Genomic DNA, 56,851 nt, shown 5'->3' with positions numbered 1-56,851 from the left:
TGTCGCCGACGCGATGGCTGCGCAGCATGACAGCCGCGGGCTGGGTTCGGCGTTGCTCCAGCACGGCCTCGATGGTTGCCATCGCCTGTGTCAGCCGCGATGCATCGCTGGCCGAAAGTCGGGCCAGCATTGCGGCAACCTCGTTTTGCGAGCTCAGGTTCAGCTTGGCGAAAGCCTGGCGGCCCTTGGCGGTGAGGCTGAGCTGGTATTGCCTGCGATCTGCGGGCAGGGGCCTTCGCGTGATCAACCCCTTTTCGTCGAAGCTCTGGATGATGCGGCTGAGATAGCCGGGGTCGAGACCAAGCTCGTTTCCGATCTCCTTCGCCGCCAGCTCGTCGCGATGCGCGAGTTCATACAGCACACGGGCCTCGCTGAGCGAAAACGGGCTCTTGCCAAGGTGCTGGTCGAGTACGCCAAGCCTGCGGGTATAGAAGCGGTTGAAGGCGCGGACTGCTGCGATCTGGTCGTCGGCGACGCATTCGGCAGCTGGGCTTGATGGCGATAATTGGGACGGCATGGGATCACCTCGATATTTGCCATTGTCAATCGATTATTTGACGTTGGCAAGTATCTCAGCCGACCATGACGATCCGGCTGCGCAGCATGGTCCGGGACGACCGGCCGAGCCGCCGGAGCAGCCGCGCCTCGGAATGGCGGGCCTGGGGCGGGTAGCCGCCGATCCGGTCGTAATGATCACGCGCGATCAACAGGCCCTGATCGCCGAGCGGACCGCCGAGCTTGCGCGCCACGGTCCAGACGATGTCGCGGAAGGTGGTATCGGCGTAAGGCGAACGTGCATAGCGGAACACGGCCGCACGATCCCGGCCGCTACTGGCGACCGCCTGGATGAACTGGGTGGTTTCCTCGATCCAGCCGGTTTCCAGCACGGCGCCCGCGGGCAGGAACATCAGCCAGGGCGATCGGGCCTGGAGCGCGCCGGCGGCGAGCGCGGCGCCTTGCGAGTGTCCCTCGAACGTGATGAAGCGGCAGCCTGCGACGTCGGCAACGCGCTCGATGACGCCATTGCGCGTGCGGTCGACCAGAAGGACCTCCCGGATGACGCCCGCGGCGGCGCCGGGGACCAGCGCGGCCAGGGTTGCGACCGCCGTCTGCTCGACACCTTCGGTCGGAATGATGACGCTCAGCATGATTGAGGCTTCAGTGTCTGCACTTCGGGAGAAGCGTAGTTTTATATGATGTTGTCATAAACCCGTAGCGTTGCCGAGTGCAACTTTCCGGCGGCGCTTCGGCATGCGATGGTAAACCGCAGCCAGTCGTCGCAACCAAAAGTGTCACGTGCGGGCTGGAAATATTGCCGAATGTTTCGGCACAAGCTCATCCCGGCCGTATTAACTCGAAGCTTCTTGGACATTTCGCTGCGCACGGGCAGTCGGTCCCTCAGACGAGGATGCAGCTTGCAACATAGGTCAACGAAGATGTGTGATCTTGGTCCCGGGAGAGGCCTCACATGAGCGCCGATCAACTCGCCGTCGGCGCGGCGCCAGCGTCGCCGAAGCAGGGGACTGCGCCGACCTTGCGGATCCGGGCGCTGATGCTGGGCGACCGCATCAATGCGTCAGGGCTGGAGATCGGAACCCTGGTGTCCTCGACGCCGGCCGCCTTCCGCGTCCATGCCGGCCTTGCCGTGATCTTTCGCTACGGCGTCGTCGTGCTGATCGGGCTGCTTCCGTCCGAGGAGAAGGTCCTCATCGACAACCTGAAGTCGCGTGTGACCGGAGAGCTCAGCCCGTACGAGGAGGAGATCGCGCAGGCGCAGCTCTGCCACGACGAGGCTGCCGAGGCGATCCAGCCGGGCGGGCCGATCTGCCTTGCCAAATTCTCCGACGACCGGCTGTTGCTGGTTGCCGATGCGCTCGCCAAGAGCACGTCGCTGGCGCGCGACGAGCGGCGCGTCGCCGCGGTCTTCGACGTGATCGAGCCGTTTGCACGCGAGCTCGCCGAACACGGCCGCACGCCGCAACGGCGCAAGGGCATCCTGCAATTGATCGGCAATGCGCTGCTGGTGCAGCAGCGCGTCGCCGGCCGCGTCGCCATCGCCGAGAAGCCCGACGTGCTCTGGGAGAAGCCCGAGCTCGATCGTCTCTATTCGCGCCTGGAGGACGAGTACGAGCTGAAGGAGCGCCTCGACACGCTCGAGCGCAAGCTTGCCGCGGTGTCGGAGACCGCCAACGCGCTCACCGACATCATCGACACCCAGCGCTCGCTCCGCCTCGAGATCGCCGTCGTGGTGCTGATCCTGATCGAGGTCGCAATGGGGACTTTTCAGCTCCTGACCGGCGGCGGTCACTAAAGCATGATCTGGAAAAGTGCGAAGCGATTTTCCGGAAAACCTAAAGCGCGACGGCGATTCATCCGAATCTCATCGCGCTTCAAGGCGCGGCGGCGCGCCGACCATGTTGACCGGATTGCGCCTGCCACGTGGCGATCTCGGCAAGCTCGGCTTCGGGCCGTGTCCGGATCGTCTCGCAGCGTCCGAGATAGAGCTCTCCGGCATCGCCCTCGATCGTCATCCACTCGCCTTCGGCAAAGCTGACTTGGCCGAGCTTGGCTCGCTTCGCGACGGCATCGATCTTCAGCTCACGGCAGCCGACCACGCAAGGCTTGCCCATTTGCCGCGCCACCAGGGCCGCATGCGAGGTGCGGGCGCCGACCGATGTGACGATGCCGGCGGCGAGCGCGAAGCCTGCGATGTCGGCGGTGCTGGTATCGGGACGCAGCAGGATGACCGGCTCGCCCGCCGCCGAGAGGCGCTGGGCGCTTTCGGACGAGAATGCCGCCCGTCCGATCCCGATGCCGCCGGAGGCGCCGATGCCGGTCGTCGCGGGCTTGCCGGTGGACACCAGCCTGGTCTCGGTGAGCGAGGCGAGATCAATCTCCGCAATCCGCTCCAAGGCCTCGTCCTGCGAGATCAGGCCTTCATGCACGAGATCGATCGCAATCCTGGCGGCGGCCCGCGGCGTGCGCTTGGCGGTGCGGGTCTGGAGGATCCAGAGCCTGCCGTTCTCGACCGCGAACTCGACGTCCTGGACGTCGGCGAACGCGTGCTCGAGTCGCCTCAGGATATCGCCGAGTTCCGATTCGAGTTTCGGCAGCTCGCGGGCGATCGCCTCGGCCGTATCAGGTGTGCGTCTTCCGGAAACCACGTCTTCGCCCTGCGCATCGAGCACGAGGTCGATCATCGGACGCCGCGCGCCCGTGGACGGATCGCGCGAGAATGCCACGCCCGCGCCGGAGGCAAGACCGCCATTGCCGAAGACCATCGCCTGCACCGTCACGGCGGTACCCTCGAGCGCTTCGAGGTGCTGGAGGCTTCGATAGGTCAGCGCACGTTCGCTCATCCAGGAGCGATAAACCGCCTGAGCCGCCGCCTCCAGTTGCGCGAAGGCGTCCTCCAGCGGGGCATCGGCGCGATCCTCGACCAGCGCCTGCTCGCGGCTGGCGAGCCGCTCGAGCGCTTCGCTGTCGAGCTCACGGTCGCTGCCGGCGTCTTCGGCTGCGACGAGTTCCGAGATGCAGGCGGCAAAGGCGGCCGGGTCGAGCTCGAGCACGGTCTCGCCAAAGCTCTCCAGGAAACGGCGGCGGCAATCCCAGGCGAGCCGCAGCCGGCCGGTCGCGCGGATCAGGCCGTGCACGGCATCGACCGTGCAGCCGACATTGAGAACGGTGTCGAGCATGCCCGGCATCGATCGCGCCGCCCCCGAGCGCACCGACACCAGGAGCGGCTGCCGGCGGTCCCCGAAGCGCTTTCCGGTGGCGCCCTCCAGGAACGAGATTCCCTCCTTCAAGCCATCGCGCAGGTATCGCGTGGCCTGCGCATGGCCGGCAATGATGTCGGCGCAGAGCTTGACCGGGAGCACGAAGGCAGGCGGCACCGGCAGGCCCAGCGCCGCCATGCGCGCGAGATTGGCGGCTTTGGCGCCGATTTCCTCGGCAGGGCGCAATTCGGCGGCTTCAGCGCCGATACGGACGATATGCATGGGGCTTCCTCAAGCTGCGAGGTCGATCATGATGTGACGGCGGAGCAGATGGCCGAAGGCGGCGAAGCGGTCGGTGGCACGCTCGACGGCGCGGGCGAGCTCGATCACCGACAGCGAGGTCGCGACGTCGAAGCCGCCGCGGAAGACCAGTGCAGTGATCGCGCGTTCGCGGCTGTCGGCGGCGTGCTCGGCGTCGATCAGGCGGGTCACGGCGGAGAGCGCGTCCTCGGAATCGGCGCGCCGTCCCTCCGGCACGTCGATCGCAGCCCCGACGCCGCTCGCGGCCACTTCGGTTGCGGTCTCTGCCACCGTGCAAAGCTCGGCCAGCGATGCCAGCAGGGATGGATCGGTCCTTTCCGGCATCAGCGAGGCGATGAATGCGGCCTGCTCCAGCTCGTCGACGGCTTCCTCGGCGCGATCGATCAATTGTCCGATCAGCGGGCGGGCATTGAGGCGGTCGACCTCGTTGCGGCTCTCGATCGCGATTCTGTCGGCCTTCTGCTCGATCGCGCCGCAGTGTTGCGTCAGCAGCTTGCCGTCGACGGGCTGGTTCGCGCGGAGCGCGGCAATATGGCGCGAGATCGCCGCGACGAGATCGTGGGCGAGGCCGATCTGGCGCAGCACGGCTGCCAGCAGCGTCCCATCGACGCGATCGAGGTGCCGCATCAGGTCGGCCTCGATCTGGTCGCGCACCGTCCTGACCGAGCGGCCCGCAAGCAGTGCCTCGGTGGAGGCGCGCAGAGATGTCTTCAGAAAATCGATCGCGGCGTTGCGGCCGAGCGCCTGGTCGAGCCGCTCGCCGAAGCCGATCCGCGTCGGAGCGACGTTCCGGACAGCAGAGCCCAGCAGATCGTTGCCCCCAAGCTCGAGGAAGCCGCGATGGCCGATCCGCTGACGCGCCGCCCATTCCAGGATGCGTGCCGCGTCGTCCTTGGCAACCCAGGTCCTGAGCAGCTTGCGCGCCTTGTTCCAGTCGATCAGGAAAACCAGTGCGGCCCCGAGTGCCGCGAGAAATTCGTTGCGATCGGCGCCGTGACCGGCCTGATACTGCCCGGTGACGAGATAGAATGAATTGTCTTCGCCGAGGCCGGCCGCGGAGTGACGATCAAGGCCGCTCCAAGTTACCTCGAACGCGTCGAACAGCGAGATGAAGAACTTCGCTCGCGCCAGATGCACGTCGGTGTAGGTCACCGTGACCGCGTTCTTCTTCACCGCGATCACGACGACATGGGCGTCCGTGGTGCCGATGTCGTTCTGGATCAGCAGCCGGCCGCCGGCGCGCGTAGCCATGGTGTCGAGGCCTGGATGGTTGAACTTGAGACCCCGCGTCGCGTTCAGGCCCTTCATGAAGGCCGCGACGGCCGGCCGGTCCTCGCTGTGCAGGCCGAAGACATGGGCGCCGTCGAGCGCTTCCTCCGAGCAGCTCGTCGCAAGCCTGATGAGCTGCTTGTGCAGATCCATGACGAGGCGATGCAGGCTGTCGCTGCCTGCATCGGCCACGCCGGTCAGGCGCGAGATGCGGGACATCTCGATCTCGCCGGTGGCATCGAGCAGGCCGGCTGTGCGGATAGCCTCGAGCCGCGCCTGCGCCCTTTCGCCGTCGCTCACCGCGCCGGCGCGGACGGCGCGGATCATGGTCGCTGCATCGTCCGCAATCTCCCGCATCAGCTCCGGAAGATCGGCGGCCGCGAGCCGGCCCTGTCCGATCAGACGGGCGCCGCCGATCAGCGCCGCGATCGCCGCGGGGGCGATGCCTGCAGTCTGACTTTCGACGGCGAGGTCATTCGCGGGCCGGTCAGGCTCCTGCGCATGCTGGGCCGCCGCCTGCAATGCGCTCATCCGCACCTTGATGCGGTCGTTGGCGGCGAGCCCTTCCGCCACCAGCGCGGGCAGCAGGATGCTGCCTTGTCCGAGCTCTTCGATGATGTGGGTCTTCATGATCTGTCCGCAACCAGGATTGATGCGCTCTCTTTGCCGCGAAACCGCGGCGGCAGCATTGCGGCAGATCATTCATAAAATTGTCACGTGACGTGGCGTCCACGGATCAAAGCCGCGCAATGGCGCGCGATCGTCATCTCTTCATCGGTCGGGATGACGAAGACATCGACGGTGCCGTCGGGGCCGTTGATGCGCCCGCGCGCCGCGTCGTTGCTGGCGGCATCGATGCGTACGCCCATCCAGGCGAGCCGCTCGCCGATCGCGGCGCGGATCTCCTTGGCGTGCTCGCCGATGCCGCCGGTGAAGACCAGGCAGTCCAGGCCGCCGAGCGTGGTCGCCATCATTGCGACAGCCTGCGCCGCACGGAAGCTGAAGAGATCAACCGCCTCTCGCGCCGCAACCTCGCCGCTCGCCAGCAGCGTGCGCATGTCCGCGGAGGTGCCGGAGACGCCGAAGAGGCCGGACTCGTGATAGAGCAGGTGCTGGACCTCGTCGACCGACATGTTCTCGTGCTGCTGCAGATAGAGCAGCACGCCGGGATCGATCGTGCCGCAGCGCGTGCCCATCACGAGGCCGTCGAGCGGCGTCAGCCCCATCGTGGTGTCGATGCTGCAGCCATCGCGCAATGCGCAGAGGCTGGCGCCGTTGCCGAGATGCGCGATGACGGTCCGTCTGGTCGCGAGCTCCGGCGCGATCTCGGCCAGGCGTCCCGCGACATATTCGAAAGACAGGCCATGAAAGCCGTAGCGCCGGACGCCACGCGCCTCGAATCGCCTGGGAATGGCGAAGCGGCTCGCAGGCGGCATGAGGCCGTGGTGGAAGGCGGTGTCGAAGCACGCGATCTGCGCCAGCCCGGGCCGGATCGCCGCGAACGTGCGAACCGGCGCAAGGCAGCGCGGCTGGTGCAACGGCGCCAATGGCGTCAATGCCTCCAGCTTCGCGGTGATGTCGTCCGTCAGCGCGACCGGGCCGGAATAATCCGGCCCGCCGTGAACGATGCGGTGTCCGACGGCGCGCAGGCTGCGTTCGCCGAACCGGTCCTCGATGAAGCCGAGCACGTCGGCGAACAGATGGCCGCCATCGGCGTCCGGCGCGTCCCGTCGTGTCTCGAACAGGTCTTCGCCCGCGGTGCCCTTCACCACGAGCCGGGGTTTTGCCTCGTGCTCGTCGAGCAGGCCCTTGCAGAGCAGGGAGGGCTCAGCCGCCGAGACATCGAACAGGCCGAACTTGATGCTCGACGATCCCGAGTTGAGGACGAGGATCGTGTCCGGCATGGCTAGTCACCGGCTTCGGCCGGCGTGTCGCCGCCGGCGCTGTTCGGCCAGACCCAGTCGCGGATCTCCGGCATGTCCTCGCCATGCTCGCGGACATAGCGGGAGTGCTCGATCAATTTGTCGCGGAACTGCTGCTTCACATGCGCGGCCTTGGTCGCCAGACCCGGCACGCGTTCGATCGCCTCGATCGCGAGATGATAGCGGTCGAGCCCGTTGAGCACGACCATATCGAACGGCGTCGTCGTGGTGCCTTCCTCGGCAAAGCCGCGCACATGCATGCCGGCATGGTTGGTGCGGTTATAGGTCAGCCGGTGAATGAGATAGGGGTAGCCGTGATAGGCGAAGATCACCGGCTTGTCCGAGGTGAACAGGCCGTCGAAGTCGCGGCCGGAGAGGCCGTGCGGGTGCTGATCCCTGGGTTGCAGCGTCATGAGGTCGACGACGTTGACGACGCGGATCTTCAGGTCGGGCAACGCCTTGCGCAAGAGGTCGACGGCGGCGAGCGTCTCCAGCGTCGGCACGTCGCCGGCGCAGGCCATCACCACGTCGGGCTCGCCCTTTCCGTCCTCCGTTCCGGCCCAGGTCCAGATGCCGATGCCGGCAGCGCAATGCGTCGTCGCGTCCTGCATCGAGAGCCATTGCGGCGCCGGCTGCTTGCCGGCGACGATGACGTTGATGCGGTTGTAGGTGCGCAGGCAGTGATCGGCGATCCAGAGCAGCGTGTTGGCATCCGGCGGGAAATAGATGCGGACGATGTCGGCCTTCTTGTTGGCAACGAGGTCGACGAATCCGGGGTCCTGATGGCTGAAGCCGTTATGGTCCTGGCGCCAGACATGCGAGGTCAGGAGATAGTTGAGCGAGGCGATCGGGCGCCGCCACGGCAGGTCGCGCGTGACCTTCAGCCATTTGGCATGCTGGTTGAACATGGAATCCACGATGTGGATGAAGGCCTCGTAGCAGGAGAAGAAGCCGTGCCGTCCCGTGAGCAGATAACCTTCGAGCCAGCCCTGGCAGAGATGTTCGCTCAACACCTCCATCACGCGGCCGTCCTGCGCGAGATGCACGTCGTAAGGCTCGATCGGCTCCATCCAGACGCGCTCGGTGGCCTCGAACACGGCATCTAGCCGGTTCGACGCGGTCTCGTCGGGCCCCATGATGCGGAAATTGCGCTGTTGTGCGTTGAGACGGATGACGTCGCGCAGGAATTTGCCGAGTTCGCGCGTCGCTTCGGCGACGGTGCCGCCCGGCTGCGGCACCTCGACTGCGAAGCTGCGGAAGTCGGGCAGCTTCAGCTCCTTCTTCAACAGGCCACCATTGGCGTGAGGATTGGCGCCCATGCGCCTGACACCTTCAGGTGCGAGCGCCTGAAGCTCGGGAGCGAGCGCGCCGTTCGCGTCGAACAGTTTTTCCGGCTCGTAGCTGCGCATCCAGTCTTCGAGCACCTTCAGATGTGCCGGATTTTCGCGGCAGCCGGCGACGGGGACCTGATGCGCGCGCCAAAAGCCCTCGACCTTCTTGCCGTCGACTTCCTTCGGGCCGGTCCAGCCCTTCGGGCTGCGCAGCACGATCATCGGCCAGCGCGGCCGCTCGACGCTTGTCCGCCCGTCGCGGGCGTGCAGCTGGATCGAGCGGATGCTGGCGAGTGCGACATCGAGCGCATCCGCCATGGCACGGTGCATCAATTTGGGATCATCGCCGGTGACGAACAGCGGCTCGTGGCCGAACCCACGGAACAGATCGCGGATCTCCGCATTTCCCATCCGTCCGAGCACGGTGGGATTTGCGATCTTGTAGCCGTTGAGATGCAGGATCGGCAGCACGGCGCCGTCATGAGCCGGGTTCAGGAACTTGTTCGAGTGCCAGGACGCGGCGAGAGGGCCGGTCTCGGCCTCGCCGTCGCCGACCACGCAGGCGACGATCAGATCAGGATTGTCGAATGCCGCGCCATAGGCGTGCACCAGCGCGTAGCCTAGCTCACCGCCTTCATGGATCGAGCCCGGCGTTTCCGGCGCCGCGTGGCTCGGAATGCCCCCGGGGAAGGAGAACTGCCTGAACAGCTTGCGCAATCCGTCCGCATCGCGCGCGATGTCGGGATAGATCTCGCTGTAGCTGCCTTCGAGATAGGTGTTGGCGACCATGCCGGGGCCGCCGTGGCCGGGCCCGCAAACATAGATGATGCTGAGGTCCAGGGCGCGGATCACGCGATTGAGATGGGCATAGATGAAGTTCAGGCCGGGCGTGGTGCCCCAATGGCCGAGCAAACGCGGCTTGATGTGCTCGGGCCGCAACGGCTCGCGCAGCAACGGATTGTCGAGCAGGTAGATTTGCCCGACCGAGAGGTAGTTGGCGGCGCGCCAATAGCGATCGAGCAGATCGAGGTCGCTGCTCGCTTCGGCCGTTTTTTGTTGGATTGTCATGTTCCTGCCGACCTTCACTTCCCGATCGTCACCAACCCGGTTCCGGGGCGATCGATCCGTCGGGCATGAAAGGGGATCGTCGTGACGGCCGTGTTGCGTGAGGTCAAAGGCGGGCGCGCGAAGTTTGGGCAGCTCTACTGTGCATGGGGTTGTTTTCACGTTTTTTGTTTGTGTTCTTGATTTGTTCCCGTGCCGTGCTATCTTGGTTGCATGAGTCCAGCATCCTCTCATGCTCTCAAGCACCCGCCGGTCACGGCGCCCTCCGAGCCGGCGGGTGCGCCTTCAGATTTCCCCGAGCTTGGCGTCGCCATCGATCGCGCGCGAAGGCGAGGCCGGGGCGCGCAATCCAATGCCAGCGGCCGCTACGAGGCCGAGGCCCGGGTCGCTTTCGATGACGGCTGGCAGAGCCTGGAAGAGCTACCGCCGTTCAAGACCAGTATCGGTGTCGACACCTCGCGCAAGGTGATCACCCGCAACGATTCCCCAGACATCGGCTTCGACCGCTCGATCAATCCCTATCGCGGCTGCGAGCACGGCTGCGTCTACTGCTTCGCGCGGCCGACGCATGCCTATCTCGGCCTCTCGCCGGGGCTGGATTTCGAGTCGAAGCTGTTCGTGAAGCCCGAGGCGCCGGCGTTGCTCGAGAAGGAGCTTGCCGCCCCCGGCTACGAACCCAGGATGATCGCGATCGGCACCAACACCGATCCCTACCAGCCGATCGAGCGCGAGCGAAAGATCATGCGCGGAATCCTCGAGGTGCTGGAACGCGCCAGCCATCCTGTCGGCATCGTCACCAAATCGGCGCTGGTCGTGCGCGACATCGACATTCTCCAGCGGATGGCCAAACGCAATCTCGCCAAGGTCGCCATTTCTGTCACCTCGCTCGATCCGAAGCTGGCGCGAACCATGGAGCCGAGGGCCTCGACGCCGCCGAAGCGGCTGGAGGCGCTGAAGCGGCTCTCTGATGCCGGCATTCCGACCACGGTGATGGTCGCGCCCGTGATCCCCGCGCTGAATGATGCCGAGATCGAGCGCATCCTCGATGCCGCCGCCCATGCCGGCGTCAAGGAAGCCTCCTATGTGTTGCTGCGGCTGCCGCTGGAGGTTCGCGATCTCTTCCGCGAATGGCTGATGGCGAACTATCCGGACCGCTATCGCCACGTCTTCACCCTGATTCGCGACATGCGCGGCGGGCGCGACTACGATGCCAAATGGGGCGAGCGGATGAAGGGCACCGGCCCGATGGCCTGGACCATCGGCCGCCGCTTCGAGATCGCCTGCGACAGGCTCGGTCTCAACAAGCGGCGTTCCAAGCTGACCACGGATCACTTTGCGCGGCCGAAGCGGAACGGCGATCAGCTCAGCCTGTTCTGACGGGAAGGTGGAAGAGGCATGGCATGAGTCAGGAATTGGCGGCTCCGGTGCCGAGGCTCACCGTCGTCACGCTTGGCGTGAGCGACATCCGCGCCAGCATCGCCTTTTACGATGCACTCGGCTTCTCGCGCCGGCTGAAGGCAACCGGCGAGGCCGTCGCCTTCTACGATACCGGCGGTCCGGTGCTCGCCCTGTATCCGTGGGATCAGCTCGCGGCAGATGCGGTCTTGCAGGACGCGCCGAGGCCGTCGACTTTTCGCGGCATGACGCTCGCCTGGAACTGCCGGACGCGTGAGGAGGTCGATGCGGTGCTGGCCTTCGCTATCGGGAAGGGGGCCAGCTTGCTGAAGGCGGCGCACGAGACCGACTACGGCGGCTATTCCGGCTATTTCACCGACCCCGACGGCCATGCTTGGGAGGTCGTGGTCGCGCCTGGTATCGAGGTAGGCGAGGACCGCCGGGTGCATCTGGCGGACTAGGACGGCCTGAATAGTGGGAATATCCTGGGTTCCCGGTTGCGCCGGCGAAGCCCCTTGCGCACGATCCCGGCCATGATTCGGGACACGTCCGCCAAGAACCCAGCCAAAGACGCGCCAACAAAGGCGGCTGCGAAGAAGGCTGCGTCTGCCAAGCCGGCTGAGACGCCTGCGGCCAAAACATCTGCAGTCAAGGCTTCGAAGGTTCCTGCCGGCAATAAAGGCATCATTGCCATTGCTCCCCCCAGCTTCCGCCGCGAGCGCGCGCTGATCAAGCGCGGGGTCTGGCCGGTCGCCGGCTGCGACGAGGCAGGCCGCGGCCCGCTCGCCGGCCCCGTGGTGGCGGCCGCTGTGATTCTCGATCCCGACCACATCCCGCGCGGCATCGATGATTCGAAACGGTTGACTGCCGAGGAGCGCGAGAAGCTGTTCGACAAGATCTGCGCCACCGCGCAGGTCTCGGTCGCCGTCGCCTCGCCCTCGCGGATCGACCGCGACAACATCCTGCGTGCCTCGCTGTGGGCGCTGAAGCGCGCCGTGGTGGCACTGCCCGAGACGCCCAGGCATGTCTTCGTCGACGGCCGCGATCGGCTCGACACCGAATGCGATTGCGAGGCCGTGATCGGCGGCGACGGTATCGTGCTGTCGATCGCTGCGGCATCCATCGTCGCCAAGGTGACGCGCGACCGGCTGATGTGTGCGCTGGCGCAGGATTGCCCCGGCTACGGCTTCGAGCAGCACAAGGGCTATGCCGTCCCCGAGCACCTCGAGGCGCTCGACCGGCTGGGTCCCACCATCCACCACCGCAGCTTCTTCGCCCCCGTCGTCGCCGCCCGCGCCAAGCATATGCCATGGACGGTCGAGCCGGTGCAGGATCTGTTCGCGGCGACAGCAGTCGAGGTGCAAGTGGACGCGGCCGTCGAGATCGACGTCTCGGCAAATCTCTGAATCGACCCCACAGCTCTACCATCCGTCATGGCCGGGCTTGACCCGCCATCCACGCCTTACACACCGTCCCAAGCCCGGGCATGACGACCGATAGCTCAGGTGTGCTTGTGCCTCAGCCTGTAAGAACGGGGAGAGGGGGCAGACCGAAGTTGCCACGACGCGCGGTGCCCCTTATCAAAGTGTTCGTGAGCGAATAGGGCCGGCTGGACTGGCTGCATCATTCGGACGTTGCATGCGGTTTACCTCCCTGGTCATCGAGCTCATTCGCGCCCGGCCGCGGCTGATCGTGTGGATTGCCGTGCTGCTCCAGGCTTTGATGTGGCTGTTCGTGGCGCTGGTGTTCTACCGCAGCCCGCCCGGCAACCTCGCGACGCTGCTGGCCTTCGGGAGGGAATACCAGGTCGGCACCGATCTCGGCCCGCCGCTGCCGGTCTGGCTCGCCGACATCGCCTATCGTGCCGCCGGCGGGCACATGCTGGGCGTCTATGTCCTCGCCCAGCTCTGCGAGATCGCGACCTTCATCGCGCTCTACCATCTCTCCCGTGCCGTGGTCGGCTCGCAGCAGGCGGTGCTCGCCGTGCTGCTGACGATGACAGTGCTGGCCTTCTCCTCGCCTACGCTCGACTTCGGCCCCCTGGTGCTGGCGCGGCCGCTCTGGGCGCTCTTGCTGCTGCATTCCTGGCAGATCATCGGCCAGCGTCGCGGCAATGCCTGGTTCGCCTGGTCGATCGAAGCGGGCCTCCTGCTGCTGACGACACCGGCGGCGATCTTTCTCCTCCTGCTGATCGTCGTCTTCGCGGTCTCGACCGCCGGCGGCCGGCGGACGCTGCGCGGGCTCGATCCGCTCTTTGCACTGATCGTCGTCGCCGTGCTGGCGCTGCCCTATGCGGTGTGGCTGGTGCGGGCCGAGACGTTGACAATGCCGGCCTTGCCGCAAGTCGCCGAGCTCAACGCCCGCGCGCTGCACGCGGCCTGGCTGTTCGGCGGACTCGTGCTCGGGGCTGCCGCGATCCCGGCGCTGACCTTCCTCAACACCGGGCTGTTCGACGGCAAGGGCGAGGAACCGCCGATCATCTACCGCCCGACGGTCGAGCCACTCGCGCGCAACTTCGTGTATTTCTTCGCGCTGGCTCCGCCGCTCGGCGCGGTGCTGATTTCCGGCCTGCTCGGGCTCGACTCCGTCGTCGGCGGCGCCGGTGTCGTGCTGGTCATGCCCGGGCTCGCCGTGGTCGTTGCGGCCGGCGATCTCATCGCGATGCGCCGCACGCGGATGCTGCGCATGGTATGGGCTGCTGCCATCATTGCGCCCGCGGCCGGCGTGGTGCTCGCCGTCCTGTTCCTGCCCTGGACCGGCGCCAACGAAATTGCGACCTCGATGCCGGCGCGCGCGATCTCGGACTTCTTCGACGAGAGCTTTGCCCGTCGCACCAACCATCGCCTGCGTGCCGTCGCCGGCGAGACGCAACTCGCCAGCCTGATCGCGCTGCATTCCGGCCGGCCGCATCTGTTCATCGATGCCGTTCCTGCGCGCACGCCGTGGATGGATCAGGCAAAATTCAGCGAGACAGGCGGCGTCGTGGTCTGGCGCGCGTCCGATACCGCCGGCACCCCGCCGCCGGACATCCTCAAGCGCTTCCCCGGCATCGTGCCGGAAGTCCCGCGCGCCTTCGAATGGCTGGTGACCGGCCGCCAGCAGCTGCTGCGCATCGGCTGGGCCATCGTGCGGCCGAAGGGGACTTAGGCCACGCACGTTGTCATTCCGGGGCTCGCGAAGCGAGAGCCCGGAATCCATCGAGCGGCAGAGTTGGTGGATGAATGGATTCCGGGCTCGCGGCTTTGCCGCGCCCCGGAATGACGCCGCGCATGTGGTTACGTCGCGCCTTGCGCCAGCACCTTCGCGATCGACCGCAGGTCCTGCCAGGCCAATCGCTTGTAGGATGGCGAGCGCAGGAGATAGGCCGGGTGGAATGTCGGCAGCGCGCGGATGGTGCGCCCGCCGGTGTCGTAATCGAACCAGCGGCCGCGGGTGCGCATGATGCCTTCACGCGTTCCGAGCAGAGTCTGCGTCGAGGGATTGCCGAGCGTCACCAGCACGTCCGGGTTCACGAGTTCGATATGGCGCTGGATGAAGGGCAGGCAGATCTGCGTCTCCTGCGGCGTCGGCGTGCGGTTGCCGGGCGGTCGCCAGGGAATGACGTTCGCGATGTAGGCGGTGCTGCGGTTGAGCCCGATCGCGCCGATCATGAGGTCGAGCAGCTTGCCGCTGCGTCCGACGAAAGGCAGCCCCTCAATGTCCTCGTCGCGGCCCGGCGCTTCGCCGACGAACATGATGCGCGCCTGCGGATTGCCGTCGGCGAACACCAGCCGCGTTGCGGTGTGCTTCAGCGCGCAGCCTTCGAAGCCCTGCATCAGCTCGCGCAGCGCCTCCAGCGTCGGCGCTGTGCGCGCGGCCTCGCGTGCCGAGGCGATGGCGACGTCCGGTGCAGGCGCGGCTTCGCCGCGCATGACCGCGGGCGCGGCGACCGGCCGCGGTGCCTCGACCGGCGCCGTGCGCGGGCTGGGCGGCGGAGCATCGATTTCCGCCAGGCGGTCGATCGGTTCCTCCGCAAGCGCGCAGTCAACACCGGCCTCCAGATAGAAGGCGAGCAGCTCTCGGACGGTGGGTGCGGGTTCGGGGATCATGGGAAAGTCTGACTTTTATATCACCTTGGACGGCCTTGCACCCCGACGAAACGCATTTCCATGGTTGTCCTACCCGGAAAAATCGGAAACAAGAGGGCGCAAACGACCGAGGACCGTCTCAAGGGCTGAGATCAGATGAGCACCGAAGAACTTCCCCCGCGCGAATCCATGGAATTCGACGTCGTCATCGTCGGCGCCGGCCCCTCCGGTCTGTCCGCCGCGATCCGGCTGAAGCAGCTCAACGCCGATCTCAACGTGGTCGTGGTGGAGAAGGGCTCCGAGGTCGGCGCGCATATTCTCTCCGGTGCGGTGATCGATCCGGCCGGGCTCGACAAGCTGGTCCCGGACTGGCGCGAGGATGCCGACTGCCCGCTGAAGACGCAGGTCAAGGACGACCGCTTCTACTGGATGACGGCCGGCGGCGCGATCAAGCTGCCGAATTTTCTGATGCCGCCGCTGATGGACAATCATCACTGCTACATCGGCTCGCTCGGCAATGTCTGCCGCTGGCTGGCGCGCAAGGCCGAGGCGCTCGGCGTCGAGATCTATCCGGGCTTCGCGGCGACCGAAGTGCTCTATGACGAGGACGGCAAGGTCAAGGGCATCGCCACCGGAGACATGGGCATCGGCCGCGACGGCAAGCCGAAGGACTCTTTCACCCGCGGCATGGAATTGCTCGGTAAGTACACGTTGTTCGCCGAAGGCGCCCGCGGCAGCCTGACCAAACACCTCATCAACAAATTCGCGCTGGATGCCAAGAGCGAGCCGCCGAAATTCGGCATCGGCCTCAAGGAAGTCTGGCAGATCGATCCCGCCAAGCACCAGAAGGGCCTGATCCAGCATTCGTTCGGCTGGCCGCTCGACATGAAGACCGGCGGCGGCTCGTTCCTCTATCATTATGACGACAATCTCGTTGCCGTCGGCTTCGTCGTCCATCTCAACTACGATGATCCCTACCTGTCGCCCTTCGACGAATTCCAGCGCTTCAAGACCCATCCCTCGATCCGCGGCACCTTCGAAGGCGCCAAACGGCTCGCCTACGGAGCGCGCGCGATCACCGAGGGCGGTTACCAGTCGGTGCCGAAGCTCAGCTTCCCCGGCGGCGCGCTGATCGGCTGCGCGGCTGGCTTCGTCAACGTGCCGCGCATCAAGGGCGTGCACAATGCGATGGGCACCGGCATGCTCGCCGCCGAGCACGTCGCAGCCGCGATTGCCGCCGATCGCGTTAATGACGAACTCGTCGAATACGAGAATGCCTGGCGCACGTCGTCCGTCGGCAAGGATTTGTTCCTGGTCCGCAACGTCAAGCCGCTGTGGTCGAAGTTCGGCACGGTGCTGGGCGTTGCGCTGGGCGGCTTCGACATGTGGTGCAACACGCTGTTCGGCGCCTCGCTGTTCGGCACCCAGTCGCACGCCAAGCCCGACCGCGCCACGCTCGATCCTGCCAAGAGCCATGCGCCCAAGGCCTACCCGAAGCCGGACGGGAAGATCTCGTTCGACAAGCTGTCCTCGGTGTTCCTGTCCAACACCAATCATGAGGAGGATCAGCCGGTCCATCTGAAGGTGACGGACATGAACCTCCAGAAGACCTCCGAACATGACGTCTTTGCCGGTCCTTCGAACCGCTATTGTCCGGCCGGCGTCTATGAATGGATCGAGGAGGGCTCAGGCCCGCGCTTCCAGATCAACGCGCAGAACTGCGTCCATTGCAAAACCTGCGACGTGAAGGATCCCAATGGCAACATCACCTGGGTTCCGCCCGAGGGCGGCGGCGGCCCGAACTACGAGGCGATGTAAGGGCAGGTCGGGTGATCTGGCGCACGTTCGCGTGAGGACCCGGCTGCGGCCACGCGCCGCGGCCACGATAAGGCCATAGTAGCGGCGTCTTGGGGCACTCTTGGCGGATTCGCCTGGCCGATTTGGGGCATGCGGCGGGGAGAACGGCCGGCCCGAATCCTTGCGGCGAAGCGCCAAAAGCGGCATTGTCGGCCGGACGGTTCCGGGTCCCTATGCCACCGGCCGCGTTCGCATGCGACACGGCCCCCTGTTGCAAACCCAGGCACTACCAACTCAAGGCGAGCCCTGATGTTTTCAAATCGTTTCATCCGCTGGACTGCTGCCGCCATCGCTCTCACGGGCACCGCGATCGCGGCGGTCCCCGGTGCGGTCCTGGCGCAGACGCCGGATCACCCGGAGAACACGGCGGCGCAGTTTCCGACCCGAAACGATCTGAAATCGCTCACCGGTGCCGGCAGCTATCTCGCCGCCCGCCATGCCAGCGTCGAGCGTGACGCGGCATCCGCCGCCGCATTCTACCGTTCGGCGCTCCGGACCGATCCCAAGAACAACGAACTGCTCGACCGTGCCTTCATCTCGTCGGTCGCCGACGGCGACCTCGAGGAGGCGGTCAAGCTCGCCGAACGCATTCTCACCATCGACAAGACCAACCGCGTCGCGCGTCTCGTCGTCGGCGTGCATGATCTCAAGCTGAAGAAATACGCGGCCGCGCAGGCCAACATCAACCAGTCGGTCCGCGGCCCGATCACCGATCTCGTCGCCACGCTGCTGTCGGGCTGGGCCGCCTATGGTGCCGGCGATGCCAAGGGCGGTGTCGCCACCATCGACAAGCTGGCCGGTCCGGAATGGTATCCGCTGTTCAAGGATCTTCACGCCGGCATGATCCTGGAACTCTCCGGCAAGGAGAAGGACGCCGGCACCCGCTTCGAGCGCGCCTACAAGCTCGACGATTCCATGCTGCGCGTGACCGAGGCCTATGCGCGCTGGCTCTCGCGCAACAAGGATTCCGCCGCCGCGACCACCGTCTACCAGGCCTTCGACAAGAAGCTCGCCCGTCATCCGCTGATCCAGGAAGGCCTGCGCGAGACCAAGGCCGGCAAGAAGATGCCGCCACTCGTCGATTCCGCGCAGGCCGGCGCCGCCGAAGCGCTCTACGGCATCGGCGCCACGCTGACCCGCCGCGGCGGCGAGGACCTGGCGCTGGTCTATCTCCAGCTCGCGCTCTACCTCCAGCCGACCCATCCGCTGGCGCTGCTGTCGCTCGCCGATCTCTATGAATCGGTGAAGCGGCCGAAGATGGCGATCAAGGTCTATGAGCGCGTGCCCGCGACCTCGCCGCTCAAGCGCAATGCGCAGATACAGCTCGCCATTGATCTCGACACCGCCGACCGCACCGACGAGGCGATCAAGATCCTCAAGGGCGTCACGACGGAGGACCCCAAGGACCTCGAAGCCATCATGGCGCTCGGCAATATCGAGCGCGGTCGCAAGCGGTTCGGCGATTGCGGCGCGACCTATTCGCAAGGGATCGACGTGCTGCAGCCCGGCAACGACAAGGCCAACAGCGTCTGGTACTATTATCGTGGCATCTGCGAGGAGCGCTCCAAGCAGTGGGCCAAGGCCGAGGCCGACATGAAGAAGGCGCTGGAGCTCCAGCCCGACCAGCCGCACGTCCTCAACTATCTCGGCTATTCCTGGATCGACCAGGGCGTGAATCTCGACGAAGGCATGAAGATGATCAAACGTGCCGTCGAGCAGCGTCCCGACGACGGCTACATCGTCGATTCCCTCGGCTGGGCCTACTACCGCATCGGCAACTACGAAGAGGCGGTGAAGAACCTCGAGCGCGCGATCGATCTCAAGCCCGAGGATCCCACCATCAACGACCATCTCGGCGACGCCTATTGGCGCGTCGGCCGCACGCTGGAGGCAAAATTCCAGTGGTCGCATGCGCGCGATCTCAAGCCCGAGCCGGAAGAACTTCCGAAGATCGAGGCCAAGATCGCCAACGGTCTCGCCGACGACAATTCGAACTCTTCTGCGGCGCAGGCCGAGAAGAAGAAGGACGACGGCAGGGGCGGCTGAGGTTTGCTTGGGGGCGTGTCGCCGATGTCGGCGTTGATTGAAGAGGGGCGGGCGAAGGTCAATTTGAGCCTTCGCGTCGTCGGCCGTCGTGCCGACGGCTATCATGATCTCGAAAGCGTGGTGGCATTCGCCGATTGCGCCGACCGGCTGACGCTGGAGCCGGGCGGCGAGCTGAAGCTCACCACCACCGGGCCGCTGGCGGAAGCCTGCGGCGAGACGTCCGACAATCTCGTGCTCAAGGCCGCCAGGCTTCTGGCCGAGGCGGTGCCCGGCCTGAAGCTGGGCGCGTTCGCGCTCGACAAGGTGCTTCCCGTCGCGGCGGGCATCGGCGGCGGTTCGGCCGATGCCGCGGCGGCGCTGCGGCTCCTGGCGCGTCTCAACGATTTGTCACTCGACGATCCCCGCGTTCAGAAGGTCGCACTCGCGACCGGCGCCGACGTGCCGGTGTGCCTCATCTCGCGCGCCTGCGACATGACCGGCGTCGGCGAGCAGCTGTTGCCGCTTGCGCTACCGAGCATGCCCTGCGTCATGGTCAATCCGCGCGTGCCGGTCGCGACCAAGGACGTGTTCCAGGCACTGGGGTTGCGCAACGGCGAGCTTCTGGTCGGCGTCACCGACGTCATCCGCGCGCCGGCCTGGCCCGGCGAGGGTGCCTCTATTTCGGATTGGGTCGAGGTTCTGGAAACCGTCGCCAACGACCTTGAAGCGCCTGCGCTGCGCATCGAGCCCGTCATCGGCGAGGTGCTGGAAGCCTTGCGCACCTCCGCCAGCGTCAAGCTCGCCCGCATGTCCGGCTCCGGCGCGACATGCTTTGCGATCTACGGCGCGCCGGCCGAAGCCCATGCCGCCGCCGAGAAGATGCGGCGCGACCACCACGGCTGGTGGGTGCATGCGGGGACCTTGAGCTAGTCTAACCCGCGCCGTCCCCGTCGAGTCCGATAAACCTTCGGATCTCACCCAACACCTGCTGCGGCTCGTCGTGCTGCAGCCAGTGTCCCGCGCCCGCGATGGTCCCGATGCGCGCCTGCGGGAAGTACCGCTCCAGGCCCGCCGCCCTGGCGCCGGCGAGAAAGCTTTCACCGGCATTGAGCAGCAGCGTCGGACAGGTGATGCGCGACCACAGCTCGATGTGATCGTCGGGCCAGAGCCGGTGCGGCGCAGTGGCGCGCTGATAGGGATCAAACTTCCAGCTGTAGGTGCCATCCTCGTTCTGCCGCGCACCATGCGTGGCGAGATGCAGGGCGAGATCGCGGGACAGGCGTTTGTTGTGAAGCATCATCTGCGCGGCGGCGTCCTCGAGGGTGGCATAGCGGCGCGGCGTGCGGTCGTGCAGCTTGTCGAGCTGGCCGACCCATTTGCCGATGCGCTCATGCGCCGGCGGCTTTGGCGTATCCGGCAACATGGTCACGCCGTCGAGGACCACGAGCTTCGAGACCTGTTCGGGGAATGAGCCCGAAAAGATCAGGCTGACCATGCCGCCCATCGAATGGCCGATGAGAGTGACCTGAGGCGCTGCGATATTGCGGACCAGCCGGGAGAGATCGTAGACATATTCCGTCAGCGCGTAGCTGCCGCCTCGGGTCCAGTCGGAATCGCCGTGGCCGCGCAGGTCGGGCGCGAGCACGTGAAAATGCGGTTGCAACGATCGGGCAATGTGATCCCAGCTCCGGCAATGATCGCGGCCGCCATGGACCAGGATGAGAGGTGGCGCGCTCTCATTGCCCCAGTCGGCGTAATGCAGCCGCAGGCCGTGCGATTCATGGAAGCGGCTTTGCGGGGCGAGCATCGTGGCGCTATCCATTCGCCGGCCGCCGCGCCAGCGCGAGCGAGAGGCCGAGGCTGGCGATGAAGACGCCGGAGCCTTGCGTGAGACGTCGCATCAGCTGCGGCCGTCCGATCAGCTGCGAGCGTGTTGCGGAGGCCATCAGCACCACCACGACATCGGCGAGCGTGTTGAGCGCGACCGAGATCGCACCCAGCACAATGAATTGCAGCGTCGGGTTCGATCCCGAGGGATCGAGGAATTGCGGAATGAAGGCAAGGAAGAACGCCGCCGTCTTCGGGTTCAGGGCTTCGACCAGCACGCCGTCGCGGAAGGCGCGCCTGTCGCCGACGGCCGCGCTCTCGAGCGACAGCGCGCGGCCGGCGCTGCGAAACGTCTTGATCCCGAGCCACACCAGATAGAGCGCGCCGACGAATTTAACGACGGCGAACAGTTCCGCGGTGGCCAGGATGATCGCGGAGATGCCGAGGCCGCCCGCGACGACATGAACCAGCCCGCCCAGCGCCGTGCCTGAGGTCGACGCCAGGCCGCTCGCGCGTCCCTCCGACAGGGTTCGTGCCGCGACGTAAAAAATGCCGGGGCCCGGAACGGCGGCAATGAGGCAAGCTGCGGCCAGGAACAGCCAGAAATTCGTTTCGGTCATCCTGTTTTCGTAGCGGAGCGACCGGCGATTGCAAGGCCTCTTGCTTAGCCCATCCGGCGGAAGATCACGCTGGCATTGACTCCGCCGAACCCGAACCCGTTCGAGATGGCGCTCTGCATCGGCATCGCTCTCGCTGCGCCGGCAACGATGTCGATGCCTTCGGCGCCGGGATCCGGATTTTCGAGATTGAGCGTCGGCGGCGCGGTCTGGTCGCGCAAAGCCAGCACGGTGAAGATCGCCTCCAGCCCGCCGGCGGCGCCGAGCAGGTGCCCGGTGGCCGATTTGGTCGCGCTCACGGCAATGCCGCGGTTACGGCCGAACAGCGCGGCGATCGCGCCGAGCTCGCTCTCGTCGCCGGCCGGCGTCGATGTCGCATGCGCGTTCAGGTGCTGCAGATCCGCAGGCTCGAGCTTCGCCTGCCGAAGCGCGATCTCCATGGCGCGGCGGGCGCCGTCGCCATCGGGCGGACCCGAGGTCATGTGATAGGCGTCCGCGGTCGTGCCGTAGCCGGCGATCTCCGCGATCGGCGTCGCGCCGCGCGCCTGTGCATGTTCCAGCGCCTCGATCACCAGGATGCCGGCGCCTTCGCCCATCACGAAGCCGTCGCGGTCGCGATCGAATGGGCGCGAGGCGCGCGCGGGGTCGTCGTTGAAGCCGCTCGACAGCGCGCGGGCCGCCGCAAAGCCGCCGAGGCTGACGATGTCGATGCAGGCCTCCGCGCCGCCGCAGATCGCGACATCGGCCTCGCCGGCGCGGATCATGCGCGCGGCGTCGCCGATCGCCTGCACGCCGGCGGCACAGGCGGTGACCGGCGTGCCCAGTGCACCCTTGTAGCCGTATTTGATCGAGACCTGGCCGGCCGCGAGATTGGCGAGGAACGAAGGGACCGTGAACGGCGAGAGCCGGCGCGCACCGCGCTTCTCGGTGATGCGCACCGCCTCCGCCATCGCCGGAAAGCCGCCGATGCCGGAGGCGATGATCGTCGCGGTGCGCTCCAGCGCGCTTGCGTCCTGCGGCATCCATTTGGCCTGTGCGACCGCTTCTGCGGCGGCGAGCAGCGCGAACAGGATGAAGCGGTCCATCTTGCGCTGGTCTTTTGGCGCGGCGGCCTGCGCGGGATCGAAGCCGCCATCGGCGTCATCGGCGTTGTCGGGCACGAGACCGGCGATGCGCGCCGGCAGTGCCTGCGCCCAATCGGGCAGAGGGCGCAGCCCGCTTTGGCCGGCGAGCAGCCGCCGCCATGTCAGTTCGACGCCGCAGCCGAGCGGCGACACCGCGCCCATGCCAGTCACGACGATACGACGCATGTCAGTCTCCAGCCGGCGCAACGGCCGCGTTCATGGCCTTGAGCGAAGCGAGCCGCGCGCGCATTCCGCGGCTGGCGCGGGGCCCCGCGATGACGACCGCATTGGCGAGCGTGATCGGACGCATGTCGGCGGCATCGACCACGAGCGGCTTGAGCGGGCGAACGTCGCTCCGGTTCGCCAGCAGGATGGATTCGCCCCTCGGCGCGAGATGCTTGTTGCCCCAGGCGAGCAGCGTAGCGATCACGGGGAAGAAATCCCGCGCCTTGTCCGTCAGCACGTATTCGTAGCGCGGCGGACGCTCGTTGTAGCGGCGCCGGGCGAACATTCCGCTCGCAGTGAGATGGGCGAGACGCCGCGACAGGATGTTCGGCGCGATTCCGAGGCTTTGCGAGAACTCGTCGAACTTCGTCGCGCCCTGAAACGCATCGCGCAGGATCAGGATGCTCCACCATTCGCCGACCGTCTCCACGGCGCGGCCGACGGGGCATTCCTGGATGGAGGGAGATCGAGGCTGCATATGCAGGAGATTAGGGTAGTAGCTTTCAAAATGCAAGTAACTGGTGCCGCGATGTATAGGGATGAAGACGGCCGCGAGACCACGACGCTATCGCACAGATCGAACTCGACTTTGCGAACGATGGCGGTGCGCCATGCTCCGTCATTGCGAGCGCAGCGAAGCAATCCAGATTCCGTCCGCGGAGACAGTCTGGATTGCTTCGCTGCGCTCGCAATGACGATGGTGATGCAGCGTGCATCCAGTCGTCACCGTCCCTCTGAGGGGCGAAAAGAGAGAAGCTATAGTGGCGCTGGTCCAGTCTCGAAGGGCGATGGTCCCGCTGCATCCGGGCCATGCGTCCTTCGAGGTCCCCATGGGACGCGTTGCGCCCTATGCCTCGCGCCTCAGGACGACGGAGTTGCTAGTGGATGCGGAAAGAGCGTCAGTGGCTCAGTGCGACCTTGCCAAACAGAACGCCACGACCTGCTCCAGCGCGCTCTTCATCGGCGAGGGCGGGAACAGTGCCAGTGCGTCGACGGCCATGGCGCCGTAGTGCTGGGCGCGGCTCAGCGTATCCTCTAGCGCGCGGTGCTTGTTCATCAGGCCGATGGCGTGGTCGAGATCGCCGTCGCCGATCTCGCCGCGCTCCAGCGCGCGAATCCAGAAGGCGCGCTCGGTGTCGTTGCCGCGGCGGAAGGCCAGCACGACCGGCAGGGTGATCTTGCCCTCGCGGAAATCGTCGCCGGTGTTCTTGCCGAGCTTGGCGCTCTTGCCGCCATAGTCGAGCACGTCGTCGACGAGCTGGAAGGCGATGCCGAGATTCATGCCGACCGAGCGGCAGGCGGTCTGCTCCGCCTTCGGCCGGTTGGCGATGACGGGACCGACCTCGCAGGCGGCGGCGAACAATTCGGCGGTCTTGCCGCGGATCACGGCAAGATATTCGTCCTCGGTGGTCGCGGTGTTCTTGGCGGCGGCCAGCTGCATCACCTCGCCCTCTGCGATGGTCGCGGCGGCCGCGGAGAGGATGTCGAGCGCGCGGAGCGATCCGACCTCGACCATCATGCGGAAGGCCTGGCCGAGCAGGAAGTCGCCGACCAGTACGCTCGCTTCGTTGCCCCAGAGCATGCGCGCCGACAGCTTGCCGCGGCGCATCTCGCTCTCGTCGACGACGTCGTCGTGGAGCAGGGTGGCGGTATGCATGAACTCGACGGAGGCAGCTAACTTGATATGGCCGTCGCCGGCATAGCCGGCCAGGTTGGCCATGGCGAGCGTCAGCATCGGGCGCAGGCGTTTGCCCCCGGAGGAGATCAGGTGATTGGCGACCTCGGGGATCATGGTCACCTCGGAGCCGGTCCGCGACAGAATCGTGGCGTTGACGCGCTCCATGTCAGGGGCGACAAGGGCAACCAGCTCTTCGATCGACGCGCCGGGAGTTTCGAAAGGTACGATGACGGCCACGCCGGTCTCCAATATTTGCCCCGGAAGGGCTATTCTGATGGAAAGACAATAGAAACTGGCGACGGACGCGGCAAGACCTCGGAACCATTGACATTTGCCGCATGCCCCCCTTTCAGGCAGGAGATCTGCGTTTTGCGCGAACTGGTTCGGACCAATGACATGGTGCTGGTGTCGGCGATCGGCGCGCTGCTCGACGGTGCCAACATCCATCATCTGGTGCTGGACCAGAACATGAGCATCATCGAGGGCTCGCTCGGCATATTGCCGCGGCGGATCCTGGTCCATGAGGACGATGTCCAGGAAGCCAGGGCTCTCCTCACCGAAGCCGGCCTCAGCCACGAACTGCGCGGCGATGATTGAGGCCGCAGATATTACCGAGGACGCCTTTCTCGGCGGGCAATTGCGGTTGAAGCAGAAGCGATCCGGCCATCGCGCCGGGCATGACGCCATCCTGCTTGCGGCGGCGACCGACGCCCTGGCGGGGGACCGCGTAGTCGATTTCGGCGCAGGTGTCGGTACGGCCGGTCTGGCGCTGGCCCGCCGCGTCGCGGGCATCAGGCTCAGCCTGGTCGAGATCGATCCGGAGCTGGCCGAGCTCGCGCGTGGCAACGCGGCGGCGAATGCGATTGCCGCCGAGACGATCGTGCTTGACGTCACGGGCGAGGCGCAGGCGTTTACGTCAAACGGGCTGTCGCCCGACAGCGCCGACGTGGTGTTGATGAATCCGCCCTTCAACGATCCGGCCCGGCATCGCGCCTCGCCGGACCGGGCGCGTCACAGCGCGCATGTGGCGACGGAAGTGACCCTGCATGCCTGGGTGCATGCAGCGCGCCGTATCCTCCGATCCAATGGCGTGCTGACCCTGATCTGGCGTGCAGATGGAATTGCGGATGTCCTGGCAGCGCTGTCACGCGGTTTCGGCAGTCTCTCGATCCTGCCGGTTCACGGCGAGGCCGGGCGGCCCGCGATCCGCGTGCTGGTGCGCGCGGTGAAAGGCGGCCGGGCCCCGACGCGATTGCTGCCGGGCCTCATGCTCAACGACGAGTCACGCTTGTCCAAAAGCGAGGTGACGGAGATTCTGGAAGGGAGAGCGGCGTTGCCGCTGCTGGAACCGTGAGGGCTTACCGGGGAAGCGATTCCGACTGCTGCTCTTGCGGTGACGTGAGGCGGATCGCCATGAACAGCGCGCCGATCAGCAGCATCAGAAGATAGATTTTCATGGTGTTCTCCGCTGCCTCATTGCAGCCTCCCAACGGGAAAACTGCAAAGCACGTTCCGGGCACTTCCAATGACAGTCGCGTGATAAGAAATGGTTAATCAGAGGTAACGGCATGGCCGAACAATTGAACGATCGTGAGAGTTCCGGCCTGGCCGACAAGCTCATGCAATATCTGCCGGCGCGATTTCGGCCGGGTACCCCGGTCGTGCCGGTGGTGCGGCTGTCAGGAGTGATCGGTGCGGTGACGCCGCTGCGCCCGGGGTTGACGCTTGCCGGCATCGCGCGGGTGCTCGAGCGCGCGTTTTCGTATCGGCACGCCAAGGCCGTGGCGCTGGTGATCAATTCTCCCGGCGGCTCGCCGGTGCAGTCGCGTCAGATCTACGTGCGCATCAAGCAACTTGCGGCGGAGAAGAAGCTGCCGGTGCTCGTGTTCGTCGAGGACGTCGCAGCGTCCGGTGGCTACATGATCGCCTGCGCCGGCGACGAGATCATCTGCGATCCGTCCTCGATCCTCGGCTCGATCGGCGTGGTCGGCGGCAGTTTTGGCTTTCAGGAGGCGATCAGGCGGCTCGGCATCGAGCGGCGCCTCTATACGGCCGGCGAACACAAGGCGATGCTCGACCCGTTCCTTCCCGAAAACCCCGACGACGTCGCCAAGCTGAAGGCGATCCAGCGCGAGATCCACCGGATCTTCATCTCGCTGGTCAAGGACAGCCGCGGCGCACGGTTGAAGGGAGCGGACGAGACCCTGTTCACGGGCGAATACTGGGCTGGCGACAGTGCCATCGCGCTGGGGCTCGCCGACGGCATCGGCGATCTCCGCTCAACTCTTCGTGCCCGCTATGGCGAGAAGGTTCTCACCCCCGTGATCGCGCAGCCGACCGGGCTGCTCTCCGGCCTTTTGGGGCGGAAATCGCCCGGCGCGGGGCAGCTTTCAGCCCTGGAATCAATGGCCGGCTTGCCGGACGAGCTGATCTCGGCGGTCGAGACACGGGCGATCTGGGCGAAATTCGGGTTCTAGGCAGCGCCATTTGGCCCGGGCCGCGCCAATTGCGGCGCTGGCCCATCTGCGCAACAATGCAGGTGGGGGCTGAGCACTAGACGAGGATCGACCGATGCCGCCGTTCGTCGCTTTCGCGGGCGTCCTGGGCGGGCTTGCCGTGGTCCGCTGGGCCTACAAGACCGCTGTCCGGATCAACCAGGAGCTGGAGGAGATGCGCCTGTCGCGCGTCACTGAAGCCGCCCGCATGGGGGATATCCAGACGCTGAAGCGTGACCCCGTGACCGGAGCTTATCGTCCGGGTTAGTCGCCACAAACGTCATGCCCGGGCTTGTCCCGGGCATCCACGTTCTTCGTGCCGCGACCAAGGTCGTGGATGGCCGGGACAAGCCCGGCCATGACGGAGTACAGGGCCATTTCCGGCCCCCTTCGCCTTGATTCCCACCCCCGCCGTCGATACGGTCCCGCGCGATTCAAAACCCCCCGCGAGAGCCCGATCTGACGATGGACGCCTCATTGCCCGCCCATATGCGCCCGGAACGCTCGTTCCAGGGCTTCATCCTCGCGCTCCAGCGGTTCTGGGCCGAGCAGGGCTGCGTGATCCTGCAGCCCTACGACATGGAGATGGGCGCGGGCACCTTCCATCCGGCGACCACCCTGCGCGCGCTCGGGCCAAAGCCCTGGAACGCCGCCTATGTGCAGCCCTCGCGCCGGCCCAAGGACGGTCGTTACGGCGAGAATCCGAACCGGATGCAGCACTACTACCAGTTCCAGGTGATCATGAAGCCGTCGCCGCCGAATCTTCAGGATCTGTACCTGAAGTCGCTTGCCGCGATCGGCATCGATTCCGCCGTGCACGACATCCGCTTCGTCGAGGACGATTGGGAGAGTCCGACGCTCGGTGCCTGGGGTTTGGGCTGGGAGTGCTGGTGCGACGGCATGGAGGTCAGCCAGTTCACTTACTTCCAGCAGGTCGCGGGATTCGAATGCGCGCCGGTCGCGGGCGAGCTCACCTACGGGCTCGAGCGCCTCGCGATGTATGTGCAGGGCGTCGACCGCGTCTACGACCTCAACTTCAACGGCCGCGAGGGTGACGCCAAGGTCACCTACGGTGACGTCTTCCTGCAGGCCGAGCGGGAATACTCGAAGCACAATTTCGAAGTCGCCGACACCGCGATGCTGTTCGAGCAGTTCAAGATGGCCGAAGCGGCGTGCCGGAAATATCTCGATGCCGGCTGGAAAGACGGCAAGCGCGAGGCGCATCTGATGGCGCTGCCGGCTTACGACCAGTGCATCAAGGCGAGCCACGTCTTCAACCTGCTTGATGCGCGCGGCGTGATCTCCGTGACCGAGCGGCAGAGCTACATTCTCCGGGTGCGCGAACTGGCAAAAGCCTGCGGCGAGGCCTGGATCCATACTGAAGCGGGCGGAGCGGCCTGATGCCCGATCTTTTGCTTGAATTGTTCTCGGAAGAAATCCCCGCGCGCATGCAAGGCAAGGCGGCGGACGATCTGCGCCGCCTCGTCACCGACAAGCTCGTCGCCGAAGGCCTGGTTTATGAGGGCGCGAAAGCGTTCGCGACGCCGCGCCGCCTCGCGCTCACCGTGCACGGAATCCCTGCGCGCCAGCCCGACCTCAAGACCGAACGCCGCGGCCCCAAAATCGGCGCGCCCGATGCGGCCGTGCAGGGCTTCCTGAAGGCGACAGGATTGAAGTCGCTGGACGAGGCCAAGATCCAGCGCGACCCCAAGGGCGATTTCTACATCGGCTTGATCGAGAAGCCCGGCCGCGATGCGATCGACGTGCTCGCGGAGATCCTGCCTGTGATCATCCGCACCTTCCCCTGGCCGAAATCGATGCGCTGGGGCGCGCGTTCCGGAAAACCCGGCTCGCTGAACTGGGTGCGCCCACTGCACGCGATCACCGCGACGTTCGGGCTCGAGACCGAAGAGCCCGATGTCGTGAAATTCTCGGTGGACGGCATCGAGGCCGGCCAGACCACTTACGGCCACCGCTTCCTTGCGCCCGCGGCTATTTCCGTGCGCCGCTTCGAGGACTACGAAGCAAAATTGCTCGACGCCAAGGTCGTGCTCGACCCCGAGCGCCGCAAGGACGCGATCCTCACCGACGCCAAGCAGTTGGCCTTCGCGCAGGGCTTCGAGCTGGTTGAGGACCAGAACCTGCTCGACGAGGTTGCCGGCCTCGTCGAATGGCCGGTCGTGCTGATGGGCTCGTTCGAGCCGGAGTTCCTGGCGACGCCGGCGGAGGTGATCCGTGCCACCATCCGCAACAACCAGAAATGCTTCGTGGTGCGCGATCCCAAGACGGGCAAGCTCGCCAACAAGTTCATCCTGGTCGCCAACATCGAGGCCACCGACGGCGGTGCGACCATCATCGCCGGCAACGAGCGCGTCATCCGCGCGCGGCTATCGGATGCGAAGTTCTTCTACGAGACCGATCTGAAGACCAAGCTCGAGGACCGGCTGCCGAAGTTCGATCAGATCGTGTTCCACGAGAAGCTCGGCACCCAGGCCGAACGCATCAAGCGCATCGAGCGCCTTGCCGCGGAGATCGCGCCGCTGGTCGGCGCCGACGTCGCCAAGGTGACACGCGCCGCGCATCTTGCGAAGGCGGATTTGCTGACGGAGGTCGTCGGTGAATTCCCCGAGGTGCAGGGCCTGATGGGCAAGTACTACGCTCTGGCCCAGGGCGAGGACGCTTCCGTCGCCGCGGCCTGCGAAGAGCACTACAAGCCGCAGGGGCCGGCCGATCGCGTACCGACCGATCCGGTGAGCGTCGCGGTGGCGCTCGCCGATAAAATCGATACGCTCGTCGGCTTCTGGGCCATCGACGAAAAGCCGACGGGCAGCAAGGACCCCTATGCTCTGCGGAGAGCGGCATTGGGCGTAATCAGGCTGATTGCCGAGAATGCGCTTCGTCTGTCGTTGATGAAGGTGGCGGCGTCTGCGCTCGCCGGCTTGTCGGTGAAGCCTACCGATGCGCAGAAGCTTCCGAGCGACCTGCTCGCCTTCTTCGCCGACCGTCTCAAGGTCCAGCTTCGCGAGCAGGGCGCACGGCACGATCTCGTCGACGCCGTGTTCGCGCTCGGCGGCCAGGACGATCTCCTCATGATCGTCCGCCGCGTCGAGGCGCTCGGTAAGTTCCTCGATAGCGACGACGGCAAGAACCTGCTGGCCGGCACCAAGCGCGCCAGCAACATCCTCTCGATCGAGGAGAAGAAGGACAAGCGCACGTTCGACGGTGCGCCCGATGCCGCGCTTTACAGCCTCGATGAGGAAAAGGCGCTGGCCAAGGCGATCGGCGAGGTCAAGGCGGAAGCCAGCGCCGCCGTCGCCAGGGAAGACTTTGCCGCCGCAATGAGCGCGATGGCAAAGCTGCGTCCGCCGGTCGATGCGTTCTTCGACAAGGTTCGCGTCAACGACGACGATGCGAAGGTGCGCGAGAACCGCTTGAAGCTGCTCAACGAGATCCGCAGCGCCACGCGGGCGGTGGCGGATTTCTCCAAGATCCAGGATTGAGGCGCGGATATTGTCGCTTTCGTGCCCCGGACGCAGCGCAGCGCTTCTTCAGCGATGCGCTGCAGAGCCGGGGCCCATGCCGGTCGAGCGCGCGGAGATTCTGGGTCCCGGCTCTGCGTCGCAACGCTTGCGCGTTGCGCCTTGTCCGGGACACAGGAGTGACAGAGCGCGTAAAAAAAGTGCCCCACCCGGCGGGGGGAGGACCGGGCAGGGCCTGATGTCCGCATTAAACTGCTCGCGCCAGCCTGATATGGCGCGCCGGACATCTAGTCGATCTCGGTCAGTCGATCAGTCCAGCACCTCGACGATGCGGCGCGAGCGCGGCTCGACCAGCACGGTCTCGCCATTCACGACGGTGTAGCGATAGGTGGTGGCGCCGAAACGTTGCGGCACGTCATAATAAGTGACGCCGCTTTCGGGTAAGGTGGCGCCGACCACCACGCGATCCGGAATCCTGAAGGGCGGCACACGTTGCTCGACGACATATTCGCGGAAGGCCGGCCGCTGCTCGACCGCGATGGTCGGGGCGCTGTCGACCACGGCCGGGGCGCGTCCCACCGTGACACCGCTTTGCGCCTGCGCCGCAAGGGGCGAGCCGGTCGCGGCCGCGAGCGCTGCAAGAGCAAGAATCCTGTTCCGCATGGACAACTCCTTCGACGTGTTTTTTCGGACGCGCCAGTGGCGCGACCGGTTGCCAATGCGTGCCTCATGGCAATGTTCCGGGAAAAGGGCTGCCGCATTCGCGGCAATTTCGGGCAGTTTTCGCGAAGGGCGGAACTCGCGGTGCGTTCTGCGCATCTCTACTCCCGGAACCGGGCCGGCTATGATCCGCGCGCGATTCGTCCCACCTCCACAGAAAGATAGTTCATGCACATCACCGTCGCCCACATTTCGCCGATCCTGTCGTTGATTGCGGGCGTGCTCATCCTGATCATGCCGCGACTCCTCAACCTCATCGTCGCGATCTTCCTCATCGTCAACGGCGCGATCGGGCTCGGGCTCCTGAAGTGGCTCCGCTTCTAGGCGTCACTTTTCGGAACTGTCCGACTTGCGCGGGCCCGCCCAAAGTGGTGTAAGGCCCGCGATTTCCCATTCCTCTCGCAGGTTGTGTGCAAGCTATGGCCAAAGCCGCCTCGAAGCCCAAGAAAATCCCAGCGAAAATGCCAGCGAAATCAAAGTCCTCTGCCGTCGCGAAAGCCGCGCCGCCGGCCCGCAAGACGCTGGCCAAGAGCGCGCCGAAGCCGGTCGCCAAATCTGCTGCAAAGCCGGCGGCAAAGGCCGTGACCAAGGCGGCTCTGCCGAAGGTCGCCGCGAAGCCCGCACCGAAGAAGGCTGCGCCCGCCAAGGCGGCGCCAGCCGCGGCCAAGGCCGGCAAATGGGTGTTCACATTCGGTGACGGCAAGGCCGAGGGCCGCTCGGAAATGCGCGACCTGCTCGGCGGCAAGGGCGCCAACCTCGCCGAAATGGCCAATCTCGGCCTGCCGGTGCCTCCCGGCTTCACCATCCCGACCTCGGTCTGCACCTACTTTTACGCACACGACAAGACCTACCCGAAGGAGTTGCAGTCGCAGGTTGAGAAGGCGCTGGACTATGTCGGCAAGTTGACCGGCAAGATCTTCGGCGATGCCAAGAACCCGCTGCTCGTCTCGGTGCGCTCCGGCGCGCGCGCCTCGATGCCGGGCATGATGGACACCGTGCTCAATCTCGGCCTCAACGACCAGACCGTGGAAGCGCTGGCCGAATTGTCGGGCGACCGCCGCTTCGCCTTTGACAGCTACCGCCGCTTCATCACCATGTATTCCGACGTGGTGCTCGGCTTCGAGCACCATCACTTCGAGGAAATCCTCGACACCTTCAAGGACACGCAGGGCTACACGCTCGACACCGACCTGTCCGCCGACGACTGGGTCGAACTGGTCGGCAAGTACAAGGACGCAGTCGCGCGCGAGACCGGCAAGGAGTTCCCGCAGGATCCGCACGACCAGCTCTGGGGCGCGATCGGCGCGGTGTTTTCCTCCTGGATGAACGCGCGCGCGGTGACCTACCGCAAGCTGCACGACATTCCGGAATCCTGGGGCACCGCGGTCAACGTGCAGGCCATGGTGTTCGGCAACATGGGCGAGACCTCGGCGACCGGCGTTGCCTTCACCCGCAATCCCTCGACCGGCGAGAGCAAGCTCTACGGCGAGTTCCTGATCAACGCACAGGGCGAGGACGTGGTGGCGGGCATCCGCACGCCGCAGGACATCACCGAGGAGGCGCGGAAGGAGTCGGGCTCCGACAAGGCGTCGATGGAATCGGCGATGCCGGAGGCCTTCAAGGAGCTGACGCGAATCTACACGCTGCTCGAAAAGCACTACCGCGACATGCAGGACATGGAGTTCACGGTCGAGCAGGGCAAGCTCTGGATGCTCCAGACCCGCGGCGGCAAGCGCACTGCGAAAGCGGCGCTGCGCATCGCGGTCGAGCTTGCCAATGAAGGCCTGATCTCGAAGAAGGAAGCGGTGACGCGGATCGATCCGGCCTCGCTCGATCAGCTCTTGCATCCGACCATCGATCCCAACGCCAAGCGCGACGTGATCGCGACCGGCCTGCCGGCATCCCCGGGTGCTGCCTCCGGCGAGATCGTGTTCTCCTCGGATGAAGCGGCCAAGCTTCAGGCCGACGGGCGCAAGGTGATCCTGGTCCGCATCGAGACCAGCCCGGAAGACATCCACGGCATGCATGCTGCCGAAGGCATCCTGACCACCCGCGGCGGCATGACCTCGCATGCGGCGGTGGTCGCGCGCGGCATGGGCAAGCCCTGCGTCTCCGGCTGCGGCACCATCCGCGTCGACTACGGCCGCGGCACCATGAGCATCGGCTCGCGCACCTTCAAGACCGGCGACGTCATCACCATCGACGGATCGCTCGGCCAGGTGCTCGCCGGCCGCATGCCGATGATCGAGCCGGAACTGTCCGGCGAGTTTGGCACGCTGATGAACTGGGCCGACCAGGTCCGCAAGATCGGCGTGCGCGTCAATGCCGACACGCCCGACGACGCGCGCACCGCTATCAAGTTCGGCGCGGAAGGCATCGGCCTCTGCCGCACCGAGCACATGTTCTTCGAGGAGACGCGCATCCGCACGGTGCGCGAGATGATCCTCTCCGAGGACGAGCAGTCGCGCCGTGCCGCGCTCGCAAAGCTGCTGCCGATGCAGCGCGCCGACTTCGTCGAGCTGTTCGAGATCATGAAGGGCCTGCCCGTCACGATCCGCCTGCTCGACCCGCCGCTGCACGAGTTCCTGCCGCACACCCATGCCGAGGTCGAGGAAGTGGCGCGCGCCATGAACACCGACCCGCGGCGCCTGGCCGACCGCGCGCGCGAGCTCTCGGAGTTCAACCCGATGCTCGGCTTCCGCGGCTGCCGCATCGCGATCGCCTATCCGGAGATCGCCGAGATGCAGGCGCGCGCGATCTTCGAGGCGGCGGTCGAGGCGCAGAAGCGCACCGGCAAGGCCGTCGGCCTCGAGGTGATGGTGCCGCTGATCGCGACCAAGGCCGAGCTGGATCTCGTCAAGGCGCGGATCGATGCGACCGCACAGTCCGTGATGCGCGACACCAACACCAAGCTGGCTTATCAGGTCGGTACCATGATCGAGCTGCCGCGCGCCTGCCTGCTCGCGGCCGAGATCGCACAATCGGCCGAGTTCTTCTCGTTCGGCACCAACGACCTGACGCAGACGACCTACGGCATCAGCCGCGACGATGCGGCGAGCTTCCTCGGTCCCTACGTCGCGAAGGGCATCCTCTTGGTCGATCCCTTCATCTCCCTGGATCAGGAAGGCGTCGGCGAGCTCGTCAAGATCGGCGTCGCGCGCGGCCGCAAGACCCGTGCCTCGCTCAAGGTCGGCATCTGCGGCGAGCACGGCGGCGATCCCGCCTCCGTCGCCTTCTGTCACCACATCGGTCTCAACTACGTCTCCTGCTCGCCCTACCGCGTGCCGATTGCCCGGCTCGCAGCAGCGCAAGCGGCGCTCGGCAAGGCCGTCGCCAGCCAGGCGTAAGCAGAAGCGCAGATTTGAGTTGAGAGAGGCGGGGGCAAGCCCCGCCTCTTTCATTTTTGGCGCCGTTCTTGCCACGCCGTCATTGCGAGCGCAGCGAAGCAATCCAGAGTCTTTCAGCGGAAGGATTCTGGATTGCTTCGCTGCGCTCGCAATGACGAGTTCGTGGGACGTGCTCGCCACACATTCCGTTGTCATCGCGCAGCTTGCCGCCTTCGCTGAAGCTTCGGCGAGCCGAGCGCACCTGCAGGCCTCGGCGTAGCCTTGGCGGAGCCGGGACCGGGCGATCCAGTACGCCGAGACGGTAGTGATTGAATCGAGACGCGGCGGCGTACTGGATTCCCCGCCTTCGCGGGGAATGACACCGGTGATGAGGAAGCGCTTTGCGCGAACCCAGCACCGGGATCTCATCACACGTCCCGTAATGATACGCATGCGCAAGAGTTCCTTCACCATGCGCATTGACCGGACGTTTACCTCTTCGCGTGAGGCCGCATTTACCAATGCGCGACATCGCCCCGTGAAAACATCTGTGTTCGCTTGAGTGTGCCGTATGCGCAACGCGGATTAACGCCCCGGCAACCTAAATTGGATACTTACGATAAAGATCGAATTGCACGGATGTACTGAGTTCGATCAGACGAGCGTAAGCGTAGCGTGAGCGTATCGATGTCAGTGTTGCGTAACCATCCGAAGGGCGCGCGGTTCGCGTCCTTCGGCATCGGTCTCTGCATCTTCGCATTGATGCCGAGAGAGACCGGCTATCAGGACATTGCCTCGCTGCTGGCGCGCCAGCCCGGCGTCGCCGAGCGTTGGCAGAAGCAGGTGTTTTCCGCTGCGTCCTCGATCCAGCTTGCGACCTACAGCTTCTCGCGGCCGATCGGCACCTCCGCTCCGCAGAGCGCGATGGTTCGGCTCGCGAGCCTCGACGGCCGCGACGTCACCGGCGCGATCAGCCGCAATCCTGCGCTTCAGGCGCCGCCGCGCTATCAGGCCTCCGACTTTCCCAAAGTCGATCGCTCCCTGAAGGGTGACCGCCTCGCAACCGTCGTGCCGACGCAGGCCCCCGAGACGGTCGCACCGGCGGCAGAGCCGGCACAGGAAGATCCCGCGACGTCGAACCGCTCGGTGTTCGGCGCCAAGACCGCCGAGTTGCCGCAGGCGATGTCGCCGGAATCCGCGGCCGTGCTCGATCCCGAACTCCAGGAGGCGTTGCGCGCGCCGCCGCTGCCGCAATATTCCAATCCGCCGCAGGCCAGCGACGCTGCGCGCGCGCTCGCGACCGCGCCGCTGGAGGCGTTGAAGCGGGCTCCCGCCGCGCCGGTACCGGCGCGCGATCCCTTCGCCGTCAAGACCTCGAGCCTGTTCTTCGGCAGCTCATCGCTCGGAGGCAATCTCGAGCCCATCGAGAGCTGGCAGCCGGGCGCCGAGCCGCTGATCGTGATGCCCGATCCCGACATGAAGGTGACGGCTTCGCTGTCGCCGCCATCGGTGGAGATTTCCAGGGAGATCGAAGGCGGCGAGAGCGTTGCGCCGAAGGGCGAGGTCAATGCCGACAACCAGCGCGCCAGATCACCGGCGGAGCGGCTCGCGCTCGACGACAAGTCGCGCGCGAAATCGGAGAAATGCCTCGCCGAGGCCGTCTATTTCGAATCCCGTGGCGAGGCCGTGCGCGGCCAGATGGCGGTGGCGCAGGTGGTGATGAACCGCGTGTTCTCCGGCAAATATCCCGAAACCGTGTGCGGCGTGGTCTACCAGAACAAGTACCGCCATTTCGCCTGCCAGTTCACCTTCGCCTGCGACAACAATCCGGACGTGATCCGCGAGCCTGAAATGTGGGAGCGCGCCAAGAAAATCTCCAAGGCGATGCTCGACGGCCAGATCTGGCTGCCCGAGGTCGGCAAGTCCACGCACTACCACGCCTATTGGGTCCGCCCGTCCTGGGTCGCCGAGATGAAGAAGCTGTACAAGACCGGCGTGCACACCTTCTATCGGCCGCGCAACTGGGGCGACGGCAGCGAGGAGCCGAGCTGGGGCACCCCGGCCCAGACCGCCGCGCTGTCCGCCGAACTCGCGCAGGAGGCCAAGAGCTCGGCCGAGATGGGCGAGCGGCGGTAAGTTTTCTTACCTCTCCCCGCTTGCGCAACTACGCCCCCTCGCCCCGCTTGCGGGGAGAGGGTTGGGGTGAGGGGGACTCTCCGCGAAGACGGTGAGAGTTGGACTCGTGGAGACTCCCCCTCACCCGGAATTCGCGCTACGCGCGCATTCCGGCCTCTCCCCGCAAGCGGGGAGAGGCGAAGACATCACGCCTCGATATCCAGCGCACAGTCGAAGTTCGGCGCCGAATGCGTCAGCGCGCCCGCCGACGCATAATCGACACCGGTCGCCGCAATCGCGGCGATCGAATCCAGCGTGACGCCGCCGGACGCCTCCAGCTCAAGGCGGCCTTCGTTGATCCTGACGGCCTCGCGCAGCATCGCGAGGTCCATGTTGTCGAGTAGCACCGCGTCGGCCATCCCGCTGTCGAGCACTTCGCGCAGTTGCGCCAGCGTATCGACCTCGATCTCGATCTTGACGAGATGGCCCGCATGGGCACGGGCGCGCTCCAGCACCGGACGTATGCCGCCGGCCACCGCGATGTGGTTGTCCTTGATCAGGATGGCATCGTCGAGCCCGAAGCGATGATTGAAGCCGCCGCCGCAGCGCACCGCGTATTTCTCCAGCGCGCGCAGTCCCGGCGTGGTTTTTCGCGTGCAGCAGATGCGCATCTTCGTGCCTTCGGTGCGCGCGACATAGTCCGCAGTGAGCGTGGCTATGCCCGACAGGCGGCCGACGAAGTTCAGGGCGGTTCGCTCGGCCGTGAGAATGGCGCGTGCGGGGCCCGAGATCGTCAGCGCATGTTGGCCGCGGGCAACCCGCGCGGCGTCGCGGACATGTGCACGCAGCTCGATGTCAGGCGACAGCTTCTGCAGGGTCGCGAGCGCCAGCGGCAATCCGGCGATCACGCCGGACTGGCGCGCGACGAGGATCGCCTGCGCCCTCGTCGCTTCCGGGATCGTCGCAAGCGAGGTGATGTCGCCGGCGCGGCCGAGGTCCTCGTCGAGCGCGCGCTGCACGGCCTCGTCGATCGCGAGCGGAGAGAGAAAGGCGTCGGGATAGAGCAGTGAGGTCGGGGTGATCATGGGGCCTCCTTCAGGCGATCATGGATTGCGCGATGCGCGGCAGCGGACGCTCGTTCAAGCTCTCCGCGACCTCGCACATCGCGACGAGCGTGGTCATCGTTCTCCGGCCCGGCCCGGGAGCGTTAGCGGGATGATCGGAACGGAAATGCGCACCGCGGCTCTCGCGCCGCGTCCAGGCCGCTGCGGCGACGAAGAGGGCCGAAGTCGCCATGTTGCGAAGGGCGATGTCTGCGGCCTCGCGTTCGAGCATGGCGAAGTGGCGCACGGCGTCCGCAAGCCCGTCACTATCGCGGATCACGCCGATATGCGCGCCCATCATCGCGCGCAGCCGCTTCACCGCTACGGCATCCGGCGTGCCGGTGCGCGGCGTCACCAACGCGTCGGGAAGGCGGCCGGTCGAGGGCACAGGGCGGCCGGCGATGTCGTCGGCAATGCGGGCGGCATAGACCACGGCCTCCAGCAGCGAGTTGGAGGCGAGCCGGTTGGCGCCATGCGCGCCGGTCGAGGACACTTCGCCGCCGGCCCAGAGCCCGTCGATCGAGCTGCGTCCGCGCATGTCCACCGCGATGCCGCCCATGTGGTAGTGTGCGGCTGGCGCAATCGGAATCGGCTGCGCCGCGGGATCGATGCCGGCGGCGATGCAGCTCGCATGCACGGTCGGAAATCTCTCGGCGAAGTGCGATCCGAGCGCAGCCCGCGCATCGAGGAAGGCGCCGCGCCCGGCCGCGATCTCGGTGAACACGCCGCGGGCCACGATGTCGCGTGGTGCAAGCTCGGCGAGCGGGTGGCGCGTCCTCATGAATCGCTCGCCGCTGCCGTTGATCAGCGTTGCGCCTTCGCCGCGCAGCGCTTCGGTCGCGAGCGGCGCCGGGTCGCGGCCGACCATGATGGCGGTGGGGTGGAACTGCACGAATTCAGGATCGGCGATCACGGCGCCGGCGCGGGCTGCAATGGCAAGGCCGGAGCCGCTGGCCTCGAGCGGGTTGGTGGTGACGCCATAGAGATGGCCGATACCGCCGGTTGCTAGCACGATCGCGCGTGAAGCGAGCACGGCCGGCCGTGCCGCGGGATTGCTGGCCTCGCGCAATTGAAGGCCGGTGACGGCGCCGTCCTCGGTGAATAGGGCTTCGGCGACAAAGCCTTCGATCAGGCGGATCGAGGGCGTGCGCCGTACGGCTTCGCTCAGCGCTGCGATGATCGCGGCGCCAGCACCGTCGCCGCGCACATGCACGATGCGCCGTGCGGAATGCGCAGCTTCCCGCCCCACGGCAAGCCTGCCTTCGAGATCGCGGTCGAACGGCACCCCGTAAGCGAGAAGGTCATGGATGCGCGGCGCCGCCTCGCGCGCGATCCCGAGTGCGACGGCTTCATCGACAAGGCCGCCGCCGACCGCGACGGTATCGGCGGCATGTGCCTCCGGCGTGTCGCCTTCGGCCACCGCCGCGGCGATGCCGCCTTGCGCCCATGCGGACGACGCGCCCTGTCCGAGCGGTGCCGCCGAGATCAGCGTTACCGGCCGCGGCGCAAGCTTCAGCGCGCAGAACAGTCCGGCAAGGCCGCCGCCGACGATGACGACGTCGTCGGTTGAGCGGGTGAGGTCGTGGATGGTGTTGATCATTGTCCTCTCCATTCACTCCGCCGTCGTCCCTGCGAAAGCAGGGACCCATACGCTGCGGCGGAAGATTGTTGCGCGAAGCTGCGCAACGCCGTTCTTCGCCAAACATCTGCCTGTGATTATGGGTCCCGGATCTGCGCGCGCTCGAGGCGCGCTTGTCCGGGACGACAGCTGTGTTTGTTGCTGCGTCCCGTCCTAGTTCTTCAGATTGATCATCCGCTCGACCGAGCGCCGCGCGCGTTCGGCGAGCGCGGGATCGATCGTCACCTCCTCGCGAAGCGTCAGCAGGCTCTCCAGGATGTTGGCGAGCGTGATGCGCTTCATGTGCGGGCAGAGATTGCAGGGCCGCAGCATCTCCACTTCGGGAAGCTCAGCCCGCACATTGTCGGCCATCGAGCATTCGGTGATCATGACGAGGCGCCGCGGCCGCTTCGCGCGCACCCAGTTGATCATGTGTGCGGTCGAACCGGTGAAATCGGCTTCCGCCAGCACGTCCGGCGGGCACTCCGGATGCGCGATGATCTGGACGGACGGATCGGCCTCGCGAAAGGTCCGCAGCTCCTCGCCCGTGAAGCGCTCATGCACCTCGCAGGCGCCCTTCCAGGCGATGATATTCACGTCGGTCTTCGAAGCCACATAAGTGGCAAGGTATCGGTCGGGCAGGAAGATCACGCTTCGAGCGCCCAGACTCTCGACCACCTGCACCGCGTTCGATGACGTGCAGCAGATATCGACCTCCGCTTTCACCTCTGCCGAGGTGTTGACGTAAGCAACGACGGGCACGCCCGGAAATCTCTCCCGGAGCAGCCGCACATCCGCGCCGGTGATGCTGGCGGCAAGCGAGCAGCCCGCGCGCGAATCCGGGATCAAAACGGTCTTGTCCGGATTGAGCAGCTTCGAGGTCTCCGCCATGAAGTGCACGCCGCACTGGACGATGATGCCTGCCTTCACCTTGGTGGCTTCGACCGCGAGCTGGAGCGAGTCGCCGCCGATGTCGGCCACGCAATGGAAGATCTCCGGCGCCTGGTAGTTGTGCGCGAGGATGACCGCGCCACGCGCGCGCTTCAGTTCGTTGATTGCGTTGATGGTCGGCGCCATCAGCGGCCATTCGATCGGCGGGATCACGTGCTTCACGCGCTCGTAGAGCGGGGCGGTGGTGCGTTCGACTTCCGGTGTCCATTCCAGTGAAGGCATCGGCCATGTCGGCCCCGCGGGCACCGGCGCGGCGCGGGGAGGGGTGATGAGTTGGCCCTGCGGCCGGTTGGCAAAATCGTCGGGGCCGTAAATTCCAGTGATCGGCATCGAAGCCTCCCAAGCAGGTTATTATGCTCAAATTGAGAATATATGGAGCCTGAGAAATCCGGCCGAGAGGGGCCGGTCAGAGCAGGCTGCCCTAATATGCTCAATCTGAGTAAATCGAAGATAGCATGCTCCGATGGAGACCGCTAGGTCCCGCCGCACACATTCCCGTCAGTTCACGGCTGACACGTCGGGCGAGGCAGCATTGAAACGCAATGCTCCCGCGGCAGCTCCTCGTGGAATGCAATCGTCTTTGGCTTGGCAATCTTTTTGACTTGGGATTTACATGCAGATGCATTAAACGGCTCTCCCGCGGCGGCTGATCGCGGATTCGCCAACGACAGACGAGGAAGACCATGTCGACACAGATCGGCGAGCTCGCTCCGGCCTCACGTTCCTCCAACTGGCGCACCCCGGCCGTCATCATTCTCTGCGGTTGTGCGATCGGCATGCTCGGCTTCGGTCCGCGCTCGGCGCTCGGTTTCTTCGTGCAGCCGATGAGTCACGAATTCAGCTGGGGCCGCGACGTGTTTGGCCTCGCGATTGCCGTGCAGAATCTGTTGTGGGGGCTGGGTCAGCCGCTCGCCGGCGCGGTCGCGGATCGCTTCGGCCTGTTCCGGGTGATGTGCGTCGGCGCTCTGCTCTATGCCGGCGGCCTGATCTTGATGCGCTACTCCTCGACGCCGCTGTCGCTCGACATCGGCGCCGGCGTCATGATCGGCTTTGGTCTTGCAGGCTGCTCCTTCAATCTGGTGCTGTCGGCGTTCAGCAAGCTGTTGCCGGCCGAGAAACGTGGCCTTGCGCTCGGGGCCGGCACGGCGGCGGGGTCGTTTGGGCAGTTCCTGTTCGCACCGATTGGCGTCGCGTTGATCGATAATTTCGGCTGGCAGCAGGCGCTCTCCGTGTTCGGCTTCCTGATGCTGCTGATCATCCCGCTGTCGCTGGCGCTGTCGACGCCGCCTGTCGCAAGCACGGCCAACACGGCGCCTGCGGATGAGCAGACCTTCACCAGGGCGCTTGCGGAGGCCTTCGGTCACCGCTCCTACGTGCTCCTGGTGCTCGGTTTCTTCACCTGCGGCTTCCAGCTCGCCTTCATCACGGTGCATCTGCCGGCCTTCCTGGTCGATAGCGGCATCTCGACGCAAACCGGTGGCTGGGTGATCGCGGCGATCGGCCTGTTCAACATCATCGGTTCGCTCAGCGTCGGCTATCTCCAGAACTATCTGCCCAAGCGCTACATCCTCTCGACCATTTACTTCACCCGCGCGCTTGCGACCCTCGCCTTCATCGCGTTCCCGATCACCCCGTTCTCGGCGATCATGTTTGGCGCGATCTCCGGCCTGACCTGGCTGTCCACGGTGCCGCCGACCTCGGCGCTGGTGGCGCTGATGTTCGGCACCCGCTGGCTCGCGACGCTCTACGGCTTCGCCTTCGTCAGCCATCAGGTCGGCGGCTTCCTCGGCGTCTGGCTAGGGGGCATCGTATTCGAGCGGTTCGGTTCCTACACGCCGATCTGGTGGCTCTCGATCCTGTTCGGCGTGCTTTCCGCGCTGATCAATCTTCCGATTGTGGAGAAACCTGTCGAGCGGGCGGTTGCACAGCCTGCCTGATCGGCTAAACAATCCCTGAAACAAGTCAGGGAGTGAAGTCGTGGCCACATTCAAGGCGATCCGGATCGACAAGGCGGACAAGGGCACCACCGCCCAGCTCACGCAGTTCGACGAAGCCGAGCTGATGGACGGTGACGTCACCGTCCGTGTGGAGTGGTCGACGCTGAACTACAAGGACGGCCTTGCGCTCACAGGCAAGGCGCCGGTGGTGCGCCGCTTTCCGATGATCGCCGGCATCGACTTCGCCGGCACCGTCGAAGCCTCTTCGCATCCCCAGTGGAAGGCGGGCGACAAGGTGGTCTGCACCGGTTGGGGCATGGGCGAGACCCATCTCGGCGCCTATGCGGAGAAGGCGCGGGTGAAGGGCGACTGGCTGGTCGCCTTGCCGCATGGCCTGTCGGCGCGCGACGCCATGGCGATCGGCACCGCCGGCTTCACTGCGATGCTCGCTGTGTTGGCGCTCGAGAAGCACGGTCTCTCGCCGAAGAGCGGCCCGGTGGTGGTAACGGGGGCGGCCGGCGGAGTCGGTTCGGTTGCGATCGCCGTGCTCTCGAAGCTCGGCTATCACGTCATCGCCTCGACCGGCCGGGCCTCCGAGGCCGACTATCTGAAGCATCTGGGAGCAGCCGAGATCATCGACCGGGCCGAATTGTCGGCACCGGCAAAACCCCTCGCCAAGGAGCGCTGGGCTGGCGGCGTCGACAGCGTCGGCTCGACCACCCTCGCCAACCTGCTCTCGATGACGAAGTATGGCGGAGCGATCGCGGCTTGCGGTCTGGCCGCCGGCATGGACCTGCCGTCCTCGGTCGCGCCGTTTATTTTGCGCGGAGTGTGCCTTCTCGGCATCGATTCCGTGATGTGCCCGATCGAGCCCAGGAGAGCCGCCTGGCAGCGCCTGGCCTCCGATCTGGATCGAGAAAAACTCATTGAAATAACTAAAGAAATTCCGCTGGCCGAGGTTTCGGATTGGGGCGCGAAAATCCTGGCCGGTGAGGTCCGCGGCCGCGTCGTGGTAAAAATTGTCTAACGGCGTTCAGACTTTACCAACCAAGCTGCTCCAATGTTGCCTTGGTTCGTATGGTAAGCAGCGGGTAAAGATATAGAGGCATCGCCCGCTGCGGGGGTTGGGTTCGGAGTTGAGCATGCTTGCGCGTATTGTGTTGGGGGCTGTCACGGCGGCAGCAACGTTTGCGCCCGCCATTGCTGGAAGCATGAACGCCGACGAGGCGCGCCGCTTCGTAGCCGGCAAAGTGTTCGCCTTCACCTGCTTCGACGGCACCCGCGGCGCAGGCCGGATCCTCGACGATCTCGGCGCCGCCGGTGCGGTGCAGTTCTCGGGAGCAGGCCCGGTCCGTCATCTCCGCCTGCCCGGCAATACGCTCCAGATCCGCGGCCAGAACGTCTGTGCCTCGATCAAGGGCATCCCCTTCGAGCCCTGCTTCAACCTGGAAAAGACCGACGATCGCAGCTTCCGCGGCTCGGTGTCGGGCATGGGCTTCGCCTATTGCGACTTCCATCACCAGGGCGGCAACCAGATGCTGATGGCGCGCGCAGCGGCGCGGCCGCGCTCACTGAGAACCTCGGAGCGCACCGGCTCGATCGGCGCATCGAACACCGAAGTCGCCGCGCGCGTCGAGACCCCGCGTGTCGAGAGCAGCCGGCTCGAGCCGGCGAAGTCCGAAGCCAAGTCCGAGCCCGCGAAGAACGAGGGCCCGCTGGAGCTGCGCCGGTCGACCCAATGACTGGCCGCGCGGGACCATCCGCGCCTTTGTCGTCGAAGACGTCCATCGAACGTGAAGCCGCCGCGCCGTAGTCATACGGGCCGCGGCCTTCATGCGTTGGTAGCTGTTCGCGCCTCAATTTGCGTGCGGCCGGGGGGCGGTCCCACGCAAGGGCTCAACGATGTCGATCTATTTCTTTCGCATCAGCACCGGCCGCTATTCCGGCGCCGCCGACCAGCCGTACGAGTTCGAGGATCGCGTGGCGGCCTGGACCGAGATGACCGAGGTGTGCGCCAATCTGCTCGGCGGCATCGCGCGCAGCCTGAAGCCGAACGCCGAGTGGTGCATGGAACTGCTCGACGAGAACAAGAAGCCGGTCTTTCGCGTCAGCCTCGTCGGCGAGACGATCGGATGCAAAGCGTCCTAGCTCCGATCTCGAACTGCAATCCGTAACTTTGACGAGATCATTTCCTTCGCGCTCAATCATTGGCGCGAGCGAGCCGTAGTTTTACGTAGGTTCCTGTTAACGCCTGTTTGCGATTATGGGCGCAATCTCTCGGGACAAGAACCAGCCAGCATTGTTGAACTGACTTCCGCCCTGTCGTCCGTCGCGACGACTGCGGCGCAGGTCATTCGCGCGTTGCTGGCTACTATCGGGATTGTCGTGATGGCGAAATTGTCGATCGTATTCAAGCTGCTGACCGTGCTGTCGGTGCTCGTGCTCTCGCTCGCCGGCGTCGGCGTGATGGCGATCGGCACGATGCAGAACATCAACGCCCATACGGTCGAGATTGCGGAGAGCTGGCTGCCGAGCGTGCGTGCGCTCGGCTCGATGCGCGCCGACATCAACGAACTGCGCGTCGTCCTGCGACTACACCTGATGCAGGAGAGCATCGAAGGCAAGGACGCCGCCGAGAAGCGCATGGCTCCGCTACGCGAGCGCATCGAGAAGACGCGCAAGGTCTATGAAGGCCTGATCACCTTGCCGCAGGAACGCGCGATCTATCAGCAGTGGACCAAGGCCTGGGCCGAATACCTGAACGGCGTTCAGGAGACGATGGCGCTGTCGCGCAAGAGCACCGGCCGCTTCCCGACCGATGCCAACGAGCTGCTGCAGACCAAGGTCGCGAAGATGGCTCAGGCGGCCGATCCCCTGCTCCTGAAGAGCATCGAGCTCAACAACAGCGGCGCCGAGGCTGAAACGAAGCAGGCGGCCGACAGCTACGCCACCATCTTCCGCGTGCTCGTCGGCATCATCGTTGCAGCCGTCGCGATCGCGATCGCTGCCGCCTACTATCTCGTGCGCGACGTGTCTCGAGGCATCGCCTCGATCATCCGTCCGATGCAGTCACTCGGCGAAGGCGACCTCTCGGCCGAGGTGCCGCATCGCGGCGAGAAGACGGAGATCGGCTCGATGGCGGATGCGCTCCAGATCTTCAAGGAGGCGCTGATCGCCAAGAAGGCCGCCGATGAGGCGGCGGCGCGCGACGCCGAGGCCAAGATCGAGCGTGGCCGCCGCGTCGATGCCATCACCCGCAATTTCGAGGTCATGATCGGCGAGGTCGTCGAGACCGTGTCATCGGCCTCGACCGAGCTCGAGGCCTCCGCAGCCACGCTGAGCGGCACGGCGCAGCGCGGCCAGGAGCTCGCGACCGTCGTTGCGGCCGCTTCGGAGGAAGCTTCCACCAATGTCCAGGCGGTGGCGTCCGCCTCCGAGGAGCTGTCGTCCTCCATCACCGAGATCAGCCGCCGCGTGCAGGATTCGGCGCGGATGGCTGCGGAAGCCGTCGAGCAGGCGGTGCGGACCAACGAGCGCGTCAACGCGCTGTCGCAGGCGGCCTCCCGTATCGGCGACGTGGTCGAGCTCATCAACACCATCGCAGGCCAGACCAACCTCCTCGCACTGAACGCGACCATCGAAGCGGCGCGTGCCGGCGAGGCCGGCCGCGGCTTTGCCGTCGTCGCCTCCGAAGTCAAGGCACTTGCCGAGCAGACCGCGAAAGCGACCGGTGAAATCGGGGCGCAGGTTTCGGGCATCCAGGCCGCGACGCAGGAATCCGTCAGCGCCATCCAGGAGATCGGCGGCACCATCGAGCGGCTGTCGGAGGTATCCTCGGCCATCGCCGCCGCCGTCGAGGAGCAGGGCGCGGCCACGCAGGAGATCTCGCGCAACGTTCAGCAGGCCTCGCTCGGCACCCAGGAGGTCTCGTCCAACATCACCAACGTGCAGCGCGGCGCGATCGAGACCGGCTCGGCCTCGGGCGAAGTGCTGTCGGCGGCGAAGTCGCTGGCGACCGACAGCACCCGCCTGAAGGTCGAAGTCGCGCAGTTCCTGGAATCGGTCCGCGTGGCCTGACCTTCACGCGCCCGGCTGCGGCGCGGCCGGCGGCGAGGCCTGCCGCCGGAACAGGATGCGTTGGTACAGCCAGCCGATCGCGACCAGCACGACGCCGAGGCACATGAACGAGAGCGCGCGATAGACGCCCGTCAGCGTCGACATGTCGATGACGAAGGCCTTGAGGATCGTCAGCGCGATGACGGCGGCAGACGCCAGCCGCGCCCGTTCCGAATTGACGAGGATGCCGACGCCGAGCAGCAACACGCCGAAAGCGAGCCAGCCGATCGAATAGGTGTATTGCTCGGCGCCCGTGGTCGGTCCCGTGGACAGGATCGGCCCGTGATAGAAGCGGCGGATCTCCAGCGTGACATAAGCGAGCGCGAACACGAGCGCGCCGCCCGCAATCGTATTGGCGTAGATCTTGCCACGCTCGCCGACCACCGCATAGGACAGCAGCAGCATCAGCACGGCCGGCATCGCGTAGCCCAGCAGCAGCAGGTTGAAGACGGCGCCGCCGACGTCGGTGTGCCACAGCAGCGGATTCTCCAGGATCAACAGACCGAACACGCTGACGAGCCCGGCAATCGCGGTCAGCACGACCGCGCCGACATTGTGCACGATGCTGCGGCTGCGCAGCCGCAACCGCTCCAGCCCGATCGCCATCGCCAGCGTGATACAGGCCTGCAGGGCGAATTCGAGCAGCGAGGGGGCCGCGGTCATGCGGCCGCCGGTCGCAAAGTGCCGGATCTCCATGAAGGCGAGCAGCGCGGTGAAGAGGATCGCGGCGGCCTCGACCATGCGCAGCGGCGCATCGTCGGCGCGGCGGCGCAGGAAGACGCTCGCGGCCCAGAACGAAAGCGCCGGCAGGCCGTAGCCCCACAGCAGCCAGTTCAGAATCGGGGTGGTGCCGACGGCGTCGCCGACGATGCGAGGATCGTAGGCGATGCGCGCGGTGACGAGGCCTGCGAAGATCGCGGCGAGCCAGCGCAGGAACGGAATCGGCCGCTGCATCGAGATCCAGGCCGTGCCGAGCGACATCAGCGCCAGCGCGATCGTCAGCCAGCCCTTCTCCAGCGCGAAGGTGAGCGCCAGCGCGAGTGCGCCGAGCGTTCCGGTCGCGAACAGGGCCGTGGAGATCGCAACGCCCGGCCGGGTCTCGCGGCGTGTGAGCGCCTCGGTCGCGGCGCCGAAGGCGGCGGCGAGCAGCACCGCCAGGATCGCGAACGGGATCGAACGGTCGAGATGAGCGATACGCGCGTAGAGCGCGACCAGGATCGCGATCGGCGTCGCGACGCCGGCCGCCGACCACACCACCGGAATGATCACTGAGTTCGACCGGCCCTGTGCCAGGAAGCCGGCGATGCCGAAGCCGGCGGCGAAGATCGCGGCCGTGACCAGGTTCAGCGTCACCGAGCCGTCGGTCGCTGTCGGTCCGATGCCGGGCATGGGGCCGCCCGGCAGCACCAGCATATCGGGATTGGCGCGCACCGCCCATTCGGCGAACACGATGAAGACGGTCGCCGCGGCCGCACCCAGGGCGCCCGTGGCCGCCGGCGCACGCCAGGCGACGAACAGGGTTCCCGCGACCAGCAGCGTGAAGGCGATCAACGCCAGATCGGCGTGCGCGCTCGACAACACGATCAGCATCGCGCCGAACAGATAGGCGCCGAGCGCGCTCGACGAGACCGGCTCGATCTCGCCGTCCTCGATTGCAGGTCCGAACATGAAGCCGCAGACGACGAGCAGCGCGGCCAGCACGAAGCCGGCGATGACATGGAAGGCGTGCGGCGCGACCTGCAGTTCGGCGGCGTCGAGACCCGGGAAGATCCAGAGCACGGCGAACACGATTGTCGTGACTGCAAGCCAGCGCCAAAGCCGGATACGGGCGAGACCAAAGCTCGCGGCGGTGACGATCGCAAGATAGATGTAAAGCGCCCAATAGTCCGGCTTGCCGCTGGAGACGAGGATCGGCGTCACGAAGGCGCCGACCACGCCGAGGCCGGCGAGTGCTGGGCCGTGCAACAGCGCGGCGGCGAGCGTGCCGAGCGCGACGAGGCCGAGCAGCACGAAGGCGGTTGCGGGCACGAGGAAGCCGTAGAGCGCGTAAGCGGCATAGATGGTGGCGAACGCCACCGCAGTGCCGGCCGCGGTGAGGATCGCGGGGATGTTGGCGATCGGCAGCGCCTGGATGCTCGAGATGGCCTCCTTGCGCCGCGTCCATTCGCCGGCCCCTAACAGCGCCAGTGCGAACAATCCGCCGAGGAACACGCGCACGCCGGGGCCGAGGAGGCCGGCCTCGATCGAATAGCGCACCATGAAGAAGCCGCCGAGCGCGAGCGCGAGCCCGCCGATCCACACCACCCAGCGGGTGCCGAGCCGCTCCTCGAAACCGGGCGCCGGCGCGGGCAGCGGCGGCGGTGCGCTGGCTTCAGGGCCGGCTTCGAGTGGGGGCGGCGAAACATCTGCGGTGACCGGCGGAGGCGTCGCAACCTCGGGCTCGGGTGCAAGCGGCGGCGGCTCTGCCGGCGCTGCTACGGGCGCGTCAGTCTCTACCGGCGCGGGCGTCAACGGCGGCGGCTGCACCTGCCGCTGCGCGTAGAACATCTCTTCGAGCGAGCTCAGCCGGCGGCGCAGCTCGGCGGCCTGGCTGGACGCCTTGATCGCGATCAGGAAGGCGACGATCGCAATGATCAGCACAAAGACGTCGAACGGGCCGTCGAACATGAAGCCTCCAGGCAACCGGCGGGCAGGGGCCGGCACCCCAAATATCAGGATCTAGCGCCGGGAGCGCACGCGCAAGCCCGGCGCGGGCCGCTCCTGGAGTACGTCGCGGCGGAAGCGATAGAGCGCCGCCGGCCGTCCGCCCGTTTGTGTCGACATGACGCCGGTCGGTTCGACCAGGGCTTCCATTTCGACCAGGCGACGGAAATTCTGCTTGTGCAGATGCCGGCCGGAGATCGCTTCCACCGTGTGCTGCAGTTCGGTAAGTGTGAATTCGGCTGGCAAAAGTTCAAAGACGACAGGGCGATACTTCAGCTTTGCGCGCAGCCGCGCGATGGCCGTGGCGAGAATCCGGCGGTGGTCGAACCGCATCGAGGTCCCGAGCGGGGGAAGCGACTTGCGCGCCAATGCGGCGGATCGGCCATCGCGCCGCGCCTCCTCGATCAGCCCGGCCTCGTACAGCAGCTCGTAGCGGTCGAGCACGCGCTCCTCATCCCAGGGCGCGCCGTCGAGCCCGAAATAGAACCGCACGCGATCCTTCCGCGGCAGCGCGCGCGTCGTCTCCGGCGTCTCCTCCTCGGCCCATTTCGTCAGCGCCGGGATGATGTCGCGGGCGATGATCCCCGGCGGCTCCTCGCGCCAGTCTTCCCAGGGGAAGAAGCGATACCATGGCGCGAAGCTCGCCGCGTTTGCGGCGAGCTCGCCGTCCACAGGGCGCGTCAGTGCGAGATAGCCGATCGACACCATATGCGCGCCGGTGTCGCCGGCCTCGGCATGACGGCCGCGATCGCCGAAGGTGTAGAGCTGCTCGACATAGCCGAGCCGCAGGCCCGCCTGCTGCTCGACCCAGGCGCGCAGGCCGATCTCGAAGGTGCGATGGCTCACCGCGTCGAACGGGCCGAACGGCAGGCCGGCAAGCCCGTCGGCACCAGGCGCGGTCAGGATCAGCGGCTCGTGGTTCTCGATCGCAACGATTGCGGCGGTGAGGCCAATCTCGATCGGCGTCAGCTGCGTGTCGCTCATGCGATGATGATCGCGGATGGCGGGAGAGAGAAATGCCACCTGGTTGCGGCGGTCTCTCCGCGGGCTCGGTCTAACCTCTCCCGCTTGCGGGAGAGGTCGGCGCGTAGCGCCGGGAGAGGGGTTTTTCCTCTAGGGGATTGCCTCGTCGTGGAGACACCCTCTCCCCAACCCTCTCCCGCAAGCGGGAGAGCACCTATCTCGCGGCGCCCGGTCATTCGAGCTCGATCACGAAGGGGCGGCCTTCCACCATCATCGCGCCCGGGCCCATCTCGTCGAGTGCGCGCAACATGCGGCCGTTGCGCCCGAGTGCGCGATCGGCGAGGCCGACGATGCGCCGGTTCGGCGAGGCGATCGGGGAGGCCGCGCGGATCTTCCGCGCGATCTCGATCTCGTCGCGATTCGGATTGAGCGCGCACACCGCTGCAAACGCGCTGGCGGTGGAGCGGCTGATGCCGGCATAGCAATGCACCACCAGCGGTGCACTGCGGTCCCAGCCGCGCACGAAGGTCAGCACCTGCTCGATATGCGCCTCTGATGGGGCGACGAAGCCGTCCATCTCCTCGGTGATGTCATCCATCGACACCTTGAGATGGTTGGCCGGCAGCACCGACACAGGACGTGCCACCTGCTCGACATTGGCCATCACCGTCAGCACATGGCTGGCGCCGGTGATGCGGACAGTTTCGGGAAGCGCGGCGAGGGAACAGACGTGGATCATGGGAGACCTTTTTGCCGCCGATTATAGCGAGCGATTGTAGTGTGGGCAAAGCGACATGTCCGGCGTAGCTCGAAGAGCGAAAGCGGCGGCGTGCGCGCCACTTCCGTCGCAGACGCGAAAGGATGGCGGCCACGGCGCAGCGCGCCCTTGCCACCCTGCAGCACCTACGCAAACACCGCGCCGAACCGCTCCAGAAACTGCTTCTCGGCCCGTGCCGCCGTCCAGGGCGTCATGTAGTCGCGCCGGACGCTGTCGGACAGGCCGGGATCCTTGCCGAACAGGCGCTTGGCCTCGCTCTCGCTGAAGCCGGCGAGCTCGGTTGCCTCGAGGTAGGCTGCGCCGCGATCGGCGGCCTTGATGGCTTGCGTGATCTCGTCGGGCAGCACCGGCGGCAGGCCGAAGCGAATATGGATGGCGCCGAGGAGGCGCTTCTCGACCGCCTTGTAATGGCCGTCGAGCACGGCCTTGAACGGCGAGATCATGTCGCCGATCACATATTCGGGCGCATCGTGCAGCAGGGCTGCGAGCCGTATGCGCTGGTCGGCCCGCGGCATCTCGTGCCGCAGCACGGTTTCCACCAGCAGCGTATGCTGCGCGACCGAGAAGATATGCGCGCCGATGGTCTGCCCATTCCAGCGCGCGACGCGGGCAAGGCCGTGCGCGATGTCGGCGATCTCGATGTCGAGCGGGGAGGGATCGAGCAGATCGAGCCGCCGGCCCGACAGCATGCGCTGCCAGGCGCGGGACTGCGCATCGCGCGTGGTCTTCTTCGCCGTCATTTGGCCTTGAGGCGCGGCTTGCGCTGCGTCTTGCCGCAGGCGGCGTGACAGTGGCAGTCGACGAGATGATCGTTGACCATGCCGGTCGCCTGCATGAAGGCATAGACGATGGTCGGGCCGACGAATTTGAAGCCGCGCGAGGACAGCTCCTTGGATATCTGCACCGAAAGCGGCGTCGAGGCGGGCACGCTCGCGGTAGTCTTGAACTTGTTGACCAGCGGCCTTCCGTCCATGAAGTCCCACAGCAGCTTCGAGAAGCCCGGGCCTTTCTCCATGATGTCGAGATAGGATTTCGCGCTCAGGATCGCGCCATCGATCTTGGCCTTGTTGCGCACGATGCCGGCATCGTTCATCAGCGCATGGATCTTCTTCGCGTTGTAGCGCGCGATCTTCTCCGGCTGGAAATCGTCGAAGGCTTTGCGGAAATTGTCGCGCTTGCGCAGGATCGTGATCCAGGACAGGCCGGCCTGGAAGCCGTCGAGCATCAGCTTCTCGTACAGTGCGCGGTCGTCATATTCCGGGACGCCCCATTCGGTGTCGTGATAGGCGACGTAAAGCGGATCGTCGCCAGGCCAGGGACACCGTTTCAGGCCGTCGGGATGCAGGCGGGCGGCACGGCTCATGCGATGGGCTGCTTGGCTGGAATTCGAACGACGTCTGGTTCAGTGAGCGTCAGCGGCAGCCCACCGGCGGTGAGCGGCTGGCCCGCGTCGAGCGCTTCCGCGACGCGGTCGATGCGCACGAGGGCAATGCCCTTGCCGCCGGCGGTCGAGCCGATGGTGCCGACCGGCTTGTCGCCGGCAAGAATGGTCGTGCCCGGCTCGGGTGACGCACCGTCGAGCAGCACCTTCACGCTGCGCGTGCGCGCGGTGCCGCGATGCTGCATGCGCGAGACGACCTCCTGGCCGACATAGCAGCCCTTGTCAAAGTCGACGCCGGCGAGACGGTCCATGTTGGTCTCGTGCGGGAACGCATCGCTGTACATGAAATCGAGCCCGCCGCGGGGCACGCCGAGCGTGATGCGGTGCGCCTCGTATTCTGCCGCATCGACCAGCTTGGCACCGATCAGGTCGGACAGCTTCTGCTTGAGATTTTCCGGAATCAGGATGCGGTAGCCGAGCCCCTCATTCCGCGGATCGACGAAGGCGAGGTCCGGCTGGGCGGCGGGCTGGCCGTCCCAGGCCGCAAGCACGCCGAGATCGTCGGAAAGGTTGTCCACCGTGACCTTGGCCCGCAGCTTGTAGAATTTCAGCTTGGTGGCGAGGCTATCTGCCAGCGCTTTCGGGCAGTCGATCAGGAACCCGCCGCCGTGGCCCGTGGGCACTTCCGTGATCAGAAAATCCACGATGATTTTGCCCTGCGGCGTCAGCAGCGCGCCGAATCGCCCCAGGCCCGGTTGCAGCCTGTCGAGGTCGGTTGTGACCAGGCCGTTGAGGAAGTTGCGCGCATCCTCGCCCGCGACCTTGACCACGCCCCGGTCGGGAAGAAACGCCGATTTCATGCGAAAATCTCTTGCGACATGTTGCTCCGGAACGTAAGCCCGCAACGCATAAACGACAAGACCTCGAGCCCTGCGCTTGGGGATGAGAGAGGCCCTCAGCCATGAGCCAGCGTTTCGATGTGATCCTCAAGGGCGGCACCGTCGTCAACCAGGACGGCGAGGCTGTTCGCGACATCGGCATCACGGGCGGCCGCATCGCCGAGCTGGGGCCGCTGTCGCAAGGCAGCGCCGCCGAGGTGATCGACTGCAGGGGCCTGCACATCCTGCCCGGCGTGATGGACACGCAGGTGCATTTCCGCGAGCCCGGGCTGGAGCACAAGGAAGACCTCGAGACCGGCTCGCGCAGCGCCGTGATGGGCGGCGTCACCGCCGTGTTCGAAATGCCGAACACGGCGCCGCTGACGGTGACGGAGGCCGAATTCACCGACAAGGTGAAGCGGGCCCATCACCGCATGCATTGCGATTTCGCCTTCTTCATCGGCGGTACCCGCGAGAACGTGCAGGATCTGCCGGTGCTTGAGCGCGCACCCGGCTGCGCCGGCGTCAAGGTGTTCATCGGCTCCTCGACCGGTGCGCTGCTGGTGGAGGACGACGAAAGCCTGCGCCGCATCTTCCAGGTGATCCGCCGTCGTGCGGCCTTCCACGCCGAGGACGAGTATCGGCTCAACGAGCGCAAACCGCAGCGCATCGAGGGCGATGCGCGCTCGCATCCGGTCTGGCGCGACGAGACCGCGGCGCTGATGGCGACGCAGCGACTGGTCAAGCTCGCGCACGAGACGGGCAAGCGCATTCACGTGCTGCACATCTCGACCAAGGAAGAGATCGAGTTCCTGCGCGACCACAAGGATGTCGCCTCCTGCGAAGCGACGCCGCATCACCTCACGCTGGTCGCGCCCGAATGCTACGAGCGGCTGGGCACGCTTGCGCAGATGAACCCGCCGGTGCGCGGGGCCGATCATCGCGCCGGCATCTGGCGCGGCATCGAGCAGGGCATCATCGACGTGCTCGGCTCCGACCACGCCCCGCATACGCTCGAGGAGAAGTCGAAGACCTATCCGGCCTCGCCCTCCGGCATGACCGGCGTGCAGACGCTGGTGCCGATCATGCTCGATCACGTCAACGCCGGCCGGCTGTCGCTGGCGAGATTCGTCGACCTCACCAGCGCCGGTCCTGCACGCCTCTACAACATCGCGTGCAAGGGGCGAATCGCCGCCGGCTACGATGCGGACTTCACCATCGTCGATTTGAAGCGCAGCGAGACCATCACCAACAAATGGGTCGCGTCCAAGGCCGGCTGGACGCCCTATGACGGTGTCCGCGTCACCGGCTGGCCCGTCGGCACCTTCATCCGCGGCCGCCGCGTGATGTGGCAGGGCGAGCTCGTGACGGCCTCGCAGGGCGAGCCGGTACGGTTTTTGGAGACGCTGAAGGCTTAGGGGGGCTTCTATCGGGGGACGAACCCACTATCCCCGTCATTGCGAGGAGCCCTTGCGACGAAGCAATCCAGAATCCCTCAACGGAAAGACTCTGGATTGCTTCGCTGCGCTCGCAATGACGAGGGGGGAGAGCTACCCTCGACAGGGAGAGTAAGGCAATGACTCAACCGACACCCCTCATCACCACCGAGCAACTTGCCGCCATCCTCGCCGATCCCAACCTCCGCCTTTACGATTGCACGACCTACAATAAGCCTGTCCCACCCGGCAGCGACGTGCCTTATCGCGCGGTGCCAGGCGACAAGTCCTTTGCAGCCGGCCACATCCCCGGCGCCGATTTCCTCGACCTGCAAGGCGAGTTCTCCGACACCTCGTCGCAACAGTTCTTCATGATGCCCGGTGTGGCCCAGTTGGAGGCCGCCTTCGGCCGCCACGGCGCCGACGCATCCAAGACCATCGTGCTCTACAGCATCGGCACGATGATGTGGTCGACGCGGTTCTGGTGGATGCTGCGCTCGCTCGGAGTCGATGCGCTCGTGCTCGACGGCGGTTTCGACAAGTGGAAGGAGGAGGGGCGGCCGATCGAGACAGGCGCACCGAAGGGATATCCGGCGACGACATTCAAGGCGACGCCGCGCACGGGCTGCTTCGTCGACAAGGCCACGGTGATATCGCGGATCGGCGATCCCTCGACCGTGATCGTCAATGCTCTCGGACCGCAGTTTCATACCGGCCTCGAGCCGAGCCGCTATGGCCGGCCCGGCCGCGTTCCCGGCAGCGTCAACGTATCAGCGGCAACCCTCGTCAATCCCGACAGAACCCTGACGACGCTCGCAGACGCAGAAGCGAAATTCGCCGCCCAAGGCGTCACGCGAGGCAAGGATGTCATCCTGTATTGCGGCGGCGGCATCTCGGCGACAATCGATCTGCTCATGCTGGCGCAGCTCGGCTACGACAAGCTGACGCTCTACGATGCTTCCATGGGTGAGTGGGCGAGGGATCCGTCGCTGCCGATTGAGACGGACTGAACGCAATCCCGATGCTTCCGGGAAAATCTCCCGGCCAGTGTGAGATTAATGCTTGTCGGGAGGAACAGCCTCCGTGCGACAACGGCGGCAGACTTCGCTCTGCTTTCGCAGAGTCATTCATCCGTCGACTGGCCCCGCCCGCGTCGCGGGGTCATTTTCGACAGACTTACTGCCTGGAGATGCCGACCGAGAATTCGCCATTGCGAATGCGGCCGGGAAAGCCCTCGACGAACTTCGCCACCGCGTCCTCGCCATAGGTGCCGACCAGTTCGGCCAGTGCCGCGAACAGGCTCGCCTGCGCCAGGCAATCGCCGTCGACGCCGTCATGGCGCGCCTCGGCCCAGGCCTCGTTGAGATAGCTGAGGGCAGCCTGTTTCTGCTCGTGATCGGGCAGCGGCGCGCGGGCGTAGGAAATCGGCTGGTTCATGAACTCGGTCAAGGCTGGGGCGCGATCCACGGCGATGCGCTGTGCGAGAGGTGTAGCACGGTCGTTAACGACCGCTAGGCCACATCTTTAAGAACGGTTAACGGCTGTGCACAAAGTCGATGACAGGGTTCCCGTCGCGCCGCGCCCGCATCTGCCGCCGTCATTCCGGGGCGCGCGTAGCGCGAGCCCGGAATGACAGGTGGAGAGAACCTAGTTCGCGTAGCGCGCCGTCAGATCGCGCGAGATCTTCGAGCCTTCCTCGATGTAGCGGCGGATCGCCACCGTCGCGGCCGGCGTGCAGCTGCGGTAGGTCTGCTGAAAGCCGTTATAGCCCCGGTTGAAACCGGCGATCATGCGGGTGCGGCGCTCCCCGGAGGGGGTTTCGGCATCGATCAGCGCCTGCATCTCGTTGCGCCATTTGTTGCCCTCGTTGGACCCGCAGATGCCGCGCAGATAGTGCAGCCCGCCGAGGATCTCGGCCAACCGCTGCAATTCGCCGTCAAACGGCGCCGCCGCGTCCTGGGCCCGGGCGGACCCGGCGGCGCAGGCGAGAATCAGGGCAAAAATGGCCAAAAAGCGCGTGGACATCGGCGGGCTGTATGCCCCGTTGGGCCCAGGGAAGCAAGGCGGAGTCGCCTATGCCTGGATCAGCCGGGCGGCTGACAGGATGACCTCCTCCAGCCCGCCGGTCAGCTTGAGGTCGCCGAGGCTCGCCAGGGCGTCCGGCGCGATCCAGCGGTAATCGTCGAGCTCATCGTTCAAGGCCGGTTTCCCGGCCGCCCAGCGGGCGGCAAAGGACATGATCAGGTAATGGCCGGCGCCGGGCGCGGCCGGCAGTACCTCGCGCCAGCCGGCGAGGCCAATGATCTCGATACGAAGGCCGGTCTCTTCGTCAACCTCGCGGCTCAGGGCCTGATGCAGCGATTCGCCGAATTCGACCCGGCCGCCGGGAAGCGAATAGAACCCCTTGGCAGGC

49 protein-coding genes (1 of these 49 cut by a window edge) are annotated in these 56,851 nt (G+C 66.0%); 24 read left to right on the top strand and 25 right to left on the bottom strand.

The window, feature by feature from the left end; genetic code table 11:
• Positions 1 to 517, bottom strand: partial view of a bifunctional helix-turn-helix transcriptional regulator/GNAT family N-acetyltransferase gene (locus H1B27_RS25915; protein ID WP_197967992.1) — the 5' portion only. 443 nt of this gene lie to the left of the window's left edge; the window shows 517 of its 960 coding nt (coding positions 1-517); the start codon lies at positions 515 to 517; its stop codon lies beyond the left edge, outside the window.
• A gap of 55 nt (positions 518 to 572) precedes the next feature.
• The gene (locus H1B27_RS25910; protein WP_061878497.1) at positions 573 to 1,148 is read right to left on the bottom strand and encodes a glycosyltransferase family protein; all 576 of its coding nucleotides are present in this window, start codon (positions 1,146 to 1,148) and stop codon (positions 573 to 575) included.
• A 320-nt stretch (positions 1,149 to 1,468) separates the two neighbouring features.
• Between H1B27_RS25910 and H1B27_RS25905 the strand changes: the two genes are divergently transcribed.
• Positions 1,469 to 2,311 (top strand): RMD1 family protein, encoded by an 843-nt coding sequence (locus H1B27_RS25905; protein ID WP_197967991.1) that lies wholly within the window; start codon positions 1,469 to 1,471, stop codon positions 2,309 to 2,311.
• 79 nt (positions 2,312 to 2,390) lie between these two features.
• Here H1B27_RS25905 and H1B27_RS25900 read toward each other — a convergent pair whose 3' ends face one another.
• From H1B27_RS25900 to H1B27_RS25885, 4 genes are all read right to left on the bottom strand, one after another.
• Positions 2,391 to 3,998, bottom strand: a complete 1,608-nt coding sequence (locus H1B27_RS25900) for a PEP/pyruvate-binding domain-containing protein (RefSeq protein WP_197967990.1) — start codon at positions 3,996 to 3,998, stop codon at positions 2,391 to 2,393.
• A gap of 9 nt (positions 3,999 to 4,007) precedes the next feature.
• On the bottom strand, positions 4,008 to 5,936 hold the full coding sequence (locus tag H1B27_RS25895; protein ID WP_197967989.1) for a hypothetical protein: 1,929 nt from the start codon (positions 5,934 to 5,936) through the stop codon (positions 4,008 to 4,010).
• Positions 5,937 to 6,019: 83 nt separating this feature from the next.
• Complete coding sequence (locus H1B27_RS25890; protein ID WP_197967988.1) at positions 6,020 to 7,210, bottom strand: acetate/propionate family kinase; 1,191 nt, start codon at positions 7,208 to 7,210, stop codon at positions 6,020 to 6,022.
• A gap of 2 nt (positions 7,211 to 7,212) precedes the next feature.
• Positions 7,213 to 9,627 (bottom strand): phosphoketolase family protein, encoded by a 2,415-nt coding sequence (locus H1B27_RS25885; protein WP_197967987.1) that lies wholly within the window; start codon positions 9,625 to 9,627, stop codon positions 7,213 to 7,215.
• Positions 9,628 to 9,837: 210 nt separating this feature from the next.
• Here H1B27_RS25885 and H1B27_RS25880 point away from each other — a divergent pair, with 210 nt between their 5' ends.
• From H1B27_RS25880 to H1B27_RS25865, 4 genes are all read left to right on the top strand, one after another.
• Complete coding sequence (locus H1B27_RS25880) at positions 9,838 to 11,001, top strand: PA0069 family radical SAM protein (protein WP_197967986.1); 1,164 nt, start codon at positions 9,838 to 9,840, stop codon at positions 10,999 to 11,001.
• A 23-nt stretch (positions 11,002 to 11,024) separates the two neighbouring features.
• Complete coding sequence (locus H1B27_RS25875) at positions 11,025 to 11,480, top strand: VOC family protein (protein WP_197967985.1); 456 nt, start codon at positions 11,025 to 11,027, stop codon at positions 11,478 to 11,480.
• 72 nt (positions 11,481 to 11,552) lie between these two features.
• On the top strand, positions 11,553 to 12,425 hold the full coding sequence (rnhB, locus tag H1B27_RS25870; RefSeq protein WP_197967984.1) for a ribonuclease HII: 873 nt from the start codon (positions 11,553 to 11,555) through the stop codon (positions 12,423 to 12,425).
• Between the two features lie 232 nt (positions 12,426 to 12,657).
• Entirely contained in the window at positions 12,658 to 14,166 is a 1,509-nt protein-coding gene (locus H1B27_RS25865) for a glycosyltransferase family 39 protein (RefSeq protein WP_197967983.1), read from the top strand.
• A gap of 128 nt (positions 14,167 to 14,294) precedes the next feature.
• Here the strand turns inward: H1B27_RS25865 and H1B27_RS25860 are convergent, their stop codons facing one another.
• The gene (locus H1B27_RS25860) at positions 14,295 to 15,107 is read right to left on the bottom strand and encodes a uracil-DNA glycosylase (protein WP_197967982.1); all 813 of its coding nucleotides are present in this window, start codon (positions 15,105 to 15,107) and stop codon (positions 14,295 to 14,297) included.
• A gap of 135 nt (positions 15,108 to 15,242) precedes the next feature.
• Here H1B27_RS25860 and H1B27_RS25855 point away from each other — a divergent pair, with 135 nt between their 5' ends.
• The 3 genes from H1B27_RS25855 (at position 15,243) to H1B27_RS25845 (ending at position 19,898) form a co-directional block, all read left to right on the top strand.
• Complete coding sequence (locus H1B27_RS25855) at positions 15,243 to 16,904, top strand: electron transfer flavoprotein-ubiquinone oxidoreductase (protein WP_061878488.1); 1,662 nt, start codon at positions 15,243 to 15,245, stop codon at positions 16,902 to 16,904.
• A gap of 288 nt (positions 16,905 to 17,192) precedes the next feature.
• Positions 17,193 to 18,989, top strand: a complete 1,797-nt coding sequence (locus H1B27_RS25850) for a tetratricopeptide repeat protein (RefSeq protein WP_082821979.1) — start codon at positions 17,193 to 17,195, stop codon at positions 18,987 to 18,989.
• Positions 18,990 to 19,013: 24 nt separating this feature from the next.
• Positions 19,014 to 19,898 (top strand): 4-(cytidine 5'-diphospho)-2-C-methyl-D-erythritol kinase, encoded by an 885-nt coding sequence (locus tag H1B27_RS25845; protein WP_197967981.1) that lies wholly within the window; start codon positions 19,014 to 19,016, stop codon positions 19,896 to 19,898.
• Between the two features lies 1 nt (position 19,899).
• On the opposite strand, the gene H1B27_RS25840 is transcribed toward H1B27_RS25845, so the two are convergent.
• From H1B27_RS25840 to H1B27_RS25820, 5 genes are all read right to left on the bottom strand, one after another.
• A complete protein-coding gene (locus tag H1B27_RS25840; protein WP_197968014.1) occupies positions 19,900 to 20,775 on the bottom strand; it encodes an alpha/beta fold hydrolase in 876 nt (291 codons plus the stop codon).
• A gap of 7 nt (positions 20,776 to 20,782) precedes the next feature.
• Positions 20,783 to 21,415 (bottom strand): LysE family translocator, encoded by a 633-nt coding sequence (locus H1B27_RS25835; RefSeq protein WP_197967980.1) that lies wholly within the window; start codon positions 21,413 to 21,415, stop codon positions 20,783 to 20,785.
• Between the two features lie 44 nt (positions 21,416 to 21,459).
• The gene (gene fabF / locus H1B27_RS25830) at positions 21,460 to 22,722 is read right to left on the bottom strand and encodes a beta-ketoacyl-ACP synthase II (RefSeq protein WP_197967979.1); all 1,263 of its coding nucleotides are present in this window, start codon (positions 22,720 to 22,722) and stop codon (positions 21,460 to 21,462) included.
• Position 22,723: 1 nt separating this feature from the next.
• On the bottom strand, positions 22,724 to 23,239 hold the full coding sequence (locus H1B27_RS25825; RefSeq protein ID WP_061878484.1) for a winged helix-turn-helix transcriptional regulator: 516 nt from the start codon (positions 23,237 to 23,239) through the stop codon (positions 22,724 to 22,726).
• A 429-nt stretch (positions 23,240 to 23,668) separates the two neighbouring features.
• Entirely contained in the window at positions 23,669 to 24,676 is a 1,008-nt protein-coding gene (locus H1B27_RS25820) for a polyprenyl synthetase family protein (protein ID WP_028178666.1), read from the bottom strand.
• A 132-nt stretch (positions 24,677 to 24,808) separates the two neighbouring features.
• On the opposite strand from H1B27_RS25820, the gene H1B27_RS25815 reads away from it, so the two are divergent.
• The 6 genes from H1B27_RS25815 to glyS all read left to right on the top strand — a co-directional run bounded on the left by H1B27_RS25815 (position 24,809) and on the right by glyS (position 30,434).
• The gene (locus H1B27_RS25815) at positions 24,809 to 25,036 is read left to right on the top strand and encodes a putative signal transducing protein (protein ID WP_028178667.1); all 228 of its coding nucleotides are present in this window, start codon (positions 24,809 to 24,811) and stop codon (positions 25,034 to 25,036) included.
• Positions 25,029 to 25,793: a tRNA1(Val) (adenine(37)-N6)-methyltransferase gene (locus H1B27_RS25810; protein WP_061878483.1), complete on the top strand. Its 765-nt coding sequence runs from the start codon at positions 25,029 to 25,031 to the stop codon at positions 25,791 to 25,793. The genes H1B27_RS25815 and H1B27_RS25810 overlap by 8 nt, the downstream gene beginning before the upstream one ends.
• A gap of 214 nt (positions 25,794 to 26,007) precedes the next feature.
• Positions 26,008 to 26,916 (top strand): S49 family peptidase, encoded by a 909-nt coding sequence (locus H1B27_RS25805; protein ID WP_197967978.1) that lies wholly within the window; start codon positions 26,008 to 26,010, stop codon positions 26,914 to 26,916.
• Positions 26,917 to 27,010: 94 nt separating this feature from the next.
• On the top strand, positions 27,011 to 27,202 hold the full coding sequence (locus H1B27_RS25800) for a hypothetical protein (protein ID WP_061878481.1): 192 nt from the start codon (positions 27,011 to 27,013) through the stop codon (positions 27,200 to 27,202).
• Between the two features lie 197 nt (positions 27,203 to 27,399).
• Positions 27,400 to 28,335, top strand: a complete 936-nt coding sequence (locus H1B27_RS25795) for a glycine--tRNA ligase subunit alpha (RefSeq protein WP_197967977.1) — start codon at positions 27,400 to 27,402, stop codon at positions 28,333 to 28,335.
• Positions 28,335 to 30,434, top strand: a complete 2,100-nt coding sequence (gene glyS, locus H1B27_RS25790) for a glycine--tRNA ligase subunit beta (protein WP_197967976.1) — start codon at positions 28,335 to 28,337, stop codon at positions 30,432 to 30,434. The genes H1B27_RS25795 and glyS overlap by 1 nt, the downstream gene beginning before the upstream one ends.
• A gap of 288 nt (positions 30,435 to 30,722) precedes the next feature.
• On the opposite strand, the gene H1B27_RS25785 is transcribed toward glyS, so the two are convergent.
• Positions 30,723 to 31,076 carry a DUF1236 domain-containing protein gene (locus H1B27_RS25785; protein ID WP_061878711.1) on the bottom strand — a complete coding sequence of 118 codons (354 nt, stop codon included), beginning with the start codon at positions 31,074 to 31,076 and terminating at the stop codon, positions 30,723 to 30,725.
• 225 nt (positions 31,077 to 31,301) lie between these two features.
• Between H1B27_RS25785 and H1B27_RS25780 the strand changes: the two genes are divergently transcribed.
• From H1B27_RS25780 to H1B27_RS25770, 3 genes are all read left to right on the top strand, one after another.
• Entirely contained in the window at positions 31,302 to 31,457 is a 156-nt protein-coding gene (locus H1B27_RS25780) for a DUF3096 domain-containing protein (RefSeq protein ID WP_008562090.1), read from the top strand.
• Positions 31,458 to 31,552: 95 nt separating this feature from the next.
• A complete protein-coding gene (gene ppdK / locus H1B27_RS25775; protein ID WP_197967975.1) occupies positions 31,553 to 34,480 on the top strand; it encodes a pyruvate, phosphate dikinase in 2,928 nt (975 codons plus the stop codon).
• Positions 34,481 to 35,146: 666 nt separating this feature from the next.
• Positions 35,147 to 36,595, top strand: coding sequence for a cell wall hydrolase (locus H1B27_RS25770; protein WP_197967974.1), 1,449 nt, complete (start codon positions 35,147 to 35,149; stop codon positions 36,593 to 36,595).
• A gap of 185 nt (positions 36,596 to 36,780) precedes the next feature.
• On the opposite strand, the gene nadC is transcribed toward H1B27_RS25770, so the two are convergent.
• The 3 genes from nadC to nadA all read right to left on the bottom strand — a co-directional run bounded on the left by nadC (position 36,781) and on the right by nadA (position 40,576).
• The gene (nadC, locus tag H1B27_RS25765) at positions 36,781 to 37,659 is read right to left on the bottom strand and encodes a carboxylating nicotinate-nucleotide diphosphorylase (protein WP_197967973.1); all 879 of its coding nucleotides are present in this window, start codon (positions 37,657 to 37,659) and stop codon (positions 36,781 to 36,783) included.
• Positions 37,660 to 37,669: 10 nt separating this feature from the next.
• Complete coding sequence (locus H1B27_RS25760; protein ID WP_197967972.1) at positions 37,670 to 39,277, bottom strand: L-aspartate oxidase; 1,608 nt, start codon at positions 39,275 to 39,277, stop codon at positions 37,670 to 37,672.
• 192 nt (positions 39,278 to 39,469) lie between these two features.
• Positions 39,470 to 40,576, bottom strand: a complete 1,107-nt coding sequence (gene nadA / locus H1B27_RS25755; protein WP_197967971.1) for a quinolinate synthase NadA — start codon at positions 40,574 to 40,576, stop codon at positions 39,470 to 39,472.
• Between the two features lie 353 nt (positions 40,577 to 40,929).
• On the opposite strand from nadA, the gene H1B27_RS25750 reads away from it, so the two are divergent.
• The 5 genes from H1B27_RS25750 to H1B27_RS25730 all read left to right on the top strand — a co-directional run bounded on the left by H1B27_RS25750 (position 40,930) and on the right by H1B27_RS25730 (position 46,260).
• Entirely contained in the window at positions 40,930 to 42,183 is a 1,254-nt protein-coding gene (locus H1B27_RS25750) for an MFS transporter (protein WP_197967970.1), read from the top strand.
• A 40-nt stretch (positions 42,184 to 42,223) separates the two neighbouring features.
• The gene (gene acuI, locus H1B27_RS25745; RefSeq protein ID WP_197967969.1) at positions 42,224 to 43,210 is read left to right on the top strand and encodes an acrylyl-CoA reductase (NADPH); all 987 of its coding nucleotides are present in this window, start codon (positions 42,224 to 42,226) and stop codon (positions 43,208 to 43,210) included.
• Between the two features lie 115 nt (positions 43,211 to 43,325).
• A complete protein-coding gene (locus H1B27_RS25740; protein WP_061878471.1) occupies positions 43,326 to 43,925 on the top strand; it encodes a hypothetical protein in 600 nt (199 codons plus the stop codon).
• Positions 43,926 to 44,085: 160 nt separating this feature from the next.
• Complete coding sequence (locus H1B27_RS25735; protein WP_197967968.1) at positions 44,086 to 44,331, top strand: DUF6894 family protein; 246 nt, start codon at positions 44,086 to 44,088, stop codon at positions 44,329 to 44,331.
• Between the two features lie 240 nt (positions 44,332 to 44,571).
• Positions 44,572 to 46,260, top strand: coding sequence for a methyl-accepting chemotaxis protein (locus H1B27_RS25730; RefSeq protein ID WP_197967967.1), 1,689 nt, complete (start codon positions 44,572 to 44,574; stop codon positions 46,258 to 46,260).
• Positions 46,261 to 46,263: 3 nt separating this feature from the next.
• Here the strand turns inward: H1B27_RS25730 and H1B27_RS25725 are convergent, their stop codons facing one another.
• The 6 genes from H1B27_RS25725 to ygfZ form a co-directional block, all read right to left on the bottom strand.
• Positions 46,264 to 48,966, bottom strand: a complete 2,703-nt coding sequence (locus tag H1B27_RS25725) for a DUF2339 domain-containing protein (protein WP_197967966.1) — start codon at positions 48,964 to 48,966, stop codon at positions 46,264 to 46,266.
• 51 nt (positions 48,967 to 49,017) lie between these two features.
• Complete coding sequence (locus H1B27_RS25720; protein WP_197967965.1) at positions 49,018 to 49,986, bottom strand: NUDIX hydrolase; 969 nt, start codon at positions 49,984 to 49,986, stop codon at positions 49,018 to 49,020.
• 211 nt (positions 49,987 to 50,197) lie between these two features.
• The gene (locus H1B27_RS25715; protein WP_061878466.1) at positions 50,198 to 50,704 is read right to left on the bottom strand and encodes a tyrosine phosphatase family protein; all 507 of its coding nucleotides are present in this window, start codon (positions 50,702 to 50,704) and stop codon (positions 50,198 to 50,200) included.
• 164 nt (positions 50,705 to 50,868) lie between these two features.
• On the bottom strand, positions 50,869 to 51,483 hold the full coding sequence (locus H1B27_RS25710) for a YfbR-like 5'-deoxynucleotidase (protein WP_197967964.1): 615 nt from the start codon (positions 51,481 to 51,483) through the stop codon (positions 50,869 to 50,871).
• Entirely contained in the window at positions 51,480 to 52,106 is a 627-nt protein-coding gene (locus H1B27_RS25705) for a DNA-3-methyladenine glycosylase I (protein WP_061878464.1), read from the bottom strand. The genes H1B27_RS25710 and H1B27_RS25705 overlap by 4 nt, the downstream gene beginning before the upstream one ends.
• Positions 52,103 to 52,984: a CAF17-like 4Fe-4S cluster assembly/insertion protein YgfZ gene (gene ygfZ, locus H1B27_RS25700; RefSeq protein WP_197967963.1), complete on the bottom strand. Its 882-nt coding sequence runs from the start codon at positions 52,982 to 52,984 to the stop codon at positions 52,103 to 52,105. Before ygfZ ends, H1B27_RS25705 begins: the two co-directional genes overlap by 4 nt.
• Before the next feature lie 101 nt (positions 52,985 to 53,085).
• Between ygfZ and H1B27_RS25695 the strand changes: the two genes are divergently transcribed.
• On the top strand, positions 53,086 to 54,420 hold the full coding sequence (locus H1B27_RS25695; protein WP_197967962.1) for a dihydroorotase: 1,335 nt from the start codon (positions 53,086 to 53,088) through the stop codon (positions 54,418 to 54,420).
• A gap of 158 nt (positions 54,421 to 54,578) precedes the next feature.
• The gene (locus tag H1B27_RS25690) at positions 54,579 to 55,448 is read left to right on the top strand and encodes a sulfurtransferase (protein ID WP_197967961.1); all 870 of its coding nucleotides are present in this window, start codon (positions 54,579 to 54,581) and stop codon (positions 55,446 to 55,448) included.
• Between the two features lie 166 nt (positions 55,449 to 55,614).
• Here H1B27_RS25690 and H1B27_RS25685 read toward each other — a convergent pair whose 3' ends face one another.
• The 3 genes from H1B27_RS25685 to H1B27_RS25675 form a co-directional block, all read right to left on the bottom strand.
• Positions 55,615 to 55,875 (bottom strand): hypothetical protein, encoded by a 261-nt coding sequence (locus H1B27_RS25685; RefSeq protein ID WP_124159754.1) that lies wholly within the window; start codon positions 55,873 to 55,875, stop codon positions 55,615 to 55,617.
• Positions 55,876 to 56,085: 210 nt separating this feature from the next.
• Entirely contained in the window at positions 56,086 to 56,463 is a 378-nt protein-coding gene (locus H1B27_RS25680) for a TIGR02301 family protein (protein WP_061878459.1), read from the bottom strand.
• A 48-nt stretch (positions 56,464 to 56,511) separates the two neighbouring features.
• On the bottom strand, positions 56,512 to 56,851 hold a 340-nt coding region (locus H1B27_RS25675), incomplete at its 5' end, for an NUDIX domain-containing protein (RefSeq protein ID WP_197967960.1).

This window comes from Bradyrhizobium diversitatis, assembly GCF_016031635.1.
GTDB lineage: Bacteria > Pseudomonadota > Alphaproteobacteria > Rhizobiales > Xanthobacteraceae > Bradyrhizobium > Bradyrhizobium diversitatis.
The sequence above is the reverse complement of the archived record's forward strand: the minus strand, read 5'-3'. Positions and strand labels throughout refer to the sequence as shown.

Excerpts from the sequence above, each read along its gene's own strand:
- H1B27_RS25910 (WP_061878497.1), bottom strand. The coding sequence starts at position 1,148 with ATGCTGAGCGTCATCATTCCGACCGAAGGTGTCGAGCAGACGGCGGTC.
- H1B27_RS25905 (WP_197967991.1), top strand. The coding sequence starts at position 1,469 with ATGAGCGCCGATCAACTCGCCGTCGGCGCGGCGCCAGCGTCGCCGAAG.
- H1B27_RS25900 (WP_197967990.1), bottom strand. The coding sequence starts at position 3,998 with ATGCATATCGTCCGTATCGGCGCTGAAGCCGCCGAATTGCGCCCTGCC.
- H1B27_RS25895 (WP_197967989.1), bottom strand. The coding sequence starts at position 5,936 with ATGAAGACCCACATCATCGAAGAGCTCGGACAAGGCAGCATCCTGCTG.
- H1B27_RS25890 (WP_197967988.1), bottom strand. The coding sequence starts at position 7,210 with ATGCCGGACACGATCCTCGTCCTCAACTCGGGATCGTCGAGCATCAAG.
- H1B27_RS25885 (WP_197967987.1), bottom strand. The coding sequence starts at position 9,627 with ATGACAATCCAACAAAAAACGGCCGAAGCGAGCAGCGACCTCGATCTG.
- H1B27_RS25880 (WP_197967986.1), top strand. The coding sequence starts at position 9,838 with ATGAGTCCAGCATCCTCTCATGCTCTCAAGCACCCGCCGGTCACGGCG.
- H1B27_RS25875 (WP_197967985.1), top strand. The coding sequence starts at position 11,025 with ATGAGTCAGGAATTGGCGGCTCCGGTGCCGAGGCTCACCGTCGTCACG.
- rnhB (WP_197967984.1), top strand. The coding sequence starts at position 11,553 with ATGATTCGGGACACGTCCGCCAAGAACCCAGCCAAAGACGCGCCAACA.
- H1B27_RS25865 (WP_197967983.1), top strand. The coding sequence starts at position 12,658 with ATGCGGTTTACCTCCCTGGTCATCGAGCTCATTCGCGCCCGGCCGCGG.
- H1B27_RS25860 (WP_197967982.1), bottom strand. The coding sequence starts at position 15,107 with ATGATCCCCGAACCCGCACCCACCGTCCGAGAGCTGCTCGCCTTCTAT.
- H1B27_RS25855 (WP_061878488.1), top strand. The coding sequence starts at position 15,243 with ATGAGCACCGAAGAACTTCCCCCGCGCGAATCCATGGAATTCGACGTC.
- H1B27_RS25850 (WP_082821979.1), top strand. The coding sequence starts at position 17,193 with ATGTTTTCAAATCGTTTCATCCGCTGGACTGCTGCCGCCATCGCTCTC.
- H1B27_RS25845 (WP_197967981.1), top strand. The coding sequence starts at position 19,014 with ATGTCGGCGTTGATTGAAGAGGGGCGGGCGAAGGTCAATTTGAGCCTT.
- H1B27_RS25840 (WP_197968014.1), bottom strand. The coding sequence starts at position 20,775 with ATGCTCGCCCCGCAAAGCCGCTTCCATGAATCGCACGGCCTGCGGCTG.
- H1B27_RS25835 (WP_197967980.1), bottom strand. The coding sequence starts at position 21,415 with ATGACCGAAACGAATTTCTGGCTGTTCCTGGCCGCAGCTTGCCTCATT.
- fabF (WP_197967979.1), bottom strand. The coding sequence starts at position 22,722 with ATGCGTCGTATCGTCGTGACTGGCATGGGCGCGGTGTCGCCGCTCGGC.
- H1B27_RS25825 (WP_061878484.1), bottom strand. The coding sequence starts at position 23,239 with ATGCAGCCTCGATCTCCCTCCATCCAGGAATGCCCCGTCGGCCGCGCC.
- H1B27_RS25810 (WP_061878483.1), top strand. The coding sequence starts at position 25,029 with ATGATTGAGGCCGCAGATATTACCGAGGACGCCTTTCTCGGCGGGCAA.
- H1B27_RS25805 (WP_197967978.1), top strand. The coding sequence starts at position 26,008 with ATGGCCGAACAATTGAACGATCGTGAGAGTTCCGGCCTGGCCGACAAG.
- H1B27_RS25800 (WP_061878481.1), top strand. The coding sequence starts at position 27,011 with ATGCCGCCGTTCGTCGCTTTCGCGGGCGTCCTGGGCGGGCTTGCCGTG.
- H1B27_RS25795 (WP_197967977.1), top strand. The coding sequence starts at position 27,400 with ATGGACGCCTCATTGCCCGCCCATATGCGCCCGGAACGCTCGTTCCAG.
- glyS (WP_197967976.1), top strand. The coding sequence starts at position 28,335 with ATGCCCGATCTTTTGCTTGAATTGTTCTCGGAAGAAATCCCCGCGCGC.
- H1B27_RS25785 (WP_061878711.1), bottom strand. The coding sequence starts at position 31,076 with ATGCGGAACAGGATTCTTGCTCTTGCAGCGCTCGCGGCCGCGACCGGC.
- H1B27_RS25780 (WP_008562090.1), top strand. The coding sequence starts at position 31,302 with ATGCACATCACCGTCGCCCACATTTCGCCGATCCTGTCGTTGATTGCG.
- ppdK (WP_197967975.1), top strand. The coding sequence starts at position 31,553 with ATGGCCAAAGCCGCCTCGAAGCCCAAGAAAATCCCAGCGAAAATGCCA.
- H1B27_RS25770 (WP_197967974.1), top strand. The coding sequence starts at position 35,147 with ATGTCAGTGTTGCGTAACCATCCGAAGGGCGCGCGGTTCGCGTCCTTC.
- nadC (WP_197967973.1), bottom strand. The coding sequence starts at position 37,659 with ATGATCACCCCGACCTCACTGCTCTATCCCGACGCCTTTCTCTCTCCG.
- H1B27_RS25760 (WP_197967972.1), bottom strand. The coding sequence starts at position 39,277 with ATGATCAACACCATCCACGACCTCACCCGCTCAACCGACGACGTCGTC.
- nadA (WP_197967971.1), bottom strand. The coding sequence starts at position 40,576 with ATGCCGATCACTGGAATTTACGGCCCCGACGATTTTGCCAACCGGCCG.
- H1B27_RS25750 (WP_197967970.1), top strand. The coding sequence starts at position 40,930 with ATGTCGACACAGATCGGCGAGCTCGCTCCGGCCTCACGTTCCTCCAAC.
- H1B27_RS25740 (WP_061878471.1), top strand. The coding sequence starts at position 43,326 with ATGCTTGCGCGTATTGTGTTGGGGGCTGTCACGGCGGCAGCAACGTTT.
- H1B27_RS25735 (WP_197967968.1), top strand. The coding sequence starts at position 44,086 with ATGTCGATCTATTTCTTTCGCATCAGCACCGGCCGCTATTCCGGCGCC.
- H1B27_RS25730 (WP_197967967.1), top strand. The coding sequence starts at position 44,572 with ATGGCGAAATTGTCGATCGTATTCAAGCTGCTGACCGTGCTGTCGGTG.
- H1B27_RS25725 (WP_197967966.1), bottom strand. The coding sequence starts at position 48,966 with ATGTTCGACGGCCCGTTCGACGTCTTTGTGCTGATCATTGCGATCGTC.
- H1B27_RS25720 (WP_197967965.1), bottom strand. The coding sequence starts at position 49,986 with ATGAGCGACACGCAGCTGACGCCGATCGAGATTGGCCTCACCGCCGCA.
- H1B27_RS25715 (WP_061878466.1), bottom strand. The coding sequence starts at position 50,704 with ATGATCCACGTCTGTTCCCTCGCCGCGCTTCCCGAAACTGTCCGCATC.
- H1B27_RS25710 (WP_197967964.1), bottom strand. The coding sequence starts at position 51,483 with ATGACGGCGAAGAAGACCACGCGCGATGCGCAGTCCCGCGCCTGGCAG.
- H1B27_RS25705 (WP_061878464.1), bottom strand. The coding sequence starts at position 52,106 with ATGAGCCGTGCCGCCCGCCTGCATCCCGACGGCCTGAAACGGTGTCCC.
- ygfZ (WP_197967963.1), bottom strand. The coding sequence starts at position 52,984 with ATGAAATCGGCGTTTCTTCCCGACCGGGGCGTGGTCAAGGTCGCGGGC.
- H1B27_RS25695 (WP_197967962.1), top strand. The coding sequence starts at position 53,086 with ATGAGCCAGCGTTTCGATGTGATCCTCAAGGGCGGCACCGTCGTCAAC.
- H1B27_RS25690 (WP_197967961.1), top strand. The coding sequence starts at position 54,579 with ATGACTCAACCGACACCCCTCATCACCACCGAGCAACTTGCCGCCATC.
- H1B27_RS25685 (WP_124159754.1), bottom strand. The coding sequence starts at position 55,875 with ATGAACCAGCCGATTTCCTACGCCCGCGCGCCGCTGCCCGATCACGAG.
- H1B27_RS25680 (WP_061878459.1), bottom strand. The coding sequence starts at position 56,463 with ATGTCCACGCGCTTTTTGGCCATTTTTGCCCTGATTCTCGCCTGCGCC.